This window comes from Massilia sp. 2TAF26 (assembly GCF_052115005.1).
GTDB lineage: Bacteria > Pseudomonadota > Gammaproteobacteria > Burkholderiales > Burkholderiaceae_D > Telluria.
In genome coordinates this window covers 1-45,268 of sequence record NZ_JBFRFV010000036.1, presented here as the reverse complement: position 1 = coordinate 45,268, position 45,268 = coordinate 1, and the positions used below count along the sequence as shown (strand labels likewise).

The following is a 45,268-nucleotide window of genomic DNA, read 5'->3' as shown; positions in this document are numbered from 1 at the left end:
GGTCGTAGGCCTTGGCTTCGCCGCCGAATTTCTTCGACAGAACGGTTGCGATTGCAGCCGTCAGGGTGGTTTTGCCGTGGTCAACGTGACCAATGGTGCCGACGTTGACGTGCGGCTTGGTCCGTTCGAATTTACCTTTTGCCATTCTTGACTCCTAAGATCCTAACGATGTTTGAAATTACCAGGCACGCCTGACGGTCGAAGACTACGACTGCCGTACTAAATTCTGGTGCCCTTGACGTGGATTGAACACGTGGCCTCTCCCTTACCAAGGGAGTGCTCTACCACTGAGCTACAAGGGCTGATTTGAAACTGGAGCGGGTGAAGGGAATCGAACCCTCGTCATAAGCTTGGAAGGCTTCAGCTCTACCATTGAGCTACACCCGCACGAGGCACTTCTCAACTCAACTGCTTTCGATTCACAACACGATCAACGCTTTTTTGGTGGTGGGGGCTGGATTCGAACCAGCGTACTCAGAGAGGGCAGATTTACAGTCTGCTGCCTTTAACCACTCGGCCACCCCACCCGCGAAGAACCGCAGAGTATGAAGCACGGACAAACTACTGTCAACTATTGTTTTATCAGAACTGATCCGACTCACATAGTGTCGTTGCTTCGGGGCGTGATTGTAGCGACCCAAGTGCAAGTCTGCAAGGGCTGTTTTGCAAATTAGCGCCCTGCCCTCGTCCACGGCGCTAGACTGGCTTCATCGGCGAGGACGAACATGGCGCGCTCAGCAGCAAGCAAAGCACGGTGGTACTGGCCGCAACTCCTGCTGGCCGGGCTGGTGACCGTCGGTGTGTACGGGGCCGCGCGCTTCCTCACCGACCTGCTCGCCCTTCCTCCCGGCTATGCCACGCCGGTCTTCCTGCCGGCCGGCGTCGGCCTCGCGCTGGCGGTCACCGGAGGCTGGCGGGTGCTGCCGGCCATCGCGCTGGGCGCTGCCCTGCTGCACCTGCCCGGCGCCTGGCTGTCCCCGGAGGCGGCGCCGGCCGCCGCATGGGCGGCGATGGCCGTCACCACCTTCGGCTCGGTGCTGCAGGCCTGGCTCGGCGCGCTCTGGTTCCGGCGCCTGATACGCCCTGGCCTCGACTCGGCGCGCGACGTCGGCCGCTTCCTGATGCTGGCCCCGGTCATGAGCCTCATCAACGCCACCCTCAGCGTCTCCGCCCTTTATTTGCTGGGCCTGATTCCGCCCGCCGAACGCGCGGCGAACTGGATCAACTGGTGGGCCGGCGACACCATCGGCGTGCTGCTGGCCGCGCCCCTGGTCTGGATCGCCTGCGGGCGCCCGCGGCCGCTGTGGCGCCAGCGGGCGCCGCTGGTGGGCATTCCGCTGGTGCTGGCGGCCGGCGCCGTGGTGGCGGTCTACGAGCAGGCCGTGCACTGGGAAACCCAGCAGCACCTGCAGCCCTACCGGGTGAAAGCCCAGGAGGTGGCCGACGGCCTGCAGGCCGAGATGAACGAACACGAGCGCTTCGTCGGCACCTTCGCCCGCACTCTCGGCGCCGACGAAAAATACATGGCGCGCGACAAGTTCCTGCGCATCGCCAGCGGCTATGTGGGTGGACGCAGCGACATCCTTGCGATCAACTGGATCGTGCCGGTGGCCCGGGCCGAACGCAGCGCCTTCGAAGCCTGGGTGCGCGCCGAGGTCGACCCCGGTTTCCCGGGTCTGCGCGATCTCGGCCTCGGCCGGGCGATGTATCCGGCCGGCGAACGCGATCAGTACCTGCCGGTGCTGTACACCTGGCCACCCGCAAACAACGGCTTTCGCGGCATCGACTACCTGACCGCGCCCGGACGTGCCGACGCGGCCGAGCGCGCCCTGCAGAGCAATCAGGCGGTAGCGACGGCGCCGCTCGAACTGGTCCGCAACGGCAACCCCGGCATCACCCTGTTCCGTTCGGTGGGCGAGCCGGGCCGGTCGCCGGTCGGGCTGCTGGCCCTGGTGCTCGACGTGCCCGCCTTCGTCACACAAGAAGTGCGGCGCAGCGGCTTCGGCGGCTTCCAGCTCAGCCTGACCGACGTCACCGACGCCACGCCGCACCCGCTGCTGGGCGACATGCGGCGGCCGTTCCGTCCGTTCGACTATCCGGTCAAGCTGGGCTTCGGCGGACGCAGCTACATGCTGCGCTTTTCGCCGACCATCGCCTACCTCGAAGAGCAGCGCGGCCTGGTCAGCTGGACGGTGCTGACCTCGGGCCTGCTGCTGACCGCGCTGCTGGGCGCGCTGCTGCTGCTGATCAGCGGCGAGCGCGCCGCGGTCGACGCCCAGGTACGGGACCGCACCACCCGCCTGCGCGACCGCGAGGCGCGCCTGCAGGCCATCCTCGACAACGCGGGCGACGCCATCGTCACCGTCGATGCCGGCGGCGTGGTGGTGTCGGCGAATCCGGCCACGGCGGCGCTGTTCGGCTATCCGCAGGCCCACCTGCAGGGCCTGGACTTCACCACCCTGGTGCCGGGCACCGACGGCGAGGACGGCGCCGCGCTGCTGACGCGCCTGGCCCGGGCGCCGCTTGATGAGCGCGAACTCGACGGCATCAATGCGCGCGCCGAACCTTTTCCGCTGGCGGTCACGGTGTCGCAGGTGGAGCTGCCGGCCGAGCGGCTGTACGTCTGCATGTTGCGCGACCTGACCGAACAGCACCGCTCGCAGGCCCATATCCACCGCCTGGCCCACCACGACCCGCTCACCGGCCTGGAAAACCGCGCCGCGCTCGGCATGCGGCTGGAGCAGCAGCTGGCCCAGGCGCGCCGCTCGAACCTGCCGCTGGCGGTGCTGTTCATCGACCTCGACCACTTCAAGAAGATCAACGATTCGCTCGGCCACCAGGCCGGCGACCAGCTGCTGGTGGGCGCCAGCGCACGCATGAAGGACCTGCTGCGCGACGTCGACACCCTGGCCCGTCTGGGCGGCGACGAATTCATCATCGTGCTGGGCGGCCCCCTGAGCCCGGACAGCGTGACGACGGTGGCGGTGCGCCTGGTCGAATCGCTGCAGCAGCCCTACTACCTGAACGGCATCACCGCGCACAGCGGCGCCAGCGTGGGCGTGGCCCTGTTCCCGGACGACGGCCTGGATGCCGAGACCCTGGTGCGCCACGCCGACATGGCGATGTACGCCGCCAAGCGCGACGGCCGCGGCAATTTCCGCTTCTTCTCGCCGGCCATGAACGCCGCCACCCATGAGCACCTGATGCTGGAAAACCGGATGTGGGCGGCGCTCGAGCACGGCGGCTTCGAGGTCCACCTGCAGGCCCAGGTCGCGCTCGACACCGGGCGCGTGATCGGCGCCGAGGCGCTGCTGCGCTGGCACGATCCGGAGCTGGGCAGCATCGAGCCGGCCCGCTTCATCCCGATCGCCGAGGAGTGCGGCCTGATCCTGCCGCTCGGCGACTGGGTGCTGGGACGCGCCATGGCCCTGCTGATGGAATGGCAGCGCGAGGGCCTGGGCGGGCTGCGCCTGGCGGTCAACCTGTCGGCGCGCCAGTTCGGCGGCGGCGCCCTGCTGGCGCGCCTCGACCAGCTGCTGATCGAGCACCCGATCGACCCGTCGCGGCTGGAACTGGAGATCACCGAGACGGCCGCCATGCTCGACCCGGAAAACACCCGCGCCCTGCTGCGCCAGCTGCGTGCGCGCGGCTTCAAGCTGGCGATCGACGATTTCGGCACCGGCTATTCCTCGCTGGCCTACCTGAAGCTGTTCGCGATCGACCGCATCAAGATCGACCGCGGCTTCGTGAAGGACATCGAGCACGACCCGAACGACGCCGCGATCGTCGGCGCGACCATCGGGCTGGCGCACTCGCTCGGGCTATCGGTGGTGGCGGAAGGGGTGGAGACGCCGGCGCAATGGGGCTTCCTGCGCGACAAGCGCAGCGACGAAGCCCAGGGTTTCCTGTTCGGACGGCCGATGCCGGCGCGCGAATTCGGCGACTTCGTCAGGGCGCAAGCGCAGCCAGTACCTGGCCCTTGAGCGCCTTGATCAGCGAAGTCTCGTCCGGCGGCACGCCTTCCGGCGCGGTCTGGGTGCGGTCGGCATAGAACAGGCCGAGCTGGGCCTGTCCCACCACCAGCGGCAGCACGATGAAGCTTTTCGCATCCGGCAGCAACTGGCGGTGCCAGGCCGGCAGCAGGTCGCGGATCTTCGGGCTGGAGGCATCCGAGATCATCAGGTCGGCGTCGTTCGCCATCGCCAGAAAGAACAGATCCCGGCTGGCGCTGCCGCTGGCCGGCGCCGCCGGGAAGGCAAAGCCGGCCTGGGTGGCGGCCTTGTCGGCGCCGAAGGACACGCGGGCGCGGTACTGGCCGAGCCGAGCGTCCTTCAGGACCACGGTGGCGAAGCGGAAGCCCAGCGCCGTGTACAGCGTCTCCAGCACGGCCAGGACCACGTCGTTGACCTTGTGCTGGCCGGAGGCGCGCATCTGGGTCACGTCCTGGACCCCGGCCAGCAGCAGCTCGCGCGCGTTCTTCGGCTTGCCGCTCGGGTAGCTGCCCTGCGCTTCCTCGCCGGCGCCCAGGGTCGCCAGCAGCAGCACGTTGGGCAGGCCGTCGCCTTCCGGCTCTTCGCGGCGGCGCACCGGCTCCAGGTTCATGCTCTCCAGCAGGGCGGTCATCTCCTGGGCCACCGCGGCGAACAGCTCGCCGAGCTGGGTGGCGTCGATGTTCAGCGCATGGCCGTAGCGCGCCAGCAGGGCCTGGGCCTCCGGCGTCCCGGCCGGTTCGCCGGGCGCCGCCAGCAGGCGCGCCACGTCCAGGCTGAACGAAGCCACCTGGCGCATCCATTCGCCGCGGTTGAGCGCCACCTTCAGCGTGCCCTCCGGCAGCGGGCGCTGGGCGCGCATGATCACGTCCGGGATCTTCCACTCGCCCAGCACCGCCTCCGACAGCGCGTCGTAGCTGCAGCCGATGATCATCTGGGCCGCCTGCGCCAGCCTGTGCTTGCCCGAGGCCACCAGGGCCTTGATCTCGCGGTAGCGCTCATGCTCATGGGAGGCCACCAGCAGCGGACCCAGGTTCTTGAACAGGGCGCCGATCGAGGCTTCCTCGGCGCCCTGGTAAAAGCTGTGGCGCGCCATCTCGCGCCCGACCAGGCTGGCGCACAGCGAGGCTTCCAGCTCCACCCGCACGCTCCAGGCATGCTCGCTGCTGGCGAGGGCGTCCACCAGCAGCATGGCCAGGGCGGTGGTCTTGACGTTGTCGAAGCCCAGCAGGGAGATGGCGCGCGAGATCGTGGTGACGGCGGTGCCGGAAGCGGTGCGGTACTTGACCGTATTCGCCAGGCGCAGGATGCGCTGGGTGAGGGCGACGTCGGACAGCACGTAATAGGCCAGCGCATGGGTGCCTTCGTCGTCCGAGGAGGCCATCTGCACCACGCGCGCGACCGAGCTGCCGAGCGCGAACATGTCTTCGTCGCCGCAGACCTTGTTCAGGAGGGCGGCGCGGACCCGGCGGCCATCGGGGATGTCGTCCGGCGCCAGTGGCGCAAGGGGTACTGCTTTCATGGAAACTTATCCGGCTTTCTTTTGCTGCGAGGCGCGCGGCCCCTTGTTGTATTTCCTCAGCACCTGCTGGTGCAGGCCGGCCAGGGCCGGCAGCTTCGGGTTGACCGGATCGAGGCGGCGCACGCCGGCGATGTAGGCGATCGCCTGCTGGCCGAGGCGCTCGTCCCAGCCGCCGTTGTCGAGGCATTTGAGCACCGCCAGCGCCGCGTTGAACACCACCTGCGGATTGTCCGGCAGCTTGGCGACCGCCTCCTGCATCAGCGCCACCGCGCCCTTGAAGTCGCCCTCCTTCGCCTTGGAGGCGCCGCCGGCGACCAGGTCGACCACCTGCTGGCGGCTCTCGCGCGCCAGCTGCTGGGCCAGGTCGGCGCGGCCGGCTTTCTCGAACACCGCCATCGCGCGGCCCATGGCGTCGCCGTTCTGGGCATTGCGCATCACCTCGCGCATCACCTCGGCCGCGCCCTCTTCCATGTCGTTCTCGATCGCCACCCGCGCCAGTTCCAGCTTCAGGTCCGACGCCAGCGTCGGCGCGTCCTTGCTGGCGGCCAGCGCGGCCAGCAGCGACTCGTTCAGGCGCGGCTCGTTACCGGTGTATTCATGCACCATGCTGGACGCGATCGCGCTGCACAGCGCAGTGCCCTTCTGGAAGGCCATCGACTTGTCGAGGTCGCGGATCACGGCCGCCGCCTGCACCGGATCGCCCTTGCGCACCAGGGTCTGCACCAGGCGCACATGGTCCTGGGGGTCGCGGAATTCGGAATACTTGGCCTTGCTGACCACCTGCTTGAGCACCTTCTCGGCGGTGTCGGTGTCACCCGCCTCGAGGGCCGTCTCGCCCAGCTTGCGCAGGCGCCGCACCGCATGCGGCGACACCGCCACCGCATCGCTCAGCACCGACTGCGCCTTGTCCAGCGCGCCGACCGCCTCGTGGGTGCGGGCCAGCCAGTCGTAGGCGTCGACGAAGTTCTTGTTGGTCTCGACCAGGTCCTCGAGAAGCTCCTGGGCTTCGTGGAAGCGCTCGCGCAGGTACAAAGTCTTGGCCAGGCCCAGCCGCGCCCAGGCGATCGCCTTGGCCTCGACCAGGCGGCGGTAGATCGGTTCGGCCAGCTCGGCCTCGCCCAGGAACATGTGCAGCTCGGCGCGCAGGCGCATGAAGTCGATCGCGTGGCGCGGATGCTTTTCCTCGCCCTCGATGCAGGCCTCGATCGCTTCGCGCTGGCTGCCGGATTCCATCAGCTCGTACACCGGCAGGAAGACGTTGCGTTTGTCCAGGGCGCGGGCGATGCGCTCGAGCAGGCGGTCGGCGGTGAAGGGTTTGAGGATGTAGTCGGTGGGGCCGAGTTCGGYGGCGCTGACGACCTTGCCGTAGTCGCCTTCGGCGGTCACCATGAAGAACATGGTCGCCAGCGGCATCAGCTTGTGGTGGCGCACGTCTTCCAGCAGCTGCTGGCCGTCCTGGCCGCCCTCCAGCGCGTATTCGCACAGCACCAGGTCGTACTGCTTGAGGCCGAGATGCTTGACCGCCTGGTTGGAGCTGCCCGCGTGGTCGACCTTGTTCAGGCCGCACATTGTCAGCATGTTATGGATCGTCGCGCGCATCCCGGCATGCGGCTCGATGATCAGGGCGGTCAGCCCGTCTAGTTCGTTCATATCCCGGTTTTTTTCCGTGTCTGCCTGCGTTGGGCGGGTGGGCTGCATGGGCCCGTGCTTGTCCGAGTATATTACGTCCAGGGAACAAAATACTTACTCACGGCTGAGCAGCCGCATGAACTGTCTCAGAAAACCACACTTATCGATTCGTGGCGGCCTGGCGGATCGAGGAACGGCGGCCGTTCACGCATTCGGCGCGCGAACCGCCCACCAGGATGTTCTGGTAGCGCACCTCGTACTTGCCGGCCGAGAGCTTGTCGACCAGGAACCTGGCGCGTCCCAGCACATAGGCATGGCGCACGTTCGAGCGGCGGTCCAGGTCGTAGACCTTGACCAGCACCGGCGAGGGATTGTTGCTGTTGTCGATGAGGATCTGCATTTCCTCGCCCTGGTTGCCGACCGGGAAACTGTCGATGTAGCCGGACTGGGCGGGCCACGGATCGCCGTTCGGCGAGACCTGGCTCTGCAGATCGGTATCGCAGTCGGGCGCGCGCGCCGGCACCACCAGCTGGGTCACGCCGAGGGCCTTGATGTCGGGCGGGACGTCGGACTGGCCGGCGGGACGGGCCCAACCGTCGTTGCTGGCATCGGCGCCCAGTGGGTCGGGCGGCGAATTCGGCGTGACGGCGGCGGCCGCGGGGGGCTTGCCGGCCCAGGCCAGGGCCGCGGGCAATACCTTGGGCGGATCGACCATCAGCGCGGTCAGCCCGACGCCGGCCGCGAAGAAGGCCAGCATCCCGCCCCACCAGCGCGGCGCCAGCAGGAAGCGCCAGCGCGCCGGCGCCGCGACCTGGCGCGGCTCCCACTGCGCTTCGCCACGCGGCCTTTCGCGGCCGTCTTCGCCATGGCTGCTTTCCAGCCACTCGACTTCCCACTCTTCCGAGGCGATCCAGTCGTCGTGCTCCTTGCGGCGCACGGGGTCGGACAGGGCGTTGTAGGCGGTATTGACGATCGCCATGATGCGGGCGGCGCGCTCGTCGTCAGGATTCTTGTCGGGATGGTATTTCTGGCTCAGCGCCTTGTAGGCCGCACGAATGACTTCCTGCGGCGCATGACGCGACACCTTCAGGTTGTCATAGTGTGTGTGGATCTTGGCCATAGGTCGGAGTATGCCAAACAAAGCGGCAGCACAGCATAGCCGGGTTTGTATCCTGAGCGCAAGATGTCAAAATTACAGCTTATGCGAGCGGTCGCTGCGGACGATCGCTTGATCGAGTTCCACACCTTTACCGACCAGCAGCACCTTGAACAGTTCACCCATCTCGGCCGGCGACACCAGTTTCTGCACCGCCTTCGACTGCGGCAGGTAGCGCAGCGCATCCTCGGGATCGGTGCGCAGCAGCAGTTCGCCGATGCCGGCCGCCAGCAGGAAGGAGGCCTGGTTCATGTAGCCGAGCACGTCCAGGCCGGCATCCTGCGCGGCCAGGGCCATGGCGGTGAAGTCGACGTGGGCGGTGATGTCCTGCAGGCCCGGCAGGTAGAAGGGATCCGGGTGCGCATGGTGGCGGTAGTGACACATCAGGGTGCCGCCGGTACGCTCGTCGAAATAATATTCGTGGGCCGGGAAGCCGTAGTCGAACAGCAGCGCCGCGCCCTTCCCGTTCTCGAACATCTGCGCCAGCGAGCGCATGAAGCCGCAGGCGACCGGATGGATTTCGGTCAGGTAACCGTCCTGCAGGAGATCGGCACCGGGAATCTGGCGCGCGATCTGCTCCTGCAGCGCGGCATCGATCCGGCCCGGAATCAGGGTGAAGGCGCCGTCGGCGATGGTGACGTACTGGCGGGCCCAGCCCGTGCCCTCCTTCACGACCAGCTCGACCGGCATGGCGTCCAGCACCTCGTTGGCCAGCACCACGCCGTGGAAACTATCCGGGAAACCGTTCAGCCAGCGCACCTGGGGGAAATCCTTCAAGGCGTCCTGCTGGCGCGCCCGCAGCTCGCCGGACAGTTCGATGATCGTATAGCTGTCGACGGCCACGCCCATCTCGCCCAGCGCGGTGAGCACGTCGCGCGCCAGCTTGCCGGTGCCGGCGCCGAATTCGATGATGTTGGGGCCACTTTGGGCCATAATAGCGGCGCTTGCCCGCGCCAGCGTGGCGCCGAACAGCGGACTGATCTCGGGCGCGGTGGTAAAGTCGCCGTCCCTGCCCAGCTTGGCCGCGCCGCCGCTGTAGTAACCCAGGCCGGGCGCATACAGCGCGAGTTCCATGAAACGCGAAAACGGGATGGCGCCGCCTTGTTCGGCGATCTCGGCAGCGATCAGGCGCTGCAGGGCTTCGGACGCGGCCAGCGCGTCGCTATTCGGTACGGGTAGAGACATCCGGTCATTGTAGGACATATCACGTAGAACATGACAGACACCGCTTCCAAGGACCTTCCGCCTCACGCCGGCCGCGCCCGCGTGGCCCTGGTGACGGGCGCCGGACGCCGCATCGGGCGCGAAATCGCGCTCGGCATGGCGGGTGCCGGCTGGGACGTGGCCGTCCATTACCGCACTTCGCAGGCCGAGGCCGAAGAAGTCGTGCACGCGATCCGCGCACTGGGCCGGCGCGCCGTGGCGCTGCATGCCGACCTGGCGAACGAGCATGCCGTGCGCGAACTGCCGCGCGAAACGGTCCACCTGCTGGGCGGCCTGGATTGCATCGTGAACAACGCTTCGTTGTTCGAATACGACAAGCCCGACGCCTTCTCGCCGAGCCTGCTGGCCGTCCACATGCAGTGCAATGTGGCCGCGCCGCTGCTGCTGGCGCAGGAACTGCATGCGCTGGTGCCGGAAGGCGGCCAGGCCGTGGTGGTCAACCTGCTCGACCAGAAACTGTACAATCTCAACCCGGATTTTTTGTCGTACACGCTGTCCAAATCGGCACTGCTCACGGCGACGACGATGCTGGCCCAGGCCCTGGCGCCGAAGCTGCGCGTGGTCGGCGTCGCCCCCGGCATCACGATGGTGTCCGGCGACCAGACCGGGGACGGCTTCGAGCGCGCCCATGCCATCACGCCGCTGGGGCGCTCGTCCACCCCGCAGGACATCGTCGACGCCGTCTGCTATGCGGCGAATGCGCGCGCCCTGACCGGCACCACCCTGCTGGTCGATGGCGGCCAGCACCTGATGCCACTGAACCGCGACGTGATGTTTTTAACTAAATAAAAGGTTTCTATGTTGTCCGCCCTGTCCCACCCGCAGCTGCGCGATTGCCGCCGCCTGTTCCTGCGCAATTACGAAGTCATGATCAACATCGGCGTGCACGACTTCGAGAAGAAGGGCGAGCAGCGCGTCCTGATCAACGTCGAGCTGTACATTCCGCTGGCGATGTCGACCCCGAAGGACGACCAGCTGCACGAAGTGGTCGACTACGACTTCATGCGCGAAACCATCGCCAGGCGCATCGCGCAAGGCCACGTCCACCTGCAGGAAACCCTGTGCGACGACGTGGTCAAGGCCATGCTGGCCCACCCGCGCGTGCGCGCCGCCGGCGTGTCGACGATGAAGCCGGACGTGTACCCCGACTGCGAAGGCGTCGGCGTCGAAGTATTCCAGATCAAGGATGAAGCATGAGTGAAGTATTGGAAGTGGCCGACAAGCAGGCCGAAAAGCAAGCGTACGAGAACAACAAGCTGCACAAGCGCCTGTGCCGCCTGGTCGGCCAGGCGATCGGCGATTTCAACATGATCGAGGACGGCGACAAGGTGATGGTCTGCCTGTCCGGCGGCAAGGACAGTTATGCCCTGCTCGACATCCTGATGACCCTGCGCGAGCGCGCGCCGATCAATTTCGAGATCGTCGCGGTGAACCTCGACCAGAAACAGCCGAACTTCCCGGCCGAGGTGCTGCCGGCCTACCTGGACAAGCTGGGCGTCCCGTACCACATCGAGAACCAGGACACCTACAGCATCGTCAAGCGCCTGATCCCGGAGGGCAAGACCACCTGTTCGCTGTGCTCGCGCCTGCGGCGTGGCATCCTGTATCGCGTGGCGGACGAGCTCGGCTGCAACAAGATCGCCCTCGGCCACCACCGCGACGACATCCTCGAGACCTTCTTCCTGAACATGTTCTTCGGCGCGAAGATCAAGGGCATGCCGGCCAAGCTGGTCTCCGACGACGGCAAGCACATGGTGATCCGCCCGCTCGCCTACGTGAAGGAAGCGGACACCGAGCGCTATGCGGAAGTCAAAGGCTTCCCGATCATTCCCTGCGACCTCTGCGGCTCGCAGGAAAACCTGCAGCGCAAGCAGATCAAGGCCATGCTGCGCGAGTGGGAAAAGAAGCATCCGGGCCGGGTCGAGAACATCTTCTCCTCCCTGAGCACGGTGGTACCGTCGCACTTGATGGATAGGGACATGTTCGGCTTCGTCGACCTGAAGACCGACGGCATCGCCAATCCGGACGGCGACATCGCCTTCGACGAGGAGCCGTGCTCGACACCGACCAGCGTTCCCGGCACCATTCCGCTGCAGCCCTTATAAAAAAGAAAGCGCTCACCATGCCCCTGTTCCGCCGTTTGCTGTGCGCCGCGCTGGCGGCCCTGTCCCTGCTGCCCGGCCTGGCGGCGGCGGAACCATCCGCCATCTACCTCGTGCGCCACGCCGAGAAGATGGCTGAGGGCAAGGATCCCGACCTGACGCCGCAGGGCCGGCTGCGCGCGCAACACATCGCCGCCATCCTGCGCCACGCCGGCATCACGGCCATCTTCAGCACGCCCACCGCGCGTACCCAGCAGACTGCGGCGCCGCTGGCGCAGCAGACCGGCCTGACGGTTCAACTCTATGATCCGCGCGCACCCAAGGCGCTGGTCGAGAAGGTGCGCGGTCTGGGCGGCGCGGTGCTGGTGGTCGGCCACTCGAACACGCTGCCGGAACTGGTGAAGCTGTTCGGCGGCGCGCCCGGCAGCGACATCCTCGACGACGAATTCGACCGGCTGTACCAGCTGCTGCCCGGCGCCGATGGGCAGGTCAGGACCATCCTGCTGCGCACGCCTTAAGCTGCCTTCTGCGCCGTCGCCTCCGGCTCCGGCAGCCACAGGTGCAGGAAGAGAATCGCCACCGGCACGATCAGTGCCATGAATCCCACCGCCAGGTAGGCGAAGGCGGCGAGGCAGCAGCCGACCGCAAAGGCCAGGATGGTCCAGAAGAACTTGGCGCAGCGCGTACGGACCGTGGCGTCGGCGGCGCCGCGCAGCGAGTCGACGGCATCGATCACCAACTGGGTCACGTTCCCGGTCATCATCGAGGTCGGCGCCAGGTGGGTCAGCAGCAGCTTGCCGGCGGCGCTGTGGGCGCCCATCGCCGCGGCGCCGAACAGGCCCGCCGCCATCGCCAGCGCGCCGACGCTCTTGCCGACCGGCTCCGCCAGGATCCCGCACACCATGAAACCCAGCAGCAGCACCAGTTGCAGCAGGTAGACCGGCCTGGTAGCAGGCACGCCGCGCCGTTCGCAGCGCGCCACCAGCAGCCTGGCGGCGGCCACGCCCAGGATGAAGGCCGGGAAGGCCAGCAGCTTCAATAGCGAGGGCGTCTGCCTGGTGTCGGCCAGCGACACCGCGATCAGCACGAAGTTGCCGGTGACGTGGGCGGTGAAGAGGCCGAACAGGGCGATGAAGCCGAGGGTATCGACATAGCCCGCCAGGAAGCCCAGGCTGGCGCCCTGCAGGCGCTGGAATTGTGGGGTCTGCATGGCGGACCTCAGAACGCGAAGCAGCTGCAGCCGAAGGCGCCCCAGAATGCGCCGAAGCTTGATACCGGCACATTCGACTTGCGCGCCTTGTCGTGCTGGTGGGCGTGCACGCCGCAGGGACCGCTGCACTGGTGGGCCAGCGCAGCGTGCGATTGCTGCGGCTGGAGCGCGGCACGGCGCCAGTGGCCGGTGACCTTCTGTACCGGCGACCACTCGGGCAGCACGGGAATCGGCGGCGGTCCCAGGCTCGTGAACTCGGCGGCGCCATACACGACCTTGCCGCCGACCACGGTCAGCACCGATTCGATCGCCTTGATGTCCTCTTCCGGCACGCTGAAGAAATCGTCCGACAAGGCCACCAGGTCGGCCAGCATGCCTTCCCGGACCCTGCCCTTGCGTCCCTGCTCGTTCGAGAACCAGGCGCTGCCCGAGGTCCACAGTTCGAGCGCGACTTCGCGCGGCAGCTGGCCCTCGGGTCCGTACAGCTGCAGGCCGCCGACGGTGCGGCCCGACACCAGCCAGTACAGCGCCGTCCACGGGTTGTAGCTGGCGACGCGGGTCGCATCGGTGCCGGCGCCCACCGGCACGCCCGTCTCCAGCATCTGCCTCACCGGCGGCGTGGCTTTCGCGGCCTCGCTGCCGTAGCGGTCGACGAAGTACTCGCCCTGGAAAGCCATGCGGTGCTGGATCGCGATGCCGCCGCCCAGCGCTTTTACGCGCTCGATATTCTTCTGGCTGATGGTCTCGCAATGGTCGAACATCCAGTGCAGGCCGTCGAAGGGAATCTCGCGGTTCACCTTCTCGAACACGTCCAGCATGCGGGTGATCGATTCGTCATAGGTCGCGTGCAGGCGGAAGGGCCAGCGACTCGCCACCAGGTGGCGGACCACTTTTTCGAGCTCGTCCTCCATGCCGGCCGCCAGTTCCGGGCGCGGTTCCAGGAAGTCCTCGAAGTCGGCCGCCGAAAACACCAGCATCTCGCCGGCGCCGTTGTGGCGGTAGTAGTCGCTGCCCTGGCCCGGCGCCACCATCTTCGTCCAGCGCCGGAAGTCTTCCAGCTCCTGGCCCTTGCTCTGGGTGAACAGGTTGTAGGCGATGCGGATGGTGAGCTGCTCGTTCCGGTCGAGCTCCTCGATGACGGAATAATCCTCGGGGTAGTTCTGGAAGCCGCCGCCGGCGTCGATCGCGCTGGTGATGCCGAGGCGATTCAGCTCGCGCATGAACTGGCGCGTCGAATTCACCTGCAGGTCGTAGGGCAGCTTCGGCCCCTTGGCCAAAGTCGCGTACAGGATCATCGCGTTCGGCCGCGCGATCAGCATGCCGGTCGGGTTGCCGGCCGCGTCGCGCTGGATCTCGCCGCCCGGTGGATTCGGCGTGTCCCTGGTGTAGCCGACGGCGCGCAGGGCGGCGCGGTTCAGCAGCGCGCGGTCGTACAGGTGCAGGATGAACACCGGCGTATCCGGCGCGGCGGCGTTGATCTCGTCGAGGCTCGGCATGCGGCGCTCGGCAAACTGGAATTCGCTCCAGCCGCCCACCACCCGCACCCACTGCGGATTCGGGGTGCGCTCGGCCTGCTCCTTCAGCATCCGCAGTGCGTCGGCCAGGGACGGCACGCCTTCCCAGCGCAGCTCGAGGTTGTAGTTCAGTCCACCACGGATCAGGTGCAGGTGCGAATCGTTCAGGCCGGGGATCACGGTGCGGCCGTTCAAATCGATCACCTGGCTGCCCTGCTCCCGGTAGCGCATCACCTCTTCGGCATCGCCGACGGCCAGGAAGCGGCCGTCGCGGATCGCCACCGCGCTCACCGAGGGCCGTTCGCGGTCGAGGGTGGCGAACCTGCCGTTGACGAGGATGAGCGCCGGCGCCTTGCGGGTGGTGGACTGTGCTTGCATGCTTCTTCTCCTGGGCGAATTAGCGGATCGGGATCAGCGGACTGCCGCCGGGACGGGCGCCAGCACGTCGTTGCGGCCCTGGTTGCGCGCCGGCGCCTTGTGCACCATGGTGTAGGCATAGTCGACGCCCATGCCGTAGGCACCCGAGTGCTCGGTGACGATCTTCATCACCGCATCATAGCTGTCGCGGTGGGCCCAGTCGCGCTGCCATTCCAGCAGTACCTGCTGCCAGGTCACCGGGACCACGCCGGCCTGCACCATGCGCTGCATCGCGAAGTCGTGGGCATCCTTCGAGGTGCCGCCCGAGGCATCGGCCACCATGTAGATCTCGTAGTCGCCTTCCAGCATGGCGGACAGGGCGAAGGTGGTGTTGCAGACTTCGGTCCACAGGCCGGCCACGATGATCTTCCTGCGGCCATTGCGAGCGAGAGCGTCGCGCACTTTCTGGTCGTCCCAGGAGTTCATCGAGCTGCGCTCGAGGATGGGGTGGTCCGGGAACACGTCCAGGATTTCCGGATAGGTCTTGCCGGAGAAGGAATCGGATTCGACAGTGGTGATCACGGTCGGGATGCCGAAGGCCTTGGCCGCCTTGGCCAGGCCGACCACGTTGTTCTTGAGGGTCTGGCGGTCGATCGACTGCACGCCGAAGGCCATCTGCGGCTGGTGGTCGATGATGATCAGTTGCGAGTTTTGCGGGGTCAGGACTTCCAGTTTCGGGTTGTTCATGTCGTACTCCTTTGTGTATGAATGATGGTTCAGGCCTGGCGGGATTCGCCGTCGGCATTCTTGTCGGCGCTGGGGTTCAGGCCGGTAATCTTCGGTTGGCATTCGCTGGCAAACCAGGCGCGGGTCAACGGTGCGCCTTCGATCACGCGCTTGGCGACCGGTACGATCTGCTCGCCGACCAGCATGCCCAGCAGGCCGATCAGGGCGATGGCCGGCGGCGCCGGCGAACGCACATTGATCAAACCGTAGAGCACGCCTGCCAGGATGCCGGCGCCCAGGGAAATCAGATACATGGCTCGCTCCTCCTTGTTGATCATCGACTGCGTCGACATATCGGTCCTTGCATCGCTTCCGCCTGGCTGCTGCGTGTTCGATGCGATGGAGTGAGTATGCGTGATTGGATCTGCAATGAAAAACGGATTATTTACGGATTTTTAATCGAAATTTTCGAACATAGATGCGAGGTGTCGCAGGCACTGATCCTGATGGCAGTTGTTGCCCAGCCAGGTGCGCGCGTCTGCCGTCGCCAGATTACATCTTGGTAATAACCCTTTCCTCATATTGACGCTCATATATGCATATGTTCAGATGCCTTCCACTTCTGTTTCTACCCGGAACGGATGTGTACTGCACTGAGCCCGGTGCTCGTATACATGCTGGTGCTCGCGCAGATCTTCATACAAAAAGAAAGGAACAAAATGTTCAAGGAGACAATGCTCGCGCGCTCGCTGCGAGTAATCTATTCAGGCGGTATCGCCGCCGGCGTTGGCCTGCTGGCCTTGCCGGCAGCGGCGCAGGATGCGACGGTAAGCACTCCCGCACCGGCCATGCAGCGCGTGGAAGTCACCGGCTCGGCGATCAAGCGTACCGAATCCGAGACCGCCCTGCCGATCTCGGTGCTGACCCGCGCCGACCTCGAGCGTACCGGCGCCACGACGGCCCAGGACCTCGTAAGCCTGATTCCGTCGAACTTCGGCGGCGGCGTGTTGGCGCAGAACGTCGGCTCGACCGGTAACCCCTCGACCGCCAACCTGCGCGGCCTCGGCCCGCAATATACCCTGGTGCTGCTCAACGGCCGCCGCGTGGCCAACTACGCCTTCGGCAGCAGCCCGGTCGACCTGAACTCGATTCCGCTGTCGGCGATCGAACGCGTCGAGGTGCTGCGCGACGGCGCATCGGCAATCTATGGCGCCGATGCGGTCGCCGGCGTGATCAACTTCATCCTCAAGAAGGACTACCAGGGCGCGGAAGTCTCAGCCTACGACACCAAGGTCCAGAAAGGCGGCGGCAACACCCGCAGCTTCAATTTCACCGGCGGCTACGGCGACCTGTCGACCCAGGGCTTCAACATCCTGCTGAGCGCGAACCACGAGACCGACGAGGCGCTCAAGGCTACCCAGCGCGATTACGCCAGCACCGGCGTGCGTCCGGACCTCGGCCTGATCAAGAATTCGCCACGCAACGGTATCCCCAACTTCAACTTCACGGATAGCAACGGCAACAGCTATACCAACGTCAATCCTTTCCGTTACAAGAACTGCGACAACGCTGCCTTCGCGCTGATCCCGATCGGCAGCCCGACCAAGTGCGGCACCGATTATGTGCGCTTCATCGACCTGATCCCGAAGGCCAAGCACGACAACGTCGTCGCGCGCGGCGTGCTGCAGCTGAATGACGACAACCAGCTGTACGCCGAAGCCATCCGCACCAAGGACGAGACCACGGCCCACTACTCGCCGGCGCCTTACACCAAGCCGATGATCTACCCGGCGAACGGCCGCTTCTATCCGAAGAGCATCACGCTGCCGAAAGGCATGACCATGCCGGACGGCTCGGTGCTCGCCGCCGACACCGCCGTCACCCCGGTCGGTCCGATGAGCGGTACCTGGCGTACCGTGGCCGGCGGCGGTCGTGCCGACATCACCGACACCACCAATACCCGTTTCCTGGTCGGCGCGCGCGGCACCATTGCCGGTTGGGACTACGATACTGCCATCTCGTACTCCAAGAACGAAGGCGTGATCTCGTTCGGCGACGGCCAGTACAGCTATGTCAAGCTGACCCCGCTGATCGCCGCCGGCTCCATCAACGTGTTCGGCGATCAGGATGCGAACAGCCTGTCGGCGCTGCAGGGCGCGCGCCTGACCGGCTTGGAAAACAGCGCGACCTCGACCGCCCAGGAATTCGATGCCCGCGTGTCCAAGGAACTGATGCAATTGCCGTACGGCGCGCTCGGTTTCGCGGTCGGCGTCGACATGCGCCACGAAAAGCTGGAGCAGGTGTCGTCCGATGCCCTCGCTTCCGGCGACCAGGTCGGCGGCAACGGCCCGGTGCCGGGCGTGACCGGCAGCCGCAAGGTTTACTCGGCCTACTCCGAAGTGTCGGTGCCGCTGTACACCCATCTCGACCTCGACATGGCGGCGCGCTACGACAAGTACAAGAACGACTTCGGCACCTCGTTCTCCCAGGTCAGCCCGAAGGTCTCGCTGCGCTGGCAGCCGATCAAGGAAATCATGGTGCGCAGCTCCTTCGCCGAAGGCTTCCGCGCGCCGACCCTGTACCAGAACCTGCTGCCGTACTCGTACGGCCAGAACACCAACGGCAGCTTCAGCGATCCGGTGCGCTGCCCGGGCGGCCAGCCGATCAAGAGCGTCAACCCGGTCGGCGCGCTCGAGGACGAGTGCAACGTGCAGCTGAGCGCTGCGCGCGGCGGCAATCGAAACCTGCAGCCGGAAAAATCGAAGCAGTACTCGCTGGGTATGGTGTTCCAGCCGACGCAGCACATCAGCGGCTCGCTCGACTACTGGAACACCAAGATCAACAATTCGATTGTCCAGACCTCGGAGATCGGCGTGCTCGGCAATCCGGCGGTGTACCAGGCCAATTACTGGCGCGTCGATCCGAAAACCCTGCCGCTGGATTCGACCGGCAAGCCTTTCCTCGATCCGACCTTGCTCAACAAGAGCAACACGATCCAGGGCAGCACCAATCCGGACTTCCCGCTGGCCTTTGTCGATCTGCCTTACGCCAACTCGTCGCGCTTCTTCGCTTCGGGCCTGGACCTGAACCTGAACTACAAGCAGAACTTCGCCGACATCGGTACCTTCGGCGTCAACATGGATGGCACCTACTATCTGAAGCACGGTTACCAGTATGCGGGCGTGGCCAGTGTCAGCGATCTCGGCAAGTATGAGGACTTCGGTGCGACTCCGCGCTGGCGCCACATCCTGACCTTCAGCCTGAAGCATGGCGCATGGACCGCGTCCCTGACGCACAACTACACGGCCGGCTACCAGGACTATACGAACGCCGACCTGATCGGTCCGGACTACCTCCCGGTCCGCCACGTGTCGTCGAGCAGCACCTTCGACACCCAGCTGGTCTGGAGCCCGATCAAGGCCGTGGACGTGGCGTTCGGCATCAAGAACCTGCTGAACCAGGACCCGCCAAGCTCACGTAACGACCAGGGCTTCCAGGTCGGCTACGATCCGCAGTACGGCAATCCGCTGGGCCGCATGTTCTACCTGCGCGCGAAATACAAGTTCCTGTAATTCGCATCGGCGGAACGCGTACGCAAGCGCCGGCCGGGTTAGTCCCGCCGGCGCTTTTTCATGTCTTCAGTCCTTCGGTTTCTGGATTTTCGCGTGGATATCGTTTACCGCCATCAGCGCCGCCGAGGCGAAGAACTTGTGGTACTCCGCCACCATCTCGCCATTCACGATCACCGGATCGGTGGCGACGAGCTTCTTCGCCTCCTCGATGTCCGGCGTGTTGAAGACGAAGATGCCGCGCCGTCCCTCGACCCCGTCCAGCGGTCCGGCCAGCACCAGCTTCTTCTCGGCAGCCAGGCGCTGGATGTTCGCGAAGTGCCCCGCGAACATCTTCTTGCGGCCTTCCGCATCCGTCATCTTGTTCGGCCCGGTCTTCAGGATGACGAGCACGTAGTTGCGCATGCCCATGTCGTTGGCGCCGAGCGATTTCGCCAGTTCGGCATCGTAGGTCACGGCAGGCTTGTCCTGGGCGGCCGCGGGGCCCAGTGCGCCCATCAGGGCGGCGGCAAGGAAAAGGCGCTTCATTATGGGCATGACATTCTCCATCGTTAAGATTGCCAGATTAGCATGCGAGCCAGATGCAGGAAACCTGTAGCTTTCATACGCCCAGGCGGGTTTTTCGTGCGAATGCGATGTAATATTCCTACCTGCCGCATCAACCCACCTGGACTACTCTTATGCAAATCGGCCATCCTGCCGGCGCTGCGCACAGCGACGCCCCCGTCAACGCCAATGTCGCCAGCCTGCGCGTCTTCGTGTTCGCCCTGTTCTTCATCTTCGGCGGCATCACCAGCCTGAACGACGTCATCATCCCGAAACTGAAAGACCTGTTCACCCTCAGCTATGCCCAGGCGATGCTGGTGCAGTCGGCCTTCTTTGCCGCCTACTTCATCGTCTCGCTGCCGGCGGCATCGATCGTGCGCCGCATCGGCTATATGCGCACCGCCGTGGTCGGCCTGCTGACCATGACGGCCGGTTGCCTGCTGTTCATCCCGGCGGCTTCGTCGAGCCTGTTCGGCGCCTTCCTGCTGGCCCTGTTCGTGCTGGCCTCCGGCATCACCATCGTGCAGGTGGTGGCCAATCCGCTGATCTCGATGCTGGGCGCACCGCAGACGGCCAGCAGCCGCCTGACCTTCGCCCAGGCCTTCAACTCGCTCGGCACCACCGTCTTCCCCTACGTCGGCGCGATCCTGATCCTCGGTTCGCTGGCCAAGGTCGACCAGGCGACCCTGTCCGCCATCCAGCTGGCGGCCTACCGCGCGGCCGAGAGCCAGGTCGTGGTCCACACCTATATCGGCCTGGCGATCGCGCTGGCCCTCGTGGCGGCCATGGTCTGGGCCAACCGCAAGAAGCTGGCCGAGCACACCAGCCCGCAAGGCAGCATCCTGAACGCCTTCGGCCTGCTGCAGCGTCCGCGCTTCGCCTTCGGCACCCTGTGCATCTTCCTCTACGTCGGCGCCGAAGTGGCGGTCGGCTCGCTGATCGTCAACTACCTGATGCAGACCGACGTGCTGGGCCTGGGCGCCGAGGCTGCTGGCAAGCACGTGCCGCTGTACTGGGGCGGTGCGATGGTCGGCCGCTTCCTGGGCGCCTACGTACTGCGTATCTGCTCGCCGGGCAAGGTGCTGGCGGTGGCCGGCGGCCTGGCCGCCCTGCTGCTGCTGGTGTCCGCCGGCAGCACCGGCGCGGTCTCGGGCTGGGCCCTGCTGGCGATCGGCCTGGTCAATTCGATCATGTTCCCGACCATCTTCACCCTCGCCTCCGAAGGCCTGGGCGAGCGCACCGCGGAGGGCTCGGGACTGATCTGCATGGCCATCGTCGGCGGTGCCGTCGTGCCCCTGATTACCGGCTTCGCGGCCGACATGTCGAGCCTGCGCATGTCGCTGGCCGTGCCCGCCGTCTGCTACCTCCTGATCCTGGTCTTCGGCTGGTACGCGCGCCGTCCGCTGCAGAACTGCTGATCACGGGCGCAAGTCGGTGCCGGCCGGGCGCCCGCCTGGCTGGCCGGCGCGCTCCGGATTGGCGGCGCGCAGCGCGCGTGCGTTGATCCGGGCGCGCTCCTCGTCGCGCAGCCAGCCCCATTTGTTGAAGTAGCGCGCCGCCGACACCAGGTGGTGCCGGAACAGCCGCCAGTCGCGGTAAGACCCCCTCCCGAAATCGTGCACCACCGCCACGTGCGGCACGAACACCGTACGCGCCACCCGGCCGACCCGGCGCGACAGGTCGACATCCTCGAAATACAGGAAGAAGCGCTCGTCGAACAGGCCGACGCGCCGCAGGGTCTCGATCCGCATCAGCAGAAAGCAGCCGGACAGCGCCGGCACGTCCATTACCCGGGTATAGCCGCTGCCATGCAGCTCGTAGCGCGCCAGCCGCCCGCTGGAACTGTGCAGCAGCGGAAAGAAGCGGCGCACCAGCAGTTCGAGCGGATGCGGCAGCAGCTTGCACAGCGGCTGCAGGCGGCCGTCCGGATAGTGCACGCGCGGCGCCAGCAGGCCGACGTCGGGATGCTGCTCCATCCAGGCCAGCAGCTTGCCGATGGCGTCGAGCGGGATCTGGATGTCCGCATGCAGCACGAAGTGGTAGGCGCTGCCGGCGGCGATGGCGTCGCGCAGCGCCAGGTTGTGGGCGCGGGCATAGCCGGGATTGTCGGGCTGGTGGCGGTAGTGCACGCCGAAGCGCCCGGCCAGCGCGCGCAGTGTATCGGACGGCGCGTTGTCGACCAGGTAGACCAGCAATTCCGGCCTGGCGGTGGTGACGCTGGCCAGTAGCCGCTCGAGCCGGTCGCGCCGGCTGCGGTAACAGACGATGGAGCAACTGGCCGGCGGATTCACGATCGTCGCGCCCGCCAGCCTGCCGCGTCCTGGTAGCACTTCATGTCCTTATTCATTGCCGCCTCCCGTATCGATGACTCGTCCATACAGGATCAGAGCGGCCGCGCCGGCCGCAGTTGCAGGGCAATGGCCGGCGCTTGCGACAGATCAGATCACAGAACGGTATCGCTACGCATCACCGGATAGAGGTTCAGGCGCTCGTCCCAGGACGGATGGCGGCGCGCAAAGAACTCCAGGCGCGCATGCGGATTCCTGGCGAAGGCGGCGTCGCTCTCGACCTTGCGGCGGAATTCCGCGGCCAGCGCCGGATCCTTCGCCATCTGTTCGCGCGCGACGTCCTCGGCCACGTACTCTTCCATGTATTCCTTGCGCTCGAAGGCGTTGTTGAACTCGCCCCAGGCCAGCAGCGAATCCGGCGCCTGCGGTTCGAACAGGGCCATCACCAGGCGCGCCTTGGGCTGGGCGATGGGCACGAACAAGGATCCCTTGGCGACCGCGCGCGGCTCCTGCTTCCACGTGCCCTGTACCGTCAGGCGCTGGTGCGACTCGAAGGAGCCGGCGGAGAAGGTCGCCTTGTCGGCGCGGAAGGTTTCTACGTTCACCTGGTCGAGCGCCCTGTCCAGCTTGCGGAAGCCGATGCCGTGCTGGACCAGCCTGGCCGCGACCATCTGCGCGAACGCGGCCGGCACCACATAGCCGGCGCCCGGCGCCTTCACCTGCAGGTCGTCGACCACCTCGTCGCGCAGCGGCACATGCCAGACTTGCGGCCTGGTCTCGTCGTAATGCGTCATCATCATGCCGGATACGTCGGACATGGTGCGGGTATAGGCATAGCCCTGGAAGTCGACCATCGTGGTCTTGTCGGTGGTTTTATAGCTCAGGGCCACCGGCTGGCCGGCAATGCGGGTGGCGCGCGCGTCGGCATCGAAGGCCAGCTGCTGCCATTCCTTGCCATGGGCCGCGACCTGGTTCAGGATCGAGACGATGGCATTGTGGGTGATCCGCACGCGGGTCGGATAATCCTTCCACGAATGGGTCTCGACCAGCAGGGACATCCGGTTACGCAGCAGGAAATAGCCGGTCGAAAAACGCGGCTCGTAGACGGTGTTGCGGAAGCCCGAGGCCGGGTTGTCGTTTTCCACGAAGGACATGTAATAGGACTGCGGCGAGGAGCCCTCCTTCGTGATGTCGGCGATGACGTTCGTGCGCAGCGCCAGGCCGGCCTTGCGGAACTCCAGGTCGCCGGAGTTGACCGGCTCGACCTGGATCGAGACGTCGTGCTGGAACATGGCGCCGTCGGTCACGTGCAGGTCGACATAGGTCAGCGGATCCCAGTCGTTCACCAGCTTCAGCATGGCCTGCATCTCGGGGGCGTCGGCCTTCATGTAGTCGCGGTTCAGGTTGAAGTTCTGGGCCGTGGTGCGCCAGCCCATCTCGACCGGGCCACGCTGGTTCGGGCGGTTCCATTTGGCGAAGCGCTCGTGGCCGTCGACATTGAACACCGGCACGAAGATCAGCACCTGCTTGTCGAGCGCACCCTGGGCGATGCGGTTTTCCAGCATCTCGCGCACGGCCAGGAAGCCGGCGTCCTTGCCGTCGATCTCGCCGGCGTGGATGCCGCCCTGGATCAGGGTCACCGGCAGCTTCTGCTTGCGCGCCGCCTCGGGCGTGAACGCGTTGGCCCGGGTGACGGCCAGCGCCATCATCGGCCGGCCTTCCGGCGTGGTGCCGAACTGGAAGCACTTGACCTGCTTCGGGTACGCCTGCTGGAAGGCGCCGCACAGCTTGATGACTTCGTCGTAGCGGCCGGTGGCCGTGAAGCCCGAGCGCTCCGACACGGTGGCCAGGTCGGGAGCGGCGTGGGCAAGGGGAACGGCAGCCAGCGTGGCCAGCAGTAACGCAGAACGAATCATCTAGTGCTCCGGCAGAGTTGGGGAAAATTCAATCCGGAAATTATAGACGTGGAATGGGCCGCTAGCTAACGTCATCCCCGCGAAAGCGGGGATCCATGCTGAGCGTCTTCCGCCGACCCGGTATGGGTTACCGCTGCCGCGGCGGATAAATCGAAATCTCCTTGACCTGCGGCCGCACCAGCTCCATCGGCACCGCGCTCGCGCGTCCCGTGCCGGATGCCGGGCAGGCATTCGTGGCGCGGTAGGCCAGGGCTGCGGACAGCAGGCTTTCGGCCGTGTCGCCGAGGGCGTGGTTGAGGTCGTCGGCCACCTTGCAGGTCGGTGCGAAGCCGTCCGCGAAGTCGCCGAAACCCTTGGCGTTCACGCCCTGGAACTCGATCGAGAAATAGGTCGTGCCGCAGTTGTCGACCGGGGTGAAGCCGTAGGGCTTGCCGCAGGTCTGGCCGCCGATGATGTCGACTTCGACGTCGACGCCGCGCAGGCCGTTGATCACGGCTTCGCTGGCCGAGCAGGTGCCCGCGGTGGTCAGCACGGTCACGCGCTTCAGGCCCAGGTAAGGCAAGGCGGCTCCCGCCGGCGCCGGGTTCGGCGACGAGAAGCCGTAAGCCGTGTTACGGAAGGGAATCGGTGCGTCCGGCGCCGTCTTGTTGTTGTAGACCGGGCGCTCGAAGGTCTTGCCGGCCGAGGCCGGTCCCGCGACCATGTAGGCCAGTTCGCTGGCGACGTACAGCAGGCCGCCGCCGTTGTAGCGCATGTCCAGCACCAGGTCGCTCACGCCCTGGCTCTTGAACAGGTTGAAGGCGTCGATCAGCTGCTTCTCGGCCACCGCGTTGTGGTCGTCGAAGGTCAGGTAACCGACCTTGCCGGTCGCGGTATCGATCACCTTGGTGTTCTTCACGGACGCGCTGGCGACCACCTGCGAGACCAGGGTCACCTCGAAAGTCGTGCCGCCGCGCTGGACCTGCAGGCGGTGCGATTCGCCCGCATTGTCCGGGAACAGCCCGGCATTGATGGTGGCGACAGCGCTGGTACCGGTGGTATTGATGAAGTCGATGCCGTCGACCGCCACCAGCATGTCGCCGCGCTGCAGGCCCGCGTTCGCCGCCGGCGAGCCCGGCTCGACGATGGACGCCAGCCAGGTGCGCGGCGCGGAGGCGGAATTGCGCGACCAGGTCAGGCCGTAGCCGACTTCCTCGCCGGCCGTGGTCAAGGCATCCCACTCGGCGGTCGTATAGGTGAAGTGGAAACGGTCCTTCGGCTTGCCGGAGGCCGTCAGCGCTGGCGTCTTCAGCGCCGCGAAATAGTCGAGGGTGTTGCCGTAGTCGGCCATCCGCACGGTCGACGGGATCTCGTCGTACCACAGGTAGTAGCGGTCGGCCCAGCCGCGCAGGAATTTCATTTCGTCCTGCAGGGCGCCCTGGCGGTCCGGGAAGGCCAGGCCCTGCGCATCCACGCCCGTGCGCGGCGCGGCGCACATGTTGGCGTAGTTCATGAAATCGGTCGGGATCGGATCCGCCGGCGTGCCCGGGATCGTCGGGGTGACCGGGGTGCCCGGATCCGTTGGCGTGCCGCCGACCGGGGTGCTCAGGGATGCGCCACCTCCGCCGCCACCTCCTCCGCAGCCGGACAGCAGGACGAGGGCCGCGAGGGCAGACGCAAGGAAACGGGAGAGGATGGCCGGACGGCCGGTGCGTGCATATGACGGGCTCATGCGCCCGATTATAGACGCGCCGGGCCCGTCAATTGCAAGCAACTGTAACAGTTGGGGCGGCGCGACATTCGCTGCGATCTAACTGTCCAGCGCCAGCTTGCGGGCGGCCGCACGGAGATAGGCGGGATCGCCGTATTCCCGGTATTCGCACAGCGCGGAATAGCAGAGCTTGATGACGTGGTCGTCGCTGGACAGCAGCGCCCGCTCCGCGATCGCCTGCTCGCCGATCTCGGGCCAGCTGTCGCCGGATGCCCGCCGGCTTGCCGGAGCGACCACGACCGTGAGCCAGGCCGCCAGCGCCGCCTGCCACAGGTAGCGCAGGGCCAGCGCCTTGTCGTTGGCATAGCGCTGCACGATGCGGAAGGCGTGGCAGCCGGTGACGATGTGCAGCAAGGTGAAATCTTCGCGCTGCACATAGGCCCGCAGGGCGAAGCCCGCCACCTCGCGCAGGGTGGGCGCAGCGAGCGGCTGCACCACCGCCCCCGCCAGCGCCGGGTCCCAGGCGATCTCGAGCATCCTGTCGATGATGATGCCCGGCTTGAACACGTGCTGGTCCAGTTTCAGGCGCAGCCTGTCGGCGATCTGTTCGAGCCCGCCCTCGGCCGGCTCCAGCGACAGCGGCAGGGTGACGTATTCGCTGGCCCAGTAAGCCAGCGCCAGCGCGATCTCGTCCTCGAGCCCGCCCTCGATGGCATAGGCCAGGCGGATCATGGCGTGGAAGGCGGACGCCGCCAGGCCCGGAATCAGGGTCGGCACCCAGTCGTGCAGCACGGCGTCGACACCCGCCTCGCGGATGCGGTCCTGGAAGAAACTCACGAAGCGCGGATAGTCGCCGCTGCTGCCCAGGTAGTCGTGGGGATCGAGTTCGCTGCCCGACACCGCGGCGGGCAGCAGCTTGCGTGCGTAGTTGTCGGCGAAGCGGCGCAGGGTGCCGGCATCGGCGCCGAGGCGGTCCAGTGCCAGCAGGGCCATCGGCAGGTGGTTGGCGAGCCGGTTGCCGTACAGGGGAGCGTGTTGGCGCGACTGTAGCAGCAGTTCGTGGCAGGCGGTCGACATGGTGCTCATGGCGTCAATGTAGCACCAAGCCGCCACTCCGTCGTTCCCGCGCAGGCGGAATAGCGCCACTGGCGCTATTCCCCCAAGTTTTGCATGCATCTCGACTGCTCAAGCAAACTTGGGTCCCCGCCTTCGCGGGGACGACGGTAGTGAGTGCGGGGACGACGGCCTGGCTAATCAAGCGACGCGCTTGACCGCATCACCCGCATGAAATCCCGCCAACAGCTCAGCCTCCTTGCGCTTGGCCGCAGCCAGGTTCCGCTCCTTCACATGGCCGAAGCCGCGGATGTCTTCCGGGATGCTGGCGATCGCCACGGCCTGGGCCAGGTTCTCGGCAGTCAGCTTCGGCAGCAGGGCCTCGACGGTGCGGCGGTATTCCTGGATGAGGGCGCGCTCCATCTTGCGCTCCTCGGTGTAGCCGAACACGTCGAAGGCGGTGCCGCGCAGGCCTTTCAATTTCGCCAGCACGCCGAACGCCTTCATCATCCACGGACCGAATTCCTGCTTCATCAGATGGCCCTGCTTGTCCTTCTTCGCCAGCAGCGGCGGCGCCAGGTGGAACTTCAGTTTCACGTCGCCTTCGAACATGGCGCCGATCTTCTGCATGAAGGCCGGGTCGGTGTACAGGCGCGCGACTTCGTACTCGTCCTTGTAAGCCATCAGCTTGTGCAGGTAGCGCGCCACGGCTTCGCTCAGGCGGGTGCCTTTGCCAATCTTCGCTTCGGCGGCAAGGACCTGGTCCACGAAGGCCTTGTACTGAGCGGCATACGAAGCGTTCTGGTAGGCGCTCAAGAGTTCGACGCGGCGCTTGACGATGTCCTCGAGCGACTGGCTGCGCTTGAACTCGATCACCTTGGCCGGGGTCGTCAGCCTGGTGACGGAGGCCAGGTCGTGGGCGGCGGTACGGCCCCAGTTGAAGGCGGCCTTGTTGAACGGGATCGACACGCCGTTCAGTTCGATCGCCTTCATGATCGAGGCTTCCTGCAGCGGCACCTGGCCCTTCTGGAAGGCATAGCCGAGCATGAACATATTGGTGGCGATGGCATCGCCCATCAGCGCGGTGGCGATCTGGCCGGCGTCGACGAAATCGACGTTGTCCTTGCCGCAAGCCTGGACGATGGCGCCTTTCGAGCCTTCGGCCGGGAACTGCCAGTCCGGGTTCTTGATGAAGGCCGCGGTGGTGGCGCCGCTGTTGTTGACGAAGGCGCGGGTGCGGCCTTCTCCCATGCGCGACAGGGCGTCGCGGCTGGCGGTGACGATCTGGTCGCAGCCGATCACCAGGTCCGCGCTGCCGGTGCCGACGCGGGTCGAGTGCAGGTCGGACTGCTTATCGGCCAGGCGCACGTGCGACATCACCGGACCGCCCTTCTGGGCCAGGCCGCTCATGTCCAGCACCAGCGCACCCTTGCCCTCGACGTGGGCGGCGACAGCCAGGATCTGGCCGACCGTCACCACGCCGGTGCCGCCGATGCCGGTCACCAGGATACCGAAGGGGGCCAATGTCGCCGGGATGCGCGGCGCGGGCAATGCCGGCGGCGTCGCCTCGGCGGACGAGGCCTTCTTCGGTTTCTTCAGGCCGCCACCTTCGACGGTGACAAAGCTCGGGCAGAAACCGGTGACGCAAGAAAAATCCTTGTTGCACGAGGACTGGTTGATCTGACGCTTGCGGCCCAGTTCCGTTTCCAGCGGCTCGACCGACAGGCAGTTCGACTGCTTCGAGCAGTCGCCGCAGCCTTCGCAGACGGCTTCGTTGATCACGGCGCGCTTGGCCGGGTCGGGGAATTCGCCCTTCTTGCGACGCCGGCGTTTTTCGGAGGCGCAGGTCTGGTCGTAGATCATCGCGCTCACGCCGCTCATCTCGCGCAGTTCGCGCTGCACGTCCATCAGCTCCGCGCGGTGACGCACGGTGACGCCTTCGGCCCAGGGGTAATCCGCCGGGTATTTTTCCGGCTCGTCGGTGACGACGATGATGGGATTGACGCCTTCGGCGGCCAGCTGGCGGCTGATCTTGGCCGGATCCAGCGGACCGTCGTGGGTCTGGCCGCCGGTCATCGCGACCGCGTCGTTATAGAGGATCTTGTAGGTGATGTTGACCTTGGCCGCGACCGAGGCGCGGATCGCCAGCACGCCCGAGTGGAAATAGGTGCCATCGCCCAGGTTGGCGAACACGTGCTTTTCATCCGTGAACGGGGCCTGGCCGATCCAGGTCGTGCCTTCCGCGCCCATCTGCGTGAAGGTCGAGGTCTCGCGGTCCATCCACAAGACCATGTAGTGGCAGCCGATGCCGGCCAGGGCGCGCGAACCTTCCGGCACCTTGGTCGAGCTGTTGTGCGGGCAGCCCGAGCAGAAGAAGGGAATGCGGTCGGTTTCCGGATTGGCCTTCACCGGAATCGCCTTCAGCACGGCTTCCTTGGCTTCCAGGTAGGCGATGCGCTGGGCGACGCGCTCGGCCACTGGATGGCCGGCGCAGTAGTGGCCAATGCGCGAAGCGATGGCGCGCGCGATCTGGGCCGGGTTCAGCTCGTAGGTGCCCGGCAGCAGCCAGTCGCCCTGGCCGGAGCGGTTCTTGATATCCCATTCGCCGCTGTCGTCGAACTTGCCGACCACGCGCGGACGCTCGCCGTCCGGCAGGTTGTACAGCTCTTCCTTCAGCGCGTACTCCAGCACCTGGCGCTTTTCTTCGACCACGATGATCTCGTCCAGGCCTTGCGCGAACTCGTGCACGCCGACGGAATCCAGCGGCCAGGTCATGCCGACTTTATAGACGCGCAGGCCGATGTCGGCCGCCGCCTGCTCGTCGATGCCGAGGTCGGCCAGGGCCTGGCGGGTATCCAGGTAGCTCTTGCCGGCGGTGATGATGCCGATCTTCGGCTTCGGGCTGTCCCAGACGATCTGGTTCAGCTTGTTGGCACGCGCATAGGCCAGCGCCGCGTACCACTTGTAATTGTTCATCCGCACTTCCTGGTCCAGCACGGCGTCCGGCCAGCGGATGTTCAGGCCGCCTGGCGGCATCTCGAAATCGCTCGGGATCACGGGCTGCACGCGGTCCGGATCGAGGTCGACCACGGCGCCGGATTCGATGATGTCGGTCACGCACTTCATCGATACCCACAGGCCGCTGTAGCGGCTCATCGCCCAGGCATGCAGGCCATAGTCGATGTATTCCTGAACGGAAGAGGGGAACAGCACCGGCATGCCGACGTGGTGCAGGATGTGGTCGGACTGGTGGGCGGTCGAGGAGGATTTGGCCGCGTGGTCGTCGCCGGCCAGCACCAGCACGCCACCATGCCTGGCGGAGCCGGCGTTGTTGCCGTGCTTGAAGACGTCGCCGCAGCGGTCCACGCCCGGGCCCTTGCCGTACCACATGGCGAACACGCCGTCGTACTTGGCGTTTTCAAACAGATTGGTCTGCTGGGTGCCCCAGACGGCGGTCGCCGCCAGGTCTTCGTTCATGCCCGGGTGGAAGTGAACGTTATGCGCTTGCAGGTGCTTCTTCGCCTTCATGGCGGTCTGGTCGACCGCGGTGACGGGCGAGCCGCGGTAGCCGGTGATGTAGCCGGCAGTGTTCAGGCCGTCTTTGAGGTCGCGCTCGTGCTGCAGCATCGGCAGGCGGATCAGTGCCTGGGTGCCGGTCATGAAGGCGCGGCCGCGTTCGAGCGTCCATTTGTCGTCCAGCGTGATCTCGTGGGCAGGCGACGGCTGCGCCGGCTCCAGCTGGGAGCGGTCCAGGGGTGCGTTCATTGTGTCTCCGTTGTAATCTTTTATGCGCGCGGCCGGTTCACGCTGGCCACTTCGGTCTGTCTGCGAGTATAGGCCTGAGCGCTCGCCATAAAATTTCAATCAATTCCCCCCGCCGAGTGATTTGCGCAATAAAATTGCGGAACATCCGAAGACCAAGGGAAATTCATGTCAAAGATCGAGCTGGATAAAACCGATCGGAAGATTCTTGCCATTCTGCAAGCCGATGGCCGCCTGTCGAACCAGGACGTGGCCGAGCGCGTGAACCTGTCGCCATCGCCTTGCCTGCGCCGCATCAAGCGGCTCGAGGAGGCCGGGGTGATCCGACAGTACGTGGCCCTGCTCGATGCCGACAAGCTGGGCCTGGGCCTGCTGGCCTATGTGAACGTGCGCCTGGAAAAGCATGCCGAGGGCGCGCCGAACGCACGCGTGCCGGCGACCTCGCCGCGCTTCGAATTCGCCCAGGCCGTATCGACCTGGCCGGAAGTGGTGGATTGCTATGCGATGACGGGAGAGATGGATTTCCTGCTGCGCGTCCACGTGGAAGACATGGAGCATTTCTCGCGCTTCATGATGGCAACGCTGCTGCGCCACCCGGCGGTGCTGGACGTGAAGTCCAGCTTTGCGCTGCAGAAGATCAAGGAAACGACGGCGCTGCCCATCGTTTAGAGCGCCTATTTTTTAGGCGACAGCCACTTCAAGGCGGCGCGTGTATTCCGCTTGACCGCATAGTCGATCTTCGCCACCTGCTCTTCCAGCGCCTCGGCCAGCACGCTCGAGGGGCTGGGCGGCGGCAGGTGCAGGTGGGCGTCCGCCTCGCCATATTCCCGCTTGATTTCCATGCCGGCCTTCTTGGCGATGTGCATCATGGTACGGTTCGAGGACAGGCACTGCATGTACAGGGTGTCGACGTCCGAATTACGGCAATGCATGGCGGCGCGCTCGAACAGGCGCGTGCCGACGCCCTGCCCGCGCGCCGATGCCGCCACCGAGACCCCGAACTCGGCCACTTTTTCCTTGTCGGTGTAATTGATGCTGTCCGGATGCGCCTCGCGCGAGATGAAGGCCAGGTGGCCGACGCCGGCCAGCTGGAACATGCGGTTGACCACGCCGAACACGATGTCTTTCGAGAAATCGATCTTGTTGACGTAGGCAATGACCTGCTCGTCCCGCAGCATGCTGCCGAAGCGCAGCAGGCGGTCGTTGCTGTCGAGGGCGAGGAAATGCCGCAGCACGCGACGGTGGTCGCGCTTGCTCAAGGCCTTGACCAGTACCGGCTGGCGGCCGTGTTTGCCGGTCAGGTTGCTGAGCCAGCGGCGTAGGGGGTTATCCTGCATCGTTTATTCATTTTTGTGCACTGCACCAATCGTCATTGTAACGGATTGGCTGAGTAGACTGCTGCGCAGGATTTGTAACGTGCGGCGACGGGCTAATCGTCCAGTGCCGCCTGCACCGCCCCCACCCGCGCCGCGTGCACAGCCGCCGGAATCCCCGCCTTGTTCTCCGCGCAGCGCCCGGCAATCTCCCCGGCGTTCACCCCGCGCGCCGCCTCCAGGGCCTTCAGCAGGCGCGGTGCGTGCGTCTCATGGCCGGGCGCCGCGCATTCGGCGGCCAGCAGCATCTGGGCAAAGCGCTCCGGCTTGCGGAAGCCGTCGCTGCGTTCGAACAGGCTGACGACGGCTTCCGGGTCCAGGGACGGTGCGCGACCAATGATGTCCCGCTCGCGCGCCGTCATGACGGCCAGGTCGCGGCAGTCGACGGGCACGCGCAGGCGCTTGCAAATGTCGGGAATCTCCTTGCCGAGGCCGTGCATCAGGACGGCAAAACGCACCGGCAGCTCGAGTCCGCGTCCGGCGGCGTGGTCGATGGCCTGCATCAGCGGCGTATCGGCATCGAGCTCCGGCAGGATGCGGGACAAAGCGCCGCAGTCGCCCAGCACGGCGAACATGCGCGAGGGCTTCTGCTCCATCAAGCCGCGCGAGAGTTCCTGCCACACACGTTCCGGCACCAGGGCATCGACCTCGCCTTCCTCGACCATCCTGCGCATCAGCGCATTGGTGGCCTCGGCCACGCGGAATGCCGGGAAGCGCGCGGCAAAGCGGGCCAGTCTCAGGATCCGCACCGGGTCTTCGGCGAAGGCCTCCGACACGTGGCGGAAGATGCGGTTTTCCAGGTCCTGGCGGCCGCCATAGGGGTCGACGATGCTGCCGTCGGCGGCGCGCGCCATCGCGTTGATGGTCAGGTCGCGCCGGATCAGGTCGTCTTCCAGCCTGACGTCGGGCGAGGTGTGGAAGACGAAGCCGTGGTAACCGGGCGCCGTCTTGCGCTCGGTGCGGGCCAGCGCGTATTCCTCGTGGGTGTCGGGGTGCAGGAAGACGGGGAAATCCTTGCCGACCGGACGGAAGCCTTGCGCCACCATCTGCTCGGGCGTGGCGCCGACCACGACCCAGTCGTGGTCCTGCACCGGCAGCCCCAGCAGTTCATCGCGCACCGCGCCGCCGACGACATAGGCCTGCATCGTCGTCAAGCCAGTCACTCCGGCAGCTCGTCTTCGTGGACGGCGGCGATTTCCGTTTCCGCCATCGCTTCCTCGACCCAGCGCGCCACCGCCGGATGGGCCAGCATGCGGTCGCAATAGGCCTGCAGGGCAGGCGCCAGCGCCACGCCGTAGGTCTTGAAGCGCATCACCACCGGCGCGTAGAAGGCGTCGGCGATGGAGAAATCGCCGAACAGGAAGCGGTGGTGGCCGAAGCGCGCCAGGCACTCTTCCCAGATCTCGCAGATGCGGCCGATGTCGGCCTGGGTGCCCGGCGTGCGGCCGCGGCCCGGCAGGCGCGCCTTGATGCTCATCGACATCGAGGTGCGCAGGTCGGCAAAGCCCGAATGCATCTCGGCGGCCACCGAACGCGCCATCGCGCGCGCCGCCACGTCCTGCGGCCACAGGTGCTTATCGGGGAACTGCTCGGCCAGGTATTCGCAGATGGCGAGGCTGTCCCAGATCGTCATCTCGCCGGCCAGCAGCACGGGAACGCGGCCGGCGTGCGAAAAGCGCGCGATGTTGGCGGCGGTGTCCGGCTGGTCGAGCAGCACGCGGACTTCGGTGAACGGGATCCCGGCCGCGACCGCCGCCACCCAGGGGCGCATCGACCACGACGAATAGTTCTTGTTGCCGATGACGAGGGTCAGGCCGGCCTGGCGCGCCTGGTCGAGGGTCTGAGAAAGCGTGGGATCGAGTTCGATGGTCTGCATGGTCTCTTTCTATTTCGGATGGGGGTGTTCCGTGTGAGCATGTCGCGCCCGGGAGCGCAGCTCGTCGAGTTGTCCGGTGGGCGCCAGGTAGGACGGCGCGACGGACTCGAGCGCCGTGAGCTTGATTCCGAGCGCCTCCGCTGTCAAGACCTGATGGGACGGATTGACAACATTATCGACTTTCATGGAATCCAGGTTGTCGCGGGTGATCAGCGGCGTGCCGGGCAGGAGCTCGAAGAAGCCGGCCTGCAGCCGCGCCAGGGCGTCGGGCAGCCTGAGCACCGGGCGCGGATGGCCGGACCAGTGCCCGGCCAGCCTGACCAGCTCGGCCAGGGTATAGATGCCGGGACCGCCCAGCTCGCAGGTCTGCCTGCGGGTGGCGTCGTCGAACAGGGCGCGCACATAGGCTTCGGCGACGTCGCCGACGTACACCGGCTGGAAGCGCGCATCGGCACAGGCCAGCGGCACCACCGGCAGGTGGCGCTGCAGGCGCGCGAACATGTTCATGAAATTGTCGCCCGGGCCGAACACCACCGAGGGACGGAAGATGGTCGCCGCCACGCCCGCTTCGCTGGCGGCCGCCAGTTCGCCGTCGGCCTTCGAACGCTGGTACATCGAGGGGCCGTCGCGGGCCGCGCCCAGCGCGCTCATGTGCAGCAGGCGCGGCACGCCCGCGGCGGCGCAGGCACTGGCGATGCGGCGCGGCAGCTCGACGTGGACGTGGCGGAACTGCGGCCCGTAGGGCATGCCCTGGCGCGAATGCAGGATGCCGACCAGATTGATGACGGCATCGCGGCCCGTTACCAGGCGCCGCAGGACGGCATCGTCGTGAATATCCGCCTGGACGATGTCGACGCCCGGCAGCGGCATCAGGTGCATGGCATGCGCTTCGTGGCGGGTCGGCACCACGATGGTCATGTCGTGCTCGGCCAGCCGCGCTGCGAGATGGCTGCCGATGAATCCTGTTCCTCCGAACAACACTACCGACAGATCGCGCATGGCAATCTCCTAAGGCAGGCCGATCATGGCAAGCCCATGCTACCACCACGCGGCATGATCGTCCCCAGGCGGGCCTTGAGCGACTGTGGACGTTTCTCGAACAGTGCGGCGTAGTTCGTTGCGTTCGACATCACGTTGCGCACGTAGTTGCGCGTTTCCTCGAAAGGAATGGTTTCGACGAACACCGCCCCTTCCATCGGCGCGTTCAGCAGGCCGCGCCAGGCGCGGGTGCGGCCGGGGCCGGCGTTGTACGACGCGGTGGCCAGTACCTGCGAGCCTTCCGCATGGTTCAGCACCATGTTCAGGTAATTGGTGCCGAGCAGGATGTTGGTGCGGATATCGCTCAGCATGCCATGGCCGTAATCGGTCATGCCGATCTTCTCGGCCACCCACTTGCCGGTCGAGGGCATCACCTGCATCAGGCCGGAGGCGCCGACGCCGGACTGGGCATCGGAGATGAAGCGCGATTCCTGGCGGATCAGGCCGTAGACCCAGGCCTGGTCCAGGCCCAGCCCCTGCGCGGTGGGTTGCAGGATGTCGTCGTGCGGGGCCGGGAAGCGCTGGGTATAGTCGAACTCGGTGCGGGTGCGCTCCGAGGTGTTCACCATGCGGTCCAGGATCTCGTTCTGGCGCGCGTACTCGGCCGCGACCAGCAGCTGGCGGTCGGAAAAGTCGCGCAGCGCCCAGTTCCACTCGCGCGTGCCTTCGAAGCGCAGGCGCATGCCGAAGAATTTCAGGGCGCGCCTGAAGCCGGGATTGGCGGCCATCTGCGCCAGCTCGGCCGCGGTGGGCGCGATTGGTCCCACTGCGCTGGGCGGGATCGTGATCTGCTGGCCGATTTCCTCGAGCGCGAGTTGCCCATAAAAACTGTTCTGGTCGGCGATGCGGCGGAACAGCGCCTGCGCATCCTCCTTGCGGCCCTGGGCCAGGTCGGCGCGGCCGCGCCAGTAGACCCAGGCCGGCTCGGCGCGCTGCTCGGCCGGCATGGCGTCGATGGTCGCCTTCACAATCTTCCAGTCGCCGCGGCGCAGCGCGATCCGGGTCTTCCACTCGGCCTGGAACTCCGACAGGGGCGCGCCGGCGGCGCGCTGCCAGTAATCGTAGGCTTCCGGCGCCAGCACCAGCGAAGCGGCCAGGGCGATGTTCGACCAGCCGATCGCCTTTTCCTCGGCGGACAATTTGGACGCGTTCTTGTTCAGGGCGACCGTGGCCAGCTTGAGGCTGGTGCGCGCCATGCGGCTGACCGCGACCAGGTAGATTTCGTGATCGGCGCGGCTGCTGCCGATGCCGCGCGCCATCGCCAGTGCCGGCACGTCGACTGCCTGGGCGGCACGGGTGTCGGAGGCGCCCAGCAGCAGCGCGGTGCGGCGCGAGGGGCCGGTGGCGTGCATCTCGCCGGCCAGGCGCAGCTGGGCCAGCAGGTCCGCCTGCGTGAACTGGCCGGACTGCGCCAGCTGGGCGACCAGGGCGGCGCAGGCTTCGCCGTACAGCGGCGGATTGTCGAGCAGGGCGCGCGCCTCGCCGGCCACGTTCTGGCCTTTCACGGCGCGCGACAGCAGCGCATAGCACTTGACCTGGTAGTCGTCGTTCTTCACGAACAGCGGCAGTTCGCGGTCGAAATTGACCCAGTCGCGCTTGCGGCCGAGTTCCAGCAGCCAGTCGTTGCGCAGGCGGTCGGCGATGGCGCTGCCCTCGTAATGCTTCAGGAAATCCAGGACTTCCTCGTTCGATGCGTCCTTCAGACGCGGTTTGAGCCGATAATAGTCGACATACGAGGGAATTGCGTAGTTGGGCAGGCGCGCCGCCAGCTCGGCGGCCTTGCCCGCATCGTTCTGGCGCGCGGCCTCGCGCAATTGCAGGAAAATGGCATCCTGCTCGCGGGCGGCGTCGGTCGCAGCCTGCGGCAGCGCGGCCACGGGAGCGATCGCGGGTGAGGCGGATGCAGCAGGTGCGGCGGCAGGCGGCGGAGCCGTTTGGGCGGACGCCGTCGCGAACGACAGCAGGGTCGTGGCGGCAACACTTGCGCCGGCTAACAATTTCAAAAGAAACATCAAACCAACCTTAATGTACGCTTCATTTAACTCATGACCGGCGAATCAAGAATAACACGCCCCCTCTCGAGCTTGCCAGATGACGCCTCAAGCGTGGCGGGCGACAGCCAGGCGGCAAAGGCGGCGCTGCGCAAGGCGCTCAAGACTGCACGTGGGGCGCTCGACCCGGCAATCAAGGTCCAATGGGACGCACACATCGGCGCCCAGGTGATTGCCTGGTGGCGCCTGCGCCAGATCGATACCCTCGGGGTGTATTGGCCGCTGGCCGGCGAGCCCGACCTGCGCGCCGCCTATGCGGAGCTGGCGCTGGCCGGCGTGCGCCTGGCCCTGCCCGTGGTGATGGAACGCAACGCCCCCCTCACGTTCACGGAGTGGACGCCGGGCGAGCCGATGATCGCGGACGAGATGGGCGTCGCGGTGCCGGCCCAGCTGCGCTTCATCGAGCGTCCCCCTGCCCTCTTGATTCCCTGCCTGGGCTTCAATGCCGACGCTTACCGGCTGGGCTATGGCGGCGGCTACTACGACCGCACCCTGGAATTGCCGCCGCGCCCGCGCACCTTGGGCATTGCCTACAGCAACCAGGAAGCGCAGTTCGGCCATGCGCCGCACGACGTGCCGCTGGACGTGATCGTCACCGAGATCAGCAAGGTGACCTAAAGAAAATGCCCGCGGCCTTGCGGCGCGCGGGCATGCGATCGGCGGCAAGGATCAGGCCGCCGTCTGCGTTCCCTGCAGGCGCTGCCAGATGGCGGTGGTGGCCACCGCCTGGTTCATGCTGTAGAAGTGCAGGCCGGGCGCGCCGCCCGCCAGCAGGCGTTCGCACAGCTGGCTGACCACGTCCAGGCCGAAGGCCTTGATCGAGGCGCTGTCGTCGCCGAAGCTGGCCAGCTTCAGGCGGATCCAGCGCGGGATCTCGGCGCCGCACATATCCGAGAAACGCATCAGCTGGGTAAAGTTGGTGATCGGCATGATGCCGGCCACGACCGGGATGTCCAGGCCCATCTTCTGCGCGTTGTCGACGAACTGGAAATAGGCGTCGGCGTTGTAGAAGTACTGGGTGATGGCCGCATTGGCGCCGGCCTGCACCTTGCGGGCGAAGGCTTGCAGGTCGTCCTGCGGCGAGCGCGCCTGCGGATGCATCTCCGGATAGGCGGCGACTTCGATGTGGAACCAGTCGCCGGTCTCGGCACGGATGAACTCGACCAGGTCGCTGGCATAGCGCAGCTCGCCGGCGCCGCCATAACCGCTCGGCAAGTCGCCGCGCAGGGCGACCAGGCGGCGGATGCCGTGCGACTGGAACTCGCGCAGGATGGTGCGGATCGATTCGCGGGTGCCGCCGACACAGGACAGGTGGGGCGCCGCGGCGTGGCCTTCGGACTGGATCTCGAGCACGGTGTCGAGCGTGCCCTGCTGGGTGCTGCCGCCGGCGCCGAAGGTCACCGAAAAGTATTTCGGCTGCAGCGCCGCCAGCTTCTGGCGCGCCGCGCGCAGTTTTTCCGCGCCCTCGGGAGTCTTGGGCGGGAAAAACTCGATGCTGATATTAGGGGTTTCCATCTTTATTCAGGAGTAAGGTAGAAAGCGCCCACGAAATCACGCTGTACAGGATGGCCGCCAGGAAGGCCGACCAGAATCCGGCGACATGGAAGCCGTCGACCAGATGCGCCACCAGCCAGAACAGCAGCGCGTTGATCACCAGGATGAACAGTCCGAGCGACACCAGGGTCACCGGCAGGGTCAGGACGACCAGCACGGGACGGATGATGGTGTTGACCAGGCCGAGGATCAGCGCGGCCACGAGGGCGGTGCCGATGTTGGTGACGGTCACGGAATGCATCAGGTAAGGCAGCGCCATCAGGGCTGCGGCGTTGATCAACCAGGTCAGGAGCAGGCGCATGTCGGTGTCTTTCGTGAAGGCGTAGGAATCCGGGGCGCCACCCGCTTTGGGCGGCGCCATGTCACCGAAGAGATTACCAGTTATTAATTAATAACGGTAATGGTCGGGCTTGTACGGACCTTCCTTGGACACTGAAATGTACGCAGCCTGCTCCTCGGTCAGCGTGGTCAGCTGGGCGTTCAGCTTCTTGAGCTGCAGGCGCGCGACCTTCTCGTCCAGGTGCTTCGGCAGCGTGTACACGCCGACCGGGTACTTGTCGGTGTTGGCGAACAGCTCGATCTGGGCGATGGTCTGGTTCGCGAACGACGAGCTCATCACATAGGACGGGTGACCGGTGCCGCAGCCCAGGTTCACCAGGCGGCCTTCGGCCAGCAGGATGATACGCTTGCCGTCCGGGAAAATAATATGATCGACCTGCGGTTTGATGTTCTCCCACTGATATTTCTTCAGTGCGGCGACTTCGATTTCGTTGTCGAAGTGGCCGATGTTGCAGACGATCGCCTGGTCCTTCATCTTGAGCATGTGCTGCTCGGTGATGACGTGGTAGTTGCCGGTGCAGGTGACGAAGATGTCGCCGTGTTCGGCGGCGTAGTCCATGGTCACGACGCGGTAGCCTTCCATCGCGGCCTGCAGGGCGCAGATCGGGTCGATCTCGGTGACCCAGACCTGGGCCGACAGCGCGCGCATGGCCTGGGCCGAACCTTTACCCACGTCGCCGTAGCCGGCGATCACGGCGATCTTGCCGGCGATCATGACGTCGGTCGCGCGCTTGATGCCGTCCACCAGCGATTCGCGGCAGCCGTACAGGTTGTCGAACTTCGACTTGGTGACGGAGTCGTTGACGTTGATTGCCGGGAAGGCCAGCTTGCCTTCCTGGTGCATCTGGTACAGGCGGTGCACGCCGGTGGTGGTCTCTTCGGTCACGCCCTTGATTTCCGGCAGGCGCTTCGAGTACCACTGCGGATCGACGGCCAGACGGCCCTTGATCGCGTTGAACAGGCAGATCTCTTCTTCCGAACCCGGCTTGTCCAGCACCGAGACGTCCTTCTCCGCGCGCACGCCCAGATGCAGCAGCAGGGTGGCGTCGCCGCCGTCGTCCAGGATCATGTTGGCATGGTTGTCGCCCGGCCATTCGAAGATGCGGTGGGTGTATTCCCAGTACTCGTCCAGGGTTTCGCCCTTGATCGCGAACACCGGGGTGCCGACCGAAGCGATGGCGGCGGCGGCGTGGTCCTGGGTCGAGTAGATATTGCACGAGGCCCAGCGCACTTGCGCGCCGAGGGCTTCCAGCGTGCGGATCAGCACGGCGGTCTGGATGGTCATGTGCAGCGAACCGGCGATGCGCGCGCCCTTCAGCGGCTGGCTGGCGGCGTATTCCTCGCGAATGGCCATCAGGCCCGGCATTTCGGTTTCGGCAATGCGGATTTCCTTCTCGCCCCACGAGGCAAGACCGATGTCGGCAACGAGGTAATCCTGGGAAGTGTCTTTGAGTACGGCGCTCATCACGCCCTCCTTTCAAGTTAAGAAAAAAGTAACGTGAGCGCGGTGTTGATATCCGAGCCTGGCGAAAGTCGAAACTTTCGTCGCAACGCTCCTCGGAATTGCTTAGTTTAGCACGGGCGGATGTCGCTGGTGTGCTGAAGAACCTGGATTCCCGCCATGGCGGCCGGCCAGGTCGGGAATGACGTTGGCTGAGCCGTCATTCCCGCCAAGCTGTTTTTGCTACGCTGTCAGGCCAAACCAGCCGCAGCACGCAGTGCCGCCGCCTTGTCGGTGCGCTCCCAGGTGAACTCCGGCTCTTCGCGGCCGAAGTGGCCGTAGGCGGCCGATTTCTGGTAGATCGGGCGCAGCAGGTCCAGCATCTGCACGATGCCTTTCGGGCGCAGGTCGAAGTGTTCCATCACCAGTTCGGCGATCTTCTCGTCGGAGATCACGCCGGTGCCTTCGGTGTAGACGGTGATGTTGATCGGCTTGGCCACGCCGATCGCGTAGCTGACCTGCACCTGGCACTGGCGCGCCAGGCCGGCGGCGACCACGTTCTTGGCCACGTAGCGGGCGGCGTAGGCGGCCGAGCGGTCGACCTTGGACGGGTCCTTGCCGGAGAAGGCGCCGCCGCCGTGCGGGGCTGCGCCGCCGTAGGTGTCGACGATGATCTTGCGGCCGGTCAGGCCGCAGTCGCCCTGCGGGCCGCCGATGACGAAGCGGCCGGTCGGGTTGACCAGGTAGCGGGTGTCCTGCAGCCATTCTTTCGGCAGCACCGGCTTGATGATCTCTTCGATCACGGCTTCTTCGATCTGGCTGTGGCTGATTTCCGGCGCGTGCTGGGTCGACAGCACCACGGTGTTGACCGCGACCGGACGGCCGTTCACGTAGCGCAGCGTGACCTGGGACTTGGCGTCCGGACGCAGCCACGGCAGGCGGCCGTCCTTGCGCAGCTGCGACTGGCGCTCGACCAGGCGGTGTGCGTAATAGATCGCGGCCGGCATCAGTTCCGGGGTTTCGTCGCAGGCGTAGCCGAACATCAGGCCCTGGTCGCCGGCGCCCTGGTCGAGGTCGATACCGGCGCCTTCGTCGACGCCCTGGGCGATGTCCGGCGACTGCTTGTCATAGGCGACCAGCACGGCGCAGCCCTTGTAGTCGATGCCGAAATCGGTGTTGTCGTAACCGATGCGCTTGATGGTGTTGCGCGCAACTTGAATATAATCGACGTTTGCGTGCGTCGTGATCTCTCCTGCCAGCACCACCAGGCCCGTGTTGCACAGGGTTTCGGCGGCCACGCGTGCGCGCGGATCCTGCTCGAGGATGGCGTCGAGGATGGCGTCGGAAATCTGGTCGGCAACTTTGTCCGGATGGCCTTCCGAGACGGACTCGGAAGTGAAGAGGTAGTCGTTGGAAGACATTGAGGCTCCTGATACTGTTGAGATAAATGCCGCAGTACCAAGGCCCTGCGACGCTTTAGCGATATTTATATTCCGCTTCGCAAGTTGTCATTAACTCCGCGGATCCTGCTCAAAGTGGTATTTTACGCTCCTTAAAAAATTTTGGTGAAGCAAGCCGCATCACCTCTACCCTGAATCAATAAATGCTCGTTTTCCTGTTCCGCTTCCTGTCGGTGTTTCCCCTCCCCGTGCTGCACGCGCTGGGCGCGGCGCTCGGCTGGCTCGTTTACCTCATTTCTCCCTCTTACCGGCGGCGTTTGCGCAGCAATCTCGAGCTGGCCGGCTACGGCGCCCATCTGCGCAGCGCCATCGCCGAGTCCGGTAAAGCCATCGTCGAACTGCCGTTTGTGTGGTGCGCGCAACAGGAGCGCGTCACCCGCCACGTCACGATGGAGAACTGGGAACTGGTCCAGCGCCAGCTCGACTCCGGGCGCGGGATTGTGTTCCTGACGCCACACCTCGGCTGTTTCGAGCTGACCGCCCAGCAAGTGTCGCTGCGCCAGGAGTTGACGGTCATGTATCGCCCGCCGCGCAAGAGCGCGCTGAAACCCTTGGTCGAAGGCGCGCGCGCGCGCCAGAACATGCACCTGGCCCCGGCCAACCTGTCGGGCGTGCGCATGCTGGTCAAGGCGCTGCGCGGCGGCCAGCCGGTCGGCGTGCTGCCGGACCAGGTGCCGCAGGAAGGCGAAGGCGTGTGGGCGCCCTTCTTCGGCCGTCCGGCCTACACCATGACGCTGCCGGCCAAGCTGGCCCAGTTGGGCAAGGCCGACATCCTGCTGACCTATGCCGAGCGCCTGCCGGGCGGACGCGGCTACGTGATCCGCTTCGTGCCCTTCGAGGGCGAGCTGTCCGGCACCGCGACCGAGCAGGCCGCCAGCATCAACCGCGCGATGGAAGCGCTGATCGCGCGTTGCCCGTCCCAGTATTTCTGGAGTTATAACCGCTACAAGCGCCCCCAGGGCGTGGCGGCCCCGGAAGCCGAGGCGGTCGCATGAGGGTCCTGATTGCTTTTCTGTGGCTGCTGCATTTCCTGCCGCTGCCGATCCTGGGCCGCATCGGTAACGCCGTCGGCTGGCTGATGTACTACGCGATCCCGAAACGCCGCAAGATCGCCCTGACCAATCTGCGCCTGTGCATGCCCGAACTGAGCGAAGCGGAACGGATCGCCATCGCCAGGCGCCACTTCCAGGGCTATTCGCGCAGCATCCTGGAGCGCTCGCTGCTCTGGTGGGCGCCGATCCCGCGCCTGCGCCGCCTGATCCACATCGAGCCGTCGGTGCCCCAGGCCGAAATGGAAAGCGGTCCGACCATCCTGCTGTGCCCGCACTTCGTCTGCCTCGACGTGGCCGGCGTCGCGGCGCGCGTGATCCCGGTGTCGACGATCTATTCGCCGCAGAAGAACGAGGCCTTCGACCGCCTGCTGCGCTACGGCCGCGAGCGCTTCGGCCCGGTGCGCCTGTTCACCCGCGAGGAGGGCATCAAACCGATCCTGCGCGCGCTGCGCGACGGCCTGCCCTATTTCATGCTGCCGGACATGGATTTCGGCGAAAAGGATGCCACCTTCGTGCCCTTCTTCGGCATCCCGGCGGCAACGCTCACCGCCCTGCCGCGGCTGGCGGCGGCCACCAAAGCGAAAGTGATCCCGGTGATCGCCACCTTCCTGCCCGACTACAAGGGCTATCGTGTCGTCTTCTATCCGTCCTGGGAAAACTACCCGGGCGAGGACATGATCGACGCCACCCGCCGCATGAACGAATTCATCGAGGAACGGGTGCGCGAAAGCCCGGCCGAGTATTTCTGGACCCATAAACGCTTCAAGACCCGGCCGAACGGCGAGCCGTCGCTCTACGAATAAACAGGAACCATCATGAAACTGAAATTCACCAAGATGCACGGCGCCGGCAACGATTTCATCGTCGTCGACGCCGTCAACCAGCAGGTCGAGCTGAGCCCCGCGCAGTGGGCCCGCCTGGCCGACCGCCGCTTCGGCATCGGCGCCGACCAGATCCTGATCGTCGAACGTCCGCTCGATCCAGGCTGCGATTTCCGCTACCGCATCTTCAACAACGACGGCGGCGAGGTCGAACAGTGCGGCAACGGCTCGCGCGCCTTCGTGCGCTTCGTCAGCGACAAGGGCCTGACCGACAAGCGCAGCATCCGTGTGCAGACCATGGCCGGCATCATCACGCCGCGCCTGGAAGAAGACGGCAGCGTGACGGTCGACATGGGCGCGCCCGTGCTGGAGCCGGCGCAGGTGCCCTTCGACGCCAGCGGCCTGGACGGCGTGGCCCAGGGCCGCGACACCCTGTGGCCGCTGACGGTCCGCGCGCGCGGTGCCGAGCAGACCGTGCTGGTATCGGTCGTCTCGATGGGCAATCCGCACGCGGTGCAGGTGGTCGACGACGTCGACAATGCGCCGGTCGCGGAGACCGGTCCGCAGATCGAACACCACCCGCGCTTCCCGAAGCGGGTCAACGCCGGCTACCTGCAGGTGCTGGACCGCGGCCACGTGAAGCTGCGCGTGTTCGAGCGCGGCGCCGGCGAAACCCTGGCCTGCGGCACCGGCGCCTGCGCGGCGGTCGTGGCCGGCATCCGGCGCGGCCTGCTGGACTCGCCAGTCCAGGTCGAGGCGCGCGGCGGCCGTCTGAGCATCGCCTGGGCCGGCGAAGGCCAGCCGGTCTACCTGAGCGGCCCCGCCGAGACCGTGTTCGAGGGCGAGATCACGCTTTGATCACCGGCGTCTGACGCGTCGTCAAGCTGCCAGGTCGAGGTCCAAAGAGCTCTCTGGCAGCAGGGTCCGCAGACGGTAGAGGCGCTGGCGATAATTCCCTTCCGGCCCGCCCGGGCCGCAGTCGACGCTCTCGAACAGGCGCCCGATGCGGTCGAGTAACTGGCGCTCCTGGGCGCTTTCCACCGTCACCAGACGGCGCCGGCTGCGGCCGTAGCTGGCGCGGATGTCGATCACCAGGCAATGGCCGCGATCCGCATTCCGGACCTCGAGCAGCAGCGCCTCGGCGCGGCTCAGGCCGAAGGCCAGCGCCAGTTCGAGGCGCGCCGCCAGCAGCGGAAAGTCCGACAGGTCGCGTCCCGCCAGCATCGCATCGAGGTCCTGCCAGGCGCCCGGGCCGCGCGGCGCGATCTTGTGCAGCATGGCGGCCGCCCTGGCGCAGCCCTGCACAGCCGCCTTCTGCAGCCAGAACACGGCGCGCACATCGTTACCCTCGTTCTCGCGGCGCGCGCGCCAGGCGGCGTTGCCGCATTCCAGCTGGGCGTCGCGGTAACCCATCTCGGCGGCCCGCTCGAGGTATTTCTGGGCCTCGACTACATTCCGCTGGGAAAACTCCGGCTTCACATAGATGCGCGACAGCGCATACCAGGCTTCGGCCAGGCCCTGCTCGCCGGCCTGCAGCAGCCAACGCACCGCCTTCTTGAAGTTGGCCGCGCCGCTGCTGCCCGCGCCGCTTCCCGCAACGCGGCGGCCGTCGATGCGCATGCGCGCGGACCACAGGCCCAGCGCGAACTGGGCGTAGCGGTCCTGCTCGGCGGCGGCCAGTTCCCAGAAGGCATGCAGTTCGTCGGGCTCGACGTCGTGGACGACGGTGCCCTCGTCGACCAGGCGGGCGCAGCGCGACAGCAGGGTGACCTCGTCCGGTGCCAGGCGCGCGCAGGCCCGGTCCTGCGCCACCTCGGAATGGGCCAGGGACCGCGCAAGCGGCAGCGCACGCTCGAGATAGGCCTGGTGCCTGCCGGCCTCCCATTCCTGTTCCAGCAAGGCGAACTGGGCCGCGGTGACGCCATTGTCGGCGGCGCGCCGCAGCCAGCGCTGCCCGTTGCGGTCCGGCGCCGCGGTGCGCGGCATCGTGGCAGGGCTGCGCTCCGTCGT

37 protein-coding genes, 3 tRNA genes and 1 riboswitch are annotated in these 45,268 nt (G+C 66.1%); of the genes, 12 read left to right on the top strand and 28 right to left on the bottom strand.

The genetic code is table 11. The features are described from left to right. The 4 genes from AB4Z32_RS24660 to AB4Z32_RS24645 form a co-directional block, all read right to left on the bottom strand. On the bottom strand, positions 1-145 hold a 145-nt coding region (locus AB4Z32_RS24660), incomplete at its 3' end, for a GTP-binding protein (RefSeq protein ID WP_230411639.1). A gap of 82 nt (positions 146-227) precedes the next feature. Beyond that, positions 228-302: transfer RNA gene (locus tag AB4Z32_RS24655), tRNA-Thr, on the bottom strand. 11 nt (positions 303-313) lie between these two features. Next, a tRNA-Gly gene (locus AB4Z32_RS24650) sits at positions 314-387 on the bottom strand. A 55-nt stretch (positions 388-442) separates the two neighbouring features. Further along, a tRNA-Tyr gene (locus AB4Z32_RS24645) sits at positions 443-527 on the bottom strand. A gap of 198 nt (positions 528-725) precedes the next feature. On the opposite strand from AB4Z32_RS24645, the gene AB4Z32_RS24640 reads away from it, so the two are divergent. Next, positions 726-3,983, top strand: coding sequence for an EAL domain-containing protein (locus tag AB4Z32_RS24640; protein ID WP_442124501.1), 3,258 nt, complete (start codon positions 726-728; stop codon positions 3,981-3,983). Here the strand turns inward: AB4Z32_RS24640 and AB4Z32_RS24635 are convergent. From AB4Z32_RS24635 to AB4Z32_RS24620, 4 genes are all read right to left on the bottom strand, one after another. Continuing rightward, positions 3,949-5,511 (bottom strand): HDOD domain-containing protein, encoded by a 1,563-nt coding sequence (locus AB4Z32_RS24635; RefSeq protein ID WP_442124500.1) that lies wholly within the window; start codon positions 5,509-5,511, stop codon positions 3,949-3,951. The two genes, AB4Z32_RS24640 and AB4Z32_RS24635, sit on opposite strands and share 35 nt — an antisense overlap. Before the next feature lie 6 nt (positions 5,512-5,517). Next, positions 5,518-7,161 carry a response regulator gene (locus AB4Z32_RS24630; protein WP_442124499.1) on the bottom strand — a complete coding sequence of 548 codons (1,644 nt, stop codon included), beginning with the start codon at positions 7,159-7,161 and terminating at the stop codon, positions 5,518-5,520. A 139-nt stretch (positions 7,162-7,300) separates the two neighbouring features. Further along, positions 7,301-8,260 (bottom strand): J domain-containing protein, encoded by a 960-nt coding sequence (locus tag AB4Z32_RS24625; RefSeq protein WP_442124498.1) that lies wholly within the window; start codon positions 8,258-8,260, stop codon positions 7,301-7,303. A gap of 72 nt (positions 8,261-8,332) precedes the next feature. Then, entirely contained in the window at positions 8,333-9,481 is a 1,149-nt protein-coding gene (locus tag AB4Z32_RS24620) for a class I SAM-dependent methyltransferase (RefSeq protein ID WP_442124497.1), read from the bottom strand. Positions 9,482-9,511: 30 nt separating this feature from the next. Here AB4Z32_RS24620 and AB4Z32_RS24615 point away from each other — a divergent pair, with 30 nt between their 5' ends. Genes AB4Z32_RS24615 through AB4Z32_RS24600 form a run of 4 tightly spaced genes read left to right on the top strand, consistent with a single transcriptional unit; the run spans position 9,512 to position 12,140 of the window. Beyond that, positions 9,512-10,309, top strand: a complete 798-nt coding sequence (locus AB4Z32_RS24615; RefSeq protein WP_442124496.1) for an SDR family oxidoreductase — start codon at positions 9,512-9,514, stop codon at positions 10,307-10,309. 9 nt (positions 10,310-10,318) lie between these two features. Further along, complete coding sequence (locus AB4Z32_RS24610) at positions 10,319-10,717, top strand: dihydroneopterin aldolase (protein WP_442124495.1); 399 nt, start codon at positions 10,319-10,321, stop codon at positions 10,715-10,717. Next, on the top strand, positions 10,714-11,625 hold the full coding sequence (gene ttcA / locus AB4Z32_RS24605; RefSeq protein WP_442124494.1) for a tRNA 2-thiocytidine(32) synthetase TtcA: 912 nt from the start codon (positions 10,714-10,716) through the stop codon (positions 11,623-11,625). Before AB4Z32_RS24610 ends, ttcA begins: the two co-directional genes overlap by 4 nt. Before the next feature lie 17 nt (positions 11,626-11,642). After that, positions 11,643-12,140: a SixA phosphatase family protein gene (locus AB4Z32_RS24600; protein WP_442124493.1), complete on the top strand. Its 498-nt coding sequence runs from the start codon at positions 11,643-11,645 to the stop codon at positions 12,138-12,140. Here the strand turns inward: AB4Z32_RS24600 and AB4Z32_RS24595 are convergent. Genes AB4Z32_RS24595 through AB4Z32_RS24580 form a run of 4 tightly spaced genes read right to left on the bottom strand, consistent with a single transcriptional unit; the run spans position 12,137 to position 15,743 of the window. After that, the gene (locus AB4Z32_RS24595) at positions 12,137-12,832 is read right to left on the bottom strand and encodes a YoaK family protein (RefSeq protein ID WP_442124492.1); all 696 of its coding nucleotides are present in this window, start codon (positions 12,830-12,832) and stop codon (positions 12,137-12,139) included. The two genes, AB4Z32_RS24600 and AB4Z32_RS24595, sit on opposite strands and share 4 nt — an antisense overlap. A gap of 8 nt (positions 12,833-12,840) precedes the next feature. After that, positions 12,841-14,724 carry an amidohydrolase gene (locus AB4Z32_RS24590; RefSeq protein WP_442124491.1) on the bottom strand — a complete coding sequence of 628 codons (1,884 nt, stop codon included), beginning with the start codon at positions 14,722-14,724 and terminating at the stop codon, positions 12,841-12,843. Positions 14,725-14,757: 33 nt separating this feature from the next. Then, entirely contained in the window at positions 14,758-15,450 is a 693-nt protein-coding gene (locus AB4Z32_RS24585; RefSeq protein WP_442124490.1) for a hydrolase, read from the bottom strand. Between the two features lie 29 nt (positions 15,451-15,479). Then, a complete protein-coding gene (locus AB4Z32_RS24580) occupies positions 15,480-15,743 on the bottom strand; it encodes a XapX domain-containing protein (protein ID WP_442124489.1) in 264 nt (87 codons plus the stop codon). 405 nt (positions 15,744-16,148) lie between these two features. Between AB4Z32_RS24580 and AB4Z32_RS24575 the strand changes: the two genes are divergently transcribed. Next, positions 16,149-19,001, top strand: coding sequence for a TonB-dependent receptor plug domain-containing protein (locus AB4Z32_RS24575; RefSeq protein WP_442124488.1), 2,853 nt, complete (start codon positions 16,149-16,151; stop codon positions 18,999-19,001). 66 nt (positions 19,002-19,067) lie between these two features. Here AB4Z32_RS24575 and AB4Z32_RS24570 read toward each other — a convergent pair whose 3' ends face one another. Continuing rightward, positions 19,068-19,526, bottom strand: a complete 459-nt coding sequence (locus AB4Z32_RS24570) for a YciI family protein (RefSeq protein WP_442124487.1) — start codon at positions 19,524-19,526, stop codon at positions 19,068-19,070. A gap of 152 nt (positions 19,527-19,678) precedes the next feature. Between AB4Z32_RS24570 and AB4Z32_RS24565 the strand changes: the two genes are divergently transcribed. Then, a complete protein-coding gene (locus tag AB4Z32_RS24565) occupies positions 19,679-20,962 on the top strand; it encodes a sugar MFS transporter (protein ID WP_442124486.1) in 1,284 nt (427 codons plus the stop codon). Here the strand turns inward: AB4Z32_RS24565 and AB4Z32_RS24560 are convergent, their stop codons facing one another. The 5 genes from AB4Z32_RS24560 to AB4Z32_RS24540 form a co-directional block, all read right to left on the bottom strand. After that, a complete protein-coding gene (locus AB4Z32_RS24560; protein WP_442124485.1) occupies positions 20,963-21,874 on the bottom strand; it encodes a glycosyltransferase in 912 nt (303 codons plus the stop codon). A 113-nt stretch (positions 21,875-21,987) separates the two neighbouring features. Further along, complete coding sequence (locus AB4Z32_RS24555) at positions 21,988-23,748, bottom strand: M14 family metallopeptidase (protein ID WP_442124484.1); 1,761 nt, start codon at positions 23,746-23,748, stop codon at positions 21,988-21,990. Positions 23,749-23,875: 127 nt separating this feature from the next. Beyond that, positions 23,876-25,459 (bottom strand): S41 family peptidase, encoded by a 1,584-nt coding sequence (locus AB4Z32_RS24550; protein WP_442124483.1) that lies wholly within the window; start codon positions 25,457-25,459, stop codon positions 23,876-23,878. Between the two features lie 78 nt (positions 25,460-25,537). Next, positions 25,538-26,524 (bottom strand): questin oxidase family protein, encoded by a 987-nt coding sequence (locus AB4Z32_RS24545; protein ID WP_442124482.1) that lies wholly within the window; start codon positions 26,522-26,524, stop codon positions 25,538-25,540. Positions 26,525-26,692: 168 nt separating this feature from the next. Next, positions 26,693-30,256 (bottom strand): indolepyruvate ferredoxin oxidoreductase family protein, encoded by a 3,564-nt coding sequence (locus AB4Z32_RS24540; protein WP_442124481.1) that lies wholly within the window; start codon positions 30,254-30,256, stop codon positions 26,693-26,695. 165 nt (positions 30,257-30,421) lie between these two features. Between AB4Z32_RS24540 and AB4Z32_RS24535 the strand changes: the two genes are divergently transcribed. Next, positions 30,422-30,922 (top strand): Lrp/AsnC family transcriptional regulator, encoded by a 501-nt coding sequence (locus AB4Z32_RS24535; RefSeq protein ID WP_442124480.1) that lies wholly within the window; start codon positions 30,422-30,424, stop codon positions 30,920-30,922. 5 nt (positions 30,923-30,927) lie between these two features. Here AB4Z32_RS24535 and AB4Z32_RS24530 read toward each other — a convergent pair whose 3' ends face one another. The 5 genes from AB4Z32_RS24530 to AB4Z32_RS24510 all read right to left on the bottom strand — a co-directional run bounded on the left by AB4Z32_RS24530 (position 30,928) and on the right by AB4Z32_RS24510 (position 36,552). After that, the gene (locus AB4Z32_RS24530) at positions 30,928-31,590 is read right to left on the bottom strand and encodes a GNAT family N-acetyltransferase (protein ID WP_442124479.1); all 663 of its coding nucleotides are present in this window, start codon (positions 31,588-31,590) and stop codon (positions 30,928-30,930) included. A gap of 92 nt (positions 31,591-31,682) precedes the next feature. Continuing rightward, positions 31,683-32,771: a multifunctional CCA tRNA nucleotidyl transferase/2'3'-cyclic phosphodiesterase/2'nucleotidase/phosphatase gene (locus tag AB4Z32_RS24525; RefSeq protein ID WP_442124503.1), complete on the bottom strand. Its 1,089-nt coding sequence runs from the start codon at positions 32,769-32,771 to the stop codon at positions 31,683-31,685. 14 nt (positions 32,772-32,785) lie between these two features. Next, positions 32,786-33,502: a glutathione S-transferase family protein gene (locus AB4Z32_RS24520; protein ID WP_442124478.1), complete on the bottom strand. Its 717-nt coding sequence runs from the start codon at positions 33,500-33,502 to the stop codon at positions 32,786-32,788. A 9-nt stretch (positions 33,503-33,511) separates the two neighbouring features. Then, a complete protein-coding gene (locus tag AB4Z32_RS24515; RefSeq protein WP_442124477.1) occupies positions 33,512-34,501 on the bottom strand; it encodes a complex I NDUFA9 subunit family protein in 990 nt (329 codons plus the stop codon). 23 nt (positions 34,502-34,524) lie between these two features. Beyond that, a complete protein-coding gene (locus AB4Z32_RS24510) occupies positions 34,525-36,552 on the bottom strand; it encodes a transglycosylase SLT domain-containing protein (RefSeq protein WP_442124476.1) in 2,028 nt (675 codons plus the stop codon). Between the two features lie 93 nt (positions 36,553-36,645). Here AB4Z32_RS24510 and AB4Z32_RS24505 point away from each other — a divergent pair, with 93 nt between their 5' ends. Beyond that, positions 36,646-37,209: a 5-formyltetrahydrofolate cyclo-ligase gene (locus tag AB4Z32_RS24505; protein ID WP_442124475.1), complete on the top strand. Its 564-nt coding sequence runs from the start codon at positions 36,646-36,648 to the stop codon at positions 37,207-37,209. A 51-nt stretch (positions 37,210-37,260) separates the two neighbouring features. On the opposite strand, the gene metF is transcribed toward AB4Z32_RS24505, so the two are convergent. The 4 genes from metF to metK all read right to left on the bottom strand — a co-directional run bounded on the left by metF (position 37,261) and on the right by metK (position 41,346). Then, positions 37,261-38,106 (bottom strand): methylenetetrahydrofolate reductase [NAD(P)H], encoded by an 846-nt coding sequence (gene metF, locus AB4Z32_RS24500; protein WP_442124474.1) that lies wholly within the window; start codon positions 38,104-38,106, stop codon positions 37,261-37,263. Then, entirely contained in the window at positions 38,093-38,446 is a 354-nt protein-coding gene (locus AB4Z32_RS24495; protein ID WP_442124502.1) for a phage holin family protein, read from the bottom strand. Before AB4Z32_RS24495 ends, metF begins: the two co-directional genes overlap by 14 nt. A gap of 87 nt (positions 38,447-38,533) precedes the next feature. Beyond that, positions 38,534-39,949: an adenosylhomocysteinase gene (ahcY, locus tag AB4Z32_RS24490; protein WP_442124473.1), complete on the bottom strand. Its 1,416-nt coding sequence runs from the start codon at positions 39,947-39,949 to the stop codon at positions 38,534-38,536. A gap of 28 nt (positions 39,950-39,977) precedes the next feature. After that, a riboswitch (S-adenosyl-L-homocysteine riboswitch) is annotated at positions 39,978-40,049 on the bottom strand. 127 nt (positions 40,050-40,176) lie between these two features. Continuing rightward, the gene (gene metK, locus AB4Z32_RS24485; protein WP_442124472.1) at positions 40,177-41,346 is read right to left on the bottom strand and encodes a methionine adenosyltransferase; all 1,170 of its coding nucleotides are present in this window, start codon (positions 41,344-41,346) and stop codon (positions 40,177-40,179) included. Between the two features lie 182 nt (positions 41,347-41,528). Between metK and AB4Z32_RS24480 the strand changes: the two genes are divergently transcribed. The 3 genes from AB4Z32_RS24480 to dapF are packed head-to-tail and all read left to right on the top strand — an operon-like array spanning position 41,529 to position 44,116. After that, positions 41,529-42,380, top strand: coding sequence for a lysophospholipid acyltransferase family protein (locus tag AB4Z32_RS24480; RefSeq protein WP_442124471.1), 852 nt, complete (start codon positions 41,529-41,531; stop codon positions 42,378-42,380). Then, positions 42,377-43,240 carry an LpxL/LpxP family acyltransferase gene (locus tag AB4Z32_RS24475; RefSeq protein ID WP_442124470.1) on the top strand — a complete coding sequence of 288 codons (864 nt, stop codon included), beginning with the start codon at positions 42,377-42,379 and terminating at the stop codon, positions 43,238-43,240. The genes AB4Z32_RS24480 and AB4Z32_RS24475 overlap by 4 nt, the downstream gene beginning before the upstream one ends. 12 nt (positions 43,241-43,252) lie before the next feature. Then, a complete protein-coding gene (dapF, locus tag AB4Z32_RS24470) occupies positions 43,253-44,116 on the top strand; it encodes a diaminopimelate epimerase (RefSeq protein ID WP_442124469.1) in 864 nt (287 codons plus the stop codon). Positions 44,117-44,137: 21 nt separating this feature from the next. Here dapF and AB4Z32_RS24465 read toward each other — a convergent pair. Next, the coding region (locus AB4Z32_RS24465) for a tetratricopeptide repeat protein (protein WP_442124468.1) at positions 44,138-45,268 on the bottom strand (1,131 nt) is incomplete at its 5' end.

Bases quoted from the DNA above. Each gene is read 5' to 3' on its own strand.
- AB4Z32_RS24620 (WP_442124497.1), bottom strand. From the start codon at position 9,481: ATGTCTCTACCCGTACCGAATAGCGACGCGCTGGCCGCGTCCGAAGCC.
- metF (WP_442124474.1), bottom strand. From the start codon at position 38,106: ATGGAAACCCCTAATATCAGCATCGAGTTTTTCCCGCCCAAGACTCCC.
- ttcA (WP_442124494.1), top strand. From the start codon at position 10,714: ATGAGTGAAGTATTGGAAGTGGCCGACAAGCAGGCCGAAAAGCAAGCG.
- AB4Z32_RS24515 (WP_442124477.1), bottom strand. From the start codon at position 34,501: ATGCGCGATCTGTCGGTAGTGTTGTTCGGAGGAACAGGATTCATCGGC.
- AB4Z32_RS24615 (WP_442124496.1), top strand. From the start codon at position 9,512: ATGACAGACACCGCTTCCAAGGACCTTCCGCCTCACGCCGGCCGCGCC.
- AB4Z32_RS24535 (WP_442124480.1), top strand. From the start codon at position 30,422: ATGTCAAAGATCGAGCTGGATAAAACCGATCGGAAGATTCTTGCCATT.
- AB4Z32_RS24495 (WP_442124502.1), bottom strand. From the start codon at position 38,446: ATGCGCCTGCTCCTGACCTGGTTGATCAACGCCGCAGCCCTGATGGCG.
- AB4Z32_RS24475 (WP_442124470.1), top strand. From the start codon at position 42,377: ATGAGGGTCCTGATTGCTTTTCTGTGGCTGCTGCATTTCCTGCCGCTG.
- AB4Z32_RS24530 (WP_442124479.1), bottom strand. From the start codon at position 31,590: ATGCAGGATAACCCCCTACGCCGCTGGCTCAGCAACCTGACCGGCAAA.
- AB4Z32_RS24625 (WP_442124498.1), bottom strand. From the start codon at position 8,260: ATGGCCAAGATCCACACACACTATGACAACCTGAAGGTGTCGCGTCAT.
- AB4Z32_RS24595 (WP_442124492.1), bottom strand. From the start codon at position 12,832: ATGCAGACCCCACAATTCCAGCGCCTGCAGGGCGCCAGCCTGGGCTTC.
- AB4Z32_RS24520 (WP_442124478.1), bottom strand. From the start codon at position 33,502: ATGCAGACCATCGAACTCGATCCCACGCTTTCTCAGACCCTCGACCAG.
- AB4Z32_RS24640 (WP_442124501.1), top strand. From the start codon at position 726: ATGGCGCGCTCAGCAGCAAGCAAAGCACGGTGGTACTGGCCGCAACTC.
- AB4Z32_RS24565 (WP_442124486.1), top strand. From the start codon at position 19,679: ATGCAAATCGGCCATCCTGCCGGCGCTGCGCACAGCGACGCCCCCGTC.
- AB4Z32_RS24510 (WP_442124476.1), bottom strand. From the start codon at position 36,552: ATGTTTCTTTTGAAATTGTTAGCCGGCGCAAGTGTTGCCGCCACGACC.
- AB4Z32_RS24590 (WP_442124491.1), bottom strand. From the start codon at position 14,724: ATGCAAGCACAGTCCACCACCCGCAAGGCGCCGGCGCTCATCCTCGTC.
- AB4Z32_RS24545 (WP_442124482.1), bottom strand. From the start codon at position 26,524: ATGAGCACCATGTCGACCGCCTGCCACGAACTGCTGCTACAGTCGCGC.
- AB4Z32_RS24570 (WP_442124487.1), bottom strand. From the start codon at position 19,526: ATGAAGCGCCTTTTCCTTGCCGCCGCCCTGATGGGCGCACTGGGCCCC.
- AB4Z32_RS24575 (WP_442124488.1), top strand. From the start codon at position 16,149: ATGTTCAAGGAGACAATGCTCGCGCGCTCGCTGCGAGTAATCTATTCA.
- ahcY (WP_442124473.1), bottom strand. From the start codon at position 39,949: ATGAGCGCCGTACTCAAAGACACTTCCCAGGATTACCTCGTTGCCGAC.
- AB4Z32_RS24525 (WP_442124503.1), bottom strand. From the start codon at position 32,771: ATGCAGGCCTATGTCGTCGGCGGCGCGGTGCGCGATGAACTGCTGGGG.
- AB4Z32_RS24555 (WP_442124484.1), bottom strand. From the start codon at position 23,748: ATGATTCGTTCTGCGTTACTGCTGGCCACGCTGGCTGCCGTTCCCCTT.
- AB4Z32_RS24600 (WP_442124493.1), top strand. From the start codon at position 11,643: ATGCCCCTGTTCCGCCGTTTGCTGTGCGCCGCGCTGGCGGCCCTGTCC.
- metK (WP_442124472.1), bottom strand. From the start codon at position 41,346: ATGTCTTCCAACGACTACCTCTTCACTTCCGAGTCCGTCTCGGAAGGC.
- AB4Z32_RS24585 (WP_442124490.1), bottom strand. From the start codon at position 15,450: ATGAACAACCCGAAACTGGAAGTCCTGACCCCGCAAAACTCGCAACTG.
- dapF (WP_442124469.1), top strand. From the start codon at position 43,253: ATGAAACTGAAATTCACCAAGATGCACGGCGCCGGCAACGATTTCATC.
- AB4Z32_RS24610 (WP_442124495.1), top strand. From the start codon at position 10,319: ATGTTGTCCGCCCTGTCCCACCCGCAGCTGCGCGATTGCCGCCGCCTG.
- AB4Z32_RS24635 (WP_442124500.1), bottom strand. From the start codon at position 5,511: ATGAAAGCAGTACCCCTTGCGCCACTGGCGCCGGACGACATCCCCGAT.
- AB4Z32_RS24580 (WP_442124489.1), bottom strand. From the start codon at position 15,743: ATGTATCTGATTTCCCTGGGCGCCGGCATCCTGGCAGGCGTGCTCTAC.
- AB4Z32_RS24540 (WP_442124481.1), bottom strand. From the start codon at position 30,256: ATGAACGCACCCCTGGACCGCTCCCAGCTGGAGCCGGCGCAGCCGTCG.
- AB4Z32_RS24480 (WP_442124471.1), top strand. From the start codon at position 41,529: ATGCTCGTTTTCCTGTTCCGCTTCCTGTCGGTGTTTCCCCTCCCCGTG.
- AB4Z32_RS24550 (WP_442124483.1), bottom strand. From the start codon at position 25,459: ATGAGCCCGTCATATGCACGCACCGGCCGTCCGGCCATCCTCTCCCGT.